The 55,529-nt window shown below is 60.6% G+C and carries 58 protein-coding genes and 3 pseudogenes; 35 read left to right on the top strand and 26 right to left on the bottom strand.

The window, feature by feature from the left end:
• Nucleotides 1–57 precede the first annotated feature (57 nt).
• The 9 genes from F3H96_RS28310 to F3H96_RS28270 are packed head-to-tail and all read left to right on the top strand — an operon-like array spanning nucleotide 58 to nucleotide 9,222.
• Entirely contained in the window at nucleotides 58–1,164 is a 1,107-nt protein-coding gene (locus F3H96_RS28310; RefSeq protein ID WP_149804959.1) for an SDR family NAD(P)-dependent oxidoreductase, read from the top strand.
• Complete coding sequence (locus tag F3H96_RS28305; protein ID WP_188131570.1) at nucleotides 1,161–2,228, top strand: NAD-dependent epimerase/dehydratase family protein; 1,068 nt, start codon at nucleotides 1,161–1,163, stop codon at nucleotides 2,226–2,228. The genes F3H96_RS28310 and F3H96_RS28305 overlap by 4 nt, the downstream gene beginning before the upstream one ends.
• Nucleotides 2,225–3,517, top strand: coding sequence for a TIGR04295 family B12-binding domain-containing radical SAM protein (locus tag F3H96_RS28300; RefSeq protein WP_149804937.1), 1,293 nt, complete (start codon nucleotides 2,225–2,227; stop codon nucleotides 3,515–3,517). Before F3H96_RS28305 ends, F3H96_RS28300 begins: the two co-directional genes overlap by 4 nt.
• Nucleotides 3,502–4,602, top strand: coding sequence for a glycosyltransferase family 4 protein (locus F3H96_RS28295; protein ID WP_149804936.1), 1,101 nt, complete (start codon nucleotides 3,502–3,504; stop codon nucleotides 4,600–4,602). The genes F3H96_RS28300 and F3H96_RS28295 overlap by 16 nt, the downstream gene beginning before the upstream one ends.
• 2 nt (nucleotides 4,603–4,604) lie before the next feature.
• The gene (locus tag F3H96_RS28290) at nucleotides 4,605–5,735 is read left to right on the top strand and encodes a glycosyltransferase (RefSeq protein WP_149804935.1); all 1,131 of its coding nucleotides are present in this window, start codon (nucleotides 4,605–4,607) and stop codon (nucleotides 5,733–5,735) included.
• Complete coding sequence (locus F3H96_RS28285) at nucleotides 5,732–6,826, top strand: glycosyltransferase (protein WP_149804934.1); 1,095 nt, start codon at nucleotides 5,732–5,734, stop codon at nucleotides 6,824–6,826. Before F3H96_RS28290 ends, F3H96_RS28285 begins: the two co-directional genes overlap by 4 nt.
• Nucleotides 6,823–7,932 (top strand): glycosyltransferase, encoded by a 1,110-nt coding sequence (locus F3H96_RS28280; protein ID WP_149804933.1) that lies wholly within the window; start codon nucleotides 6,823–6,825, stop codon nucleotides 7,930–7,932. The genes F3H96_RS28285 and F3H96_RS28280 overlap by 4 nt, the downstream gene beginning before the upstream one ends.
• A gap of 24 nt (nucleotides 7,933–7,956) precedes the next feature.
• Nucleotides 7,957–9,012, top strand: a complete 1,056-nt coding sequence (locus tag F3H96_RS28275; protein WP_149804932.1) for a UDP-glucuronic acid decarboxylase family protein — start codon at nucleotides 7,957–7,959, stop codon at nucleotides 9,010–9,012.
• Between the two features lie 9 nt (nucleotides 9,013–9,021).
• Entirely contained in the window at nucleotides 9,022–9,222 is a 201-nt protein-coding gene (locus tag F3H96_RS28270) for a hypothetical protein (RefSeq protein WP_244620195.1), read from the top strand.
• On the opposite strand, the gene F3H96_RS28265 is transcribed toward F3H96_RS28270, so the two are convergent.
• Nucleotides 9,223–10,971, bottom strand: coding sequence for a hypothetical protein (locus F3H96_RS28265; RefSeq protein WP_149804931.1), 1,749 nt, complete (start codon nucleotides 10,969–10,971; stop codon nucleotides 9,223–9,225).
• 155 nt (nucleotides 10,972–11,126) lie between these two features.
• On the opposite strand from F3H96_RS28265, the gene F3H96_RS28260 reads away from it, so the two are divergent.
• The 11 genes from F3H96_RS28260 (at nucleotide 11,127) to F3H96_RS28210 (ending at nucleotide 20,033) form a co-directional block, all read left to right on the top strand.
• On the top strand, nucleotides 11,127–12,230 hold the full coding sequence (locus tag F3H96_RS28260; RefSeq protein ID WP_149804930.1) for an inositol-3-phosphate synthase: 1,104 nt from the start codon (nucleotides 11,127–11,129) through the stop codon (nucleotides 12,228–12,230).
• Nucleotides 12,227–12,823 (top strand): histidine phosphatase family protein, encoded by a 597-nt coding sequence (locus F3H96_RS28255; protein ID WP_149804929.1) that lies wholly within the window; start codon nucleotides 12,227–12,229, stop codon nucleotides 12,821–12,823. Before F3H96_RS28260 ends, F3H96_RS28255 begins: the two co-directional genes overlap by 4 nt.
• A gap of 15 nt (nucleotides 12,824–12,838) precedes the next feature.
• A complete protein-coding gene (locus F3H96_RS28250; RefSeq protein ID WP_149804928.1) occupies nucleotides 12,839–13,939 on the top strand; it encodes a glycosyltransferase in 1,101 nt (366 codons plus the stop codon).
• A complete protein-coding gene (locus tag F3H96_RS28245; protein WP_244620194.1) occupies nucleotides 13,939–14,742 on the top strand; it encodes a sugar phosphate nucleotidyltransferase in 804 nt (267 codons plus the stop codon). Before F3H96_RS28250 ends, F3H96_RS28245 begins: the two co-directional genes overlap by 1 nt.
• 3 nt (nucleotides 14,743–14,745) lie before the next feature.
• The gene (locus F3H96_RS28240; RefSeq protein WP_149804927.1) at nucleotides 14,746–15,507 is read left to right on the top strand and encodes a TIGR04290 family methyltransferase; all 762 of its coding nucleotides are present in this window, start codon (nucleotides 14,746–14,748) and stop codon (nucleotides 15,505–15,507) included.
• A complete protein-coding gene (locus F3H96_RS28235; protein WP_149804956.1) occupies nucleotides 15,500–16,432 on the top strand; it encodes a beta-xylosidase in 933 nt (310 codons plus the stop codon). Before F3H96_RS28240 ends, F3H96_RS28235 begins: the two co-directional genes overlap by 8 nt.
• A gap of 30 nt (nucleotides 16,433–16,462) precedes the next feature.
• On the top strand, nucleotides 16,463–17,512 hold the full coding sequence (locus F3H96_RS28230) for a glycosyltransferase (protein WP_244620193.1): 1,050 nt from the start codon (nucleotides 16,463–16,465) through the stop codon (nucleotides 17,510–17,512).
• On the top strand, nucleotides 17,512–18,504 hold the full coding sequence (locus F3H96_RS28225; protein ID WP_149804925.1) for a GNAT family N-acetyltransferase: 993 nt from the start codon (nucleotides 17,512–17,514) through the stop codon (nucleotides 18,502–18,504). The genes F3H96_RS28230 and F3H96_RS28225 overlap by 1 nt, the downstream gene beginning before the upstream one ends.
• A gap of 14 nt (nucleotides 18,505–18,518) precedes the next feature.
• The gene (locus F3H96_RS28220; RefSeq protein ID WP_149804924.1) at nucleotides 18,519–19,415 is read left to right on the top strand and encodes a class I SAM-dependent methyltransferase; all 897 of its coding nucleotides are present in this window, start codon (nucleotides 18,519–18,521) and stop codon (nucleotides 19,413–19,415) included.
• A 60-nt stretch (nucleotides 19,416–19,475) separates the two neighbouring features.
• Nucleotides 19,476–19,694 (top strand): hypothetical protein, encoded by a 219-nt coding sequence (locus F3H96_RS28215; protein ID WP_149804923.1) that lies wholly within the window; start codon nucleotides 19,476–19,478, stop codon nucleotides 19,692–19,694.
• A 144-nt stretch (nucleotides 19,695–19,838) separates the two neighbouring features.
• Nucleotides 19,839–20,033: a hypothetical protein gene (locus F3H96_RS28210; RefSeq protein WP_149804922.1), complete on the top strand. Its 195-nt coding sequence runs from the start codon at nucleotides 19,839–19,841 to the stop codon at nucleotides 20,031–20,033.
• 52 nt (nucleotides 20,034–20,085) lie between these two features.
• On the opposite strand, the gene F3H96_RS28205 is transcribed toward F3H96_RS28210, so the two are convergent.
• The 13 genes from F3H96_RS28205 to F3H96_RS31395 form a co-directional block, all read right to left on the bottom strand.
• Nucleotides 20,086–20,667, bottom strand: coding sequence for a sigma-70 family RNA polymerase sigma factor (locus F3H96_RS28205; RefSeq protein WP_244620192.1), 582 nt, complete (start codon nucleotides 20,665–20,667; stop codon nucleotides 20,086–20,088).
• A 218-nt stretch (nucleotides 20,668–20,885) separates the two neighbouring features.
• Nucleotides 20,886–21,227 (bottom strand): hypothetical protein, encoded by a 342-nt coding sequence (locus tag F3H96_RS28200; protein WP_149804921.1) that lies wholly within the window; start codon nucleotides 21,225–21,227, stop codon nucleotides 20,886–20,888.
• Nucleotides 21,228–21,244: 17 nt separating this feature from the next.
• Nucleotides 21,245–21,418: a hypothetical protein gene (locus F3H96_RS30770; protein ID WP_188131569.1), complete on the bottom strand. Its 174-nt coding sequence runs from the start codon at nucleotides 21,416–21,418 to the stop codon at nucleotides 21,245–21,247.
• A 448-nt stretch (nucleotides 21,419–21,866) separates the two neighbouring features.
• Complete coding sequence (locus tag F3H96_RS28195) at nucleotides 21,867–22,232, bottom strand: response regulator (protein ID WP_280177795.1); 366 nt, start codon at nucleotides 22,230–22,232, stop codon at nucleotides 21,867–21,869.
• Nucleotides 22,233–22,338: 106 nt separating this feature from the next.
• Nucleotides 22,339–25,041, bottom strand: a complete 2,703-nt coding sequence (locus tag F3H96_RS28190; RefSeq protein WP_149804920.1) for a PAS domain S-box protein — start codon at nucleotides 25,039–25,041, stop codon at nucleotides 22,339–22,341.
• Nucleotides 25,042–25,238: 197 nt separating this feature from the next.
• Nucleotides 25,239–25,748, bottom strand: coding sequence for a DUF892 family protein (locus F3H96_RS28185; protein ID WP_149804919.1), 510 nt, complete (start codon nucleotides 25,746–25,748; stop codon nucleotides 25,239–25,241).
• An 80-nt stretch (nucleotides 25,749–25,828) separates the two neighbouring features.
• A complete protein-coding gene (locus F3H96_RS28180; RefSeq protein WP_149804918.1) occupies nucleotides 25,829–26,695 on the bottom strand; it encodes a DUF3618 domain-containing protein in 867 nt (288 codons plus the stop codon).
• Nucleotides 26,692–27,084, bottom strand: coding sequence for a phage holin family protein (locus F3H96_RS28175; protein ID WP_149804917.1), 393 nt, complete (start codon nucleotides 27,082–27,084; stop codon nucleotides 26,692–26,694). Before F3H96_RS28175 ends, F3H96_RS28180 begins: the two co-directional genes overlap by 4 nt.
• Nucleotides 27,081–27,680, bottom strand: a complete 600-nt coding sequence (locus F3H96_RS28170; RefSeq protein ID WP_149804916.1) for a hypothetical protein — start codon at nucleotides 27,678–27,680, stop codon at nucleotides 27,081–27,083. The genes F3H96_RS28175 and F3H96_RS28170 overlap by 4 nt, the downstream gene beginning before the upstream one ends.
• 8 nt (nucleotides 27,681–27,688) lie before the next feature.
• The gene (locus tag F3H96_RS28165; protein ID WP_244620190.1) at nucleotides 27,689–28,168 is read right to left on the bottom strand and encodes a PRC-barrel domain-containing protein; all 480 of its coding nucleotides are present in this window, start codon (nucleotides 28,166–28,168) and stop codon (nucleotides 27,689–27,691) included.
• Nucleotides 28,169–28,525: 357 nt separating this feature from the next.
• Nucleotides 28,526–28,876, bottom strand: a complete 351-nt coding sequence (locus F3H96_RS31405) for a divalent metal cation transporter (protein ID WP_244620189.1) — start codon at nucleotides 28,874–28,876, stop codon at nucleotides 28,526–28,528.
• A gap of 35 nt (nucleotides 28,877–28,911) precedes the next feature.
• The gene (locus F3H96_RS31400; protein ID WP_244620188.1) at nucleotides 28,912–29,061 is read right to left on the bottom strand and encodes a hypothetical protein; all 150 of its coding nucleotides are present in this window, start codon (nucleotides 29,059–29,061) and stop codon (nucleotides 28,912–28,914) included.
• Nucleotides 29,062–29,067: 6 nt separating this feature from the next.
• Nucleotides 29,068–29,274 (bottom strand): divalent metal cation transporter, encoded by a 207-nt coding sequence (locus F3H96_RS31395; protein WP_244620187.1) that lies wholly within the window; start codon nucleotides 29,272–29,274, stop codon nucleotides 29,068–29,070.
• Between the two features lie 1,717 nt (nucleotides 29,275–30,991).
• On the opposite strand from F3H96_RS31395, the gene F3H96_RS28145 reads away from it, so the two are divergent.
• The gene (locus F3H96_RS28145) at nucleotides 30,992–31,291 is read left to right on the top strand and encodes a DUF1236 domain-containing protein (protein WP_149804915.1); all 300 of its coding nucleotides are present in this window, start codon (nucleotides 30,992–30,994) and stop codon (nucleotides 31,289–31,291) included.
• Nucleotides 31,292–32,572: 1,281 nt separating this feature from the next.
• Here F3H96_RS28145 and F3H96_RS31390 read toward each other — a convergent pair.
• A pseudogene (locus F3H96_RS31390) lies at nucleotides 32,573–32,710 on the bottom strand (CsbD family protein); the annotation flags it as partial.
• A 680-nt stretch (nucleotides 32,711–33,390) separates the two neighbouring features.
• Here F3H96_RS31390 and F3H96_RS28130 point away from each other — a divergent pair.
• Entirely contained in the window at nucleotides 33,391–33,948 is a 558-nt protein-coding gene (locus F3H96_RS28130; RefSeq protein WP_149804914.1) for a DUF1003 domain-containing protein, read from the top strand.
• Between the two features lie 932 nt (nucleotides 33,949–34,880).
• Here the strand turns inward: F3H96_RS28130 and F3H96_RS28120 are convergent.
• The 6 genes and pseudogenes from F3H96_RS28120 to F3H96_RS28095 form a co-directional block, all read right to left on the bottom strand.
• Nucleotides 34,881–35,090: a hypothetical protein gene (locus F3H96_RS28120; protein WP_149804913.1), complete on the bottom strand. Its 210-nt coding sequence runs from the start codon at nucleotides 35,088–35,090 to the stop codon at nucleotides 34,881–34,883.
• Between the two features lie 60 nt (nucleotides 35,091–35,150).
• Complete coding sequence (locus tag F3H96_RS28115; RefSeq protein ID WP_149804912.1) at nucleotides 35,151–35,336, bottom strand: hypothetical protein; 186 nt, start codon at nucleotides 35,334–35,336, stop codon at nucleotides 35,151–35,153.
• 389 nt (nucleotides 35,337–35,725) lie between these two features.
• Nucleotides 35,726–37,030, bottom strand: coding sequence for a divalent metal cation transporter (locus F3H96_RS28110; protein ID WP_149804911.1), 1,305 nt, complete (start codon nucleotides 37,028–37,030; stop codon nucleotides 35,726–35,728).
• A gap of 227 nt (nucleotides 37,031–37,257) precedes the next feature.
• Nucleotides 37,258–37,854: an isochorismatase family cysteine hydrolase gene (locus F3H96_RS28105; protein WP_149804910.1), complete on the bottom strand. Its 597-nt coding sequence runs from the start codon at nucleotides 37,852–37,854 to the stop codon at nucleotides 37,258–37,260.
• A gap of 68 nt (nucleotides 37,855–37,922) precedes the next feature.
• A pseudogene (locus tag F3H96_RS28100) lies at nucleotides 37,923–38,000 on the bottom strand (CsbD family protein); the annotation flags it as partial.
• Between the two features lie 335 nt (nucleotides 38,001–38,335).
• Nucleotides 38,336–39,520 (bottom strand): annotated as a pseudogene (locus F3H96_RS28095) (IS256 family transposase).
• A 332-nt stretch (nucleotides 39,521–39,852) separates the two neighbouring features.
• Here F3H96_RS28095 and F3H96_RS28085 point away from each other — a divergent pair.
• Both F3H96_RS28085 and F3H96_RS28080 read left to right on the top strand, forming a co-directional pair.
• Nucleotides 39,853–40,332 carry a hypothetical protein gene (locus F3H96_RS28085; protein ID WP_149804908.1) on the top strand — a complete coding sequence of 160 codons (480 nt, stop codon included), beginning with the start codon at nucleotides 39,853–39,855 and terminating at the stop codon, nucleotides 40,330–40,332.
• Between the two features lie 261 nt (nucleotides 40,333–40,593).
• Nucleotides 40,594–41,502 carry a cytochrome c oxidase assembly protein gene (locus F3H96_RS28080; RefSeq protein ID WP_149804907.1) on the top strand — a complete coding sequence of 303 codons (909 nt, stop codon included), beginning with the start codon at nucleotides 40,594–40,596 and terminating at the stop codon, nucleotides 41,500–41,502.
• Nucleotides 41,503–41,859: 357 nt separating this feature from the next.
• On the opposite strand, the gene F3H96_RS28075 is transcribed toward F3H96_RS28080, so the two are convergent.
• Genes F3H96_RS28075 through F3H96_RS28060 form a run of 4 tightly spaced genes read right to left on the bottom strand, consistent with a single transcriptional unit; the run spans nucleotide 41,860 to nucleotide 44,109 of the window.
• Nucleotides 41,860–42,228 (bottom strand): hypothetical protein, encoded by a 369-nt coding sequence (locus tag F3H96_RS28075; protein ID WP_149804906.1) that lies wholly within the window; start codon nucleotides 42,226–42,228, stop codon nucleotides 41,860–41,862.
• The gene (locus tag F3H96_RS28070; protein ID WP_149804905.1) at nucleotides 42,228–42,590 is read right to left on the bottom strand and encodes a hypothetical protein; all 363 of its coding nucleotides are present in this window, start codon (nucleotides 42,588–42,590) and stop codon (nucleotides 42,228–42,230) included. Before F3H96_RS28070 ends, F3H96_RS28075 begins: the two co-directional genes overlap by 1 nt.
• Entirely contained in the window at nucleotides 42,590–43,810 is a 1,221-nt protein-coding gene (locus tag F3H96_RS28065) for a divalent metal cation transporter (RefSeq protein WP_149804904.1), read from the bottom strand. Before F3H96_RS28065 ends, F3H96_RS28070 begins: the two co-directional genes overlap by 1 nt.
• Nucleotides 43,807–44,109, bottom strand: coding sequence for a hypothetical protein (locus F3H96_RS28060; RefSeq protein WP_244620185.1), 303 nt, complete (start codon nucleotides 44,107–44,109; stop codon nucleotides 43,807–43,809). Before F3H96_RS28060 ends, F3H96_RS28065 begins: the two co-directional genes overlap by 4 nt.
• A gap of 436 nt (nucleotides 44,110–44,545) precedes the next feature.
• Here F3H96_RS28060 and F3H96_RS28055 point away from each other — a divergent pair, with 436 nt between their 5' ends.
• The 6 genes from F3H96_RS28055 (at nucleotide 44,546) to F3H96_RS28030 (ending at nucleotide 52,753) form a co-directional block, all read left to right on the top strand.
• Entirely contained in the window at nucleotides 44,546–46,861 is a 2,316-nt protein-coding gene (locus F3H96_RS28055) for an FdhF/YdeP family oxidoreductase (RefSeq protein ID WP_149804903.1), read from the top strand.
• Nucleotides 46,862–47,340: 479 nt separating this feature from the next.
• Nucleotides 47,341–48,324, top strand: a complete 984-nt coding sequence (gene coxB, locus F3H96_RS28050; RefSeq protein ID WP_244620184.1) for a cytochrome c oxidase subunit II — start codon at nucleotides 47,341–47,343, stop codon at nucleotides 48,322–48,324.
• Nucleotides 48,321–50,258, top strand: coding sequence for a cytochrome c oxidase subunit I (gene ctaD, locus F3H96_RS28045; protein WP_149804901.1), 1,938 nt, complete (start codon nucleotides 48,321–48,323; stop codon nucleotides 50,256–50,258). Before coxB ends, ctaD begins: the two co-directional genes overlap by 4 nt.
• The gene (locus F3H96_RS28040) at nucleotides 50,255–50,857 is read left to right on the top strand and encodes a cytochrome C oxidase subunit III (RefSeq protein ID WP_149804900.1); all 603 of its coding nucleotides are present in this window, start codon (nucleotides 50,255–50,257) and stop codon (nucleotides 50,855–50,857) included. Before ctaD ends, F3H96_RS28040 begins: the two co-directional genes overlap by 4 nt.
• A gap of 1 nt (nucleotide 50,858) precedes the next feature.
• Nucleotides 50,859–51,200 (top strand): hypothetical protein, encoded by a 342-nt coding sequence (locus F3H96_RS28035; RefSeq protein ID WP_149804899.1) that lies wholly within the window; start codon nucleotides 50,859–50,861, stop codon nucleotides 51,198–51,200.
• A gap of 140 nt (nucleotides 51,201–51,340) precedes the next feature.
• Nucleotides 51,341–52,753, top strand: coding sequence for a cytochrome c (locus F3H96_RS28030; protein WP_188131568.1), 1,413 nt, complete (start codon nucleotides 51,341–51,343; stop codon nucleotides 52,751–52,753).
• Here the strand turns inward: F3H96_RS28030 and F3H96_RS28025 are convergent.
• Nucleotides 52,725–53,123, bottom strand: a complete 399-nt coding sequence (locus tag F3H96_RS28025) for a c-type cytochrome (protein ID WP_149804898.1) — start codon at nucleotides 53,121–53,123, stop codon at nucleotides 52,725–52,727. The genes F3H96_RS28030 and F3H96_RS28025 overlap by 29 nt on opposite strands.
• Before the next feature lie 183 nt (nucleotides 53,124–53,306).
• On the opposite strand from F3H96_RS28025, the gene F3H96_RS28020 reads away from it, so the two are divergent.
• The 5 genes from F3H96_RS28020 to F3H96_RS30765 form a co-directional block, all read left to right on the top strand.
• Nucleotides 53,307–53,627: a DUF892 family protein gene (locus F3H96_RS28020; RefSeq protein ID WP_244620183.1), complete on the top strand. Its 321-nt coding sequence runs from the start codon at nucleotides 53,307–53,309 to the stop codon at nucleotides 53,625–53,627.
• A 110-nt stretch (nucleotides 53,628–53,737) separates the two neighbouring features.
• Nucleotides 53,738–54,490, top strand: a complete 753-nt coding sequence (locus F3H96_RS28015; protein ID WP_280177794.1) for an FAD-dependent oxidoreductase — start codon at nucleotides 53,738–53,740, stop codon at nucleotides 54,488–54,490.
• Nucleotides 54,491–54,622: 132 nt separating this feature from the next.
• A complete protein-coding gene (locus F3H96_RS28010; protein ID WP_149804895.1) occupies nucleotides 54,623–54,826 on the top strand; it encodes a CsbD family protein in 204 nt (67 codons plus the stop codon).
• Between the two features lie 105 nt (nucleotides 54,827–54,931).
• Nucleotides 54,932–55,117, top strand: coding sequence for a hypothetical protein (locus tag F3H96_RS28005; protein ID WP_149804894.1), 186 nt, complete (start codon nucleotides 54,932–54,934; stop codon nucleotides 55,115–55,117).
• 126 nt (nucleotides 55,118–55,243) lie between these two features.
• Nucleotides 55,244–55,529: transposase (locus tag F3H96_RS30765; protein WP_188131567.1), on the top strand; the 286-nt coding region annotated here is incomplete at its 3' end.

The following is a 55,529-nucleotide window of genomic DNA, read 5'->3' as shown; positions in this document are numbered from 1 at the left end:
GAACAAACCTTTTGCCGCGCAGTTCGGGGGCCTAAGCAAATCCCCAACGGAGTCGTCGTGAAACGCATATTGGTCACGGGAGGTTGCGGCTTCATCGGCCGCCACGTCGCCCAGGAACTCACCAAAAACGGCTATGACGTGCGGCTGCTCGATGCGCTAGTCGACCAGGTTCACGGCGGCGAGGCCATCAACCTGCCCACCGGAGCCGAACTGATCAAGGGCGACGTGCGCGATCGTGATGCGGTCGCCGAGGCCGTCTCGGATGTCGATGCCGTCATTCATCTGGCGGCAGAGGTTGGCGTTGGCCAGTCCATGTATGAGATCGCTCGCTATGTCGGCACCAATGATCTCGGCACAGCAGTACTGCTGGAAGCGCTCATAAAAGCTCCGGTCGAACGGATTGTTGTGGCCTCTTCAATGAGCATCTATGGCGAAGGCCTCTATGAAACCGCCGATGGCAAGCGGATCGATGACGCGCGTCGTAAGACCAGTGACATCAAGGAGGGGCGATGGGATCTTAAATCGGCTGCGGGTGAAATTCTGTCACCAGTTCCGACCGACGAGGAAAAGCGGCCCGATCTCGCCTCGATCTACGCACTGACCAAGTACATGCAGGAGCGCTCGGTCTTGATTTTCGGCCAGGCCTACGGCGTCGATGCGGTGGCGTTACGCTTATTCAACGTCTTCGGCGCGGGACAAGCTCTTTCCAATCCGTACACTGGCGTGCTTGCTAATTTCGCGTCGCGCCTCGCCAACGGCAAACGGCCGACGATCTTCGAGGATGGCGAGCAGCAGCGGGACTTCGTCCATGTGCGCGACGTCGCCGCCGCATTCCGGCTCGCGCTGGAGCAACGCCAGGCAGCCGGCCACGCGATCAATATCGGCAGTGGGCACGCCTATTCGATCCGCGAGGTCGCGCGACTGGTGGGCCAGGCGATGGGCATTCCGAAGCGGCCGCCTGAAATTTTGGGGAAGGCGCGCTCCGGCGATATCCGCAACTGCTTCGCCGACATTGCCAAGGCGCGTGACCTGCTCGGCTTCGAGCCGATGCATTGCCTGGAAAATTCGTTGGGCGAATTCGCGACCTGGGTTCGCAACACAGTCGCCATCGATCGCGGCGCCGAGATGAGGCGTGAGTTGGAAGAGCGAGGACTGGTCTCGTGAGCCATCTGCATCGCCACCCTGGCAAGGCGCCCGTGGCCGTTATTGGCGGCAGCGGCTTCATCGGCTCCAACCTTGCCGACAGCCTACTGTCGGACGGCGAGACGGTGCTGGTCATAGATAATCTCAGCCGCCCCGGCGTCGAACAGAATCTCCGCTGGCTGGCGCAAAGACATGGCGACAGGCTGAGCGCGGAAATCGTCGACATACGTGATCGAAGTGCGCTGGCAGCAGCGCTGGCGCCGGCAAAGGCCATCTTCCATCTAGCCGCCCAAACAGCGGTAACGACCAGCCTGAGCGATCCCGCGCAGGATTTCGAGGTCAATCTCAAAGGCACGTTCAATGTGCTGGAATCCGCGCGCGTCAGCGGCGCCCCCGTCGTCTTCGCGAGCACCAACAAGGTTTATGGCAGCCTTCCCAGGGTCCCGGTGCGACAAGCCTCCGATCGCTGCGAGCCGCTCGATGACAATGTGCGCAAGAACGGCCTCGACGAGACAATCGGCCTCGATTTCTGCACCCCCTACGGCTGCTCGAAAGGCGCGGCCGATCAGTACGTCCTCGACTACGCTAAGTCCTACGACTTGCCGACGGCAGTCTTGCGCATGAGCTGCATCTATGGACCGCGCCAGTTTGGCACCGAAGACCAGGGCTGGGTCGCGCATTTCCTTTTGAGCGCGCTCTCTGGCCGGCCCATCACCCTTTATGGCGACGGCAGGCAGGTGCGCGACATCTTGCATGTCTCGGATGCGGTGGCTGCGTATCGGGGCGTGCTGGCCAGGATCGAGGACCTTAAGGGTCAGGCATTCAATCTGGGCGGTGGACCGCGCAATGCCGTCAGCCTGCGCGGGCTGCTGGCCGAAATAGCCGAAATATCAGGCCGCGATATTGCGCTTCGCCACGACCGCGAGCGCATTGGCGACCAGCCGTTCTTCGTTGCAGACACCCGCAAGCTGGAGGCCGCGCTCGGTTGGCACGCTCGTATGCCGTGGCGCGAAGGGGTGTGCGATCTTGCCACCTGGCTGTTGCGGCATCGCCTCCAGCCGGAAGCCGGGAGGTTCGTCGCATGAAGGTCGCCCTGGTCAATCCTTATTGGACATACGAGCACAGCATCTATTTCGGCTGCAGGCAGCCGCATTTGCCGCTCGAGCTCGGCTACTCCAAGGCAATGCTGGAAGCCAAGGGTCACGATGTGCTGATGCTGGACGGCTTGCTACAGGAACTCGACAATACTGCCCTTGCCGAACGCGTTGGTGAATTCGCACCGGACATGACCGTCGTGACCACCGCGCCGACCTACCTGTTTTGGCGGTGCGCGCCGCCTGAATTGCGCGTCCCCGCGGAATTCCTCAATCGCCTCGCCGGGCGCGGCGGAAGAACCGTTGCGGTTGGTCCTCATGGCTCGGCCACGCCCGCCCCCACCTTGCGCAAGCTCGGCGTCCATGTTGTCGTGCGGGGTGAATGCGAGGAGGTCGTGGCGGAACTTGCGGGCCAAGCTGACTGGAGCAGCGTGCAGCACACCGCCCATCGCCATGGCGACGTCGTGATCTCGAATGGGGGCGTTCACGCCAGCCGGTTTGTAGACCATCCGGCGCTCACCTGGCCGTCCGACTGGATCGCGGCGCATGGCCATCACCATCATAGGTTCGATACCCATCAAGAGGGAGCCGGCGCCGAGGTTGAGGCATCGCGCGGCTGCCCCTACAATTGCAGCTTCTGCGCCAAGATCGACTTTCGCGACGCCTACCGGCGCCGAAACCACGACGCCGTCATTGCTGAAATCGACGCCTTGATCGCGCAGGGGGTTGGGTACATTTATTTCATCGACGAAATCTTCCTGCCGCAAAAGGCTTTGCTGCAGGCCCTGGTCGAGCGCGATGTGCAATTCGGTGTCCAGACGCGCATCGACCTGTGGAAGCCGGATCTGCTGGAACTGCTCGGGCAAGCCGGCTGTGTCTCGATCGAGGCAGGCCTCGAAAGCCTGACCGTTGAAGGCCGGGCGATGCTGGCCAAGCGCTGCCGGCTGGACACCGAGGATCTCGCCGCTCTCTTGGTCAACGCCCGTCGTCACGTGCCTTTCGTGCAGGCCAATCTCATCGGCGTGGTCGAGGACGATCCGGCACTCGTGGATTACTGGCGCAAGCATCTGATCGACCACGGCGTATGGGCCAATGAACCGGTTCCGCTCTATCCCTATCCGAGTTCTCCCAGCTACCGCAAGCTCTGGGGCGAGCCGGACGATGTCGCCTGGGAGCGTGCGCATGAGCACTACCTCGCCTCGTTCCAGTCGTTCAGCGATATCCAGGACCAGCAGCCGCGCGCGCTGAAAGAGTTGGAGTCCTCATGCTGCAGTCATTGACCCATCGTGCGCGCCGCATCCTGATAACGACCGACGCCGTCGGCGGGGTCTGGCGCTATTCGCTTGATCTGGCACGCGCGCTTGCCGCCCATGGCGACAGTATCGTGCTTGCCGGCCTCGGGCCACAGCCTTCGGCGGAGCAGGCACAGGAGGCCCAATCCTTCGCCACGCTGGCCTGGCTTGAGTCTCCGCCGGACTGGATGACCCGCGACGAGAGTGATCTCGGCCGCTTGCCCGGCGAGTTGCAGGCCCTTGCTGAGGCCTATGCCATCGACGTTGCTCATCTCAACGCGCCGGCCCAGGCGGCCGGGCTCGATTTGCCATCGCCCGTCATCGCGGTATCGCATTCATGCGTGGTCACATGGCTGCAGGCGGTGCGCGCGCAAAGGCCGTCCGGCGAATGGGCCTGGCAATTGGATCGCAACAGGGCCGGCTTCGATCGCGCCGACGCCGTCATCGCTCCGAGCCGCAGCCACGCCGACATGCTCGAAACCTGCTACGGCGCGATCGCAGGGTTGAGTGTTGTCTACAACTGCGCGCTGCCCCGTCCGGGAGCCGCGAGCCGCGAGCCTTTCGTCTTCGCCGCCGCACGCTGGTGGGACGAAGGCAAGAATGCAGGTCTGCTCGATGCCGCGGCCGCCCTTTGCCAATGGCCGTTTCAGGCCGCCGGTCCGCTCGCCGGCCCAGACGGACAGCGCGTGCACTTTGACAACTGCGTATCGCTCGGCTCCATCAGCCACGCCAGCGTTCGCCGCCTGATGACGCGAGCGGGCATCTTCGTGTCAACCTCCATCTATGAGCCCTTCGGGTTGGCCGCTTTGGAAGCCGCGCTCTCGGGCACGCCGCTGGTGCTTGCCGACATCGCGACCTATCGCGAGATCTGGGACGGCGCGGCGGCGTTCTTTGACGCCCGTGACCCTTATGCGCTTGCGGCGTGCATCGAAAGCCTATCCCACGACGAAAGCTTGCGGCATCGGCTCGGCCAGCGCGCGGCGCTGCAAGCACGCAAATTCTCGCCGGCTGCCCAAGTGGCGGCGATGTGCGAAGTCTATGATCGAGCGGCAATGGCCGTCGCGGAGCGCTGACAATGCGCTTCGTGTTCTACACCCATTCGGCCGTTTCCGACTGGAACCATGGAAATGCTCATTTCCAGCGCGGAATCATGCGCGAACTTGTCGCGCGCGGGCATGAAGTGGTCGCGCTGGAGCCTGCCGACGGTTGGAGCCGGTCGAACCTGCTTGCCGAGCAGGGGCCCTTCGCCATAGAGCGCTTCCGGCGAGATTTTCCGGAGCTGATGACGGCGACTTACGATGGCGCTTTCGAACATGAGGCATGGCTTACCGGCGCCGATGTCGTGATCGTGCACGAATGGACCGACCCGGAGCTTGTTGCCCGCATCGGCCGGGCCCGCGCTCAGCGGGGCGATTTCACACTTCTGTTCCACGACACGCATCATCGCGCCGTCTCCGCGATGCAGGTGATAGCGGCCCTTCAACTGGATCACTATGACGGGGTCCTCGTCTTCGGCGAGGTCCTTCGGGAGAGCTATCTTCGCGCCGGCTGGGGCAAACGGGTTTTTACCTGGCACGAGGCGGCGGACGAACGGCTGTTCAAGCCGTGGCCGGAGATAGATGCTGTCTCCGATCTTGTCTGGATCGGCAATTGGGGTGACGACGAGCGCAGCGCCGAGATCAGCGAATTCTTGATCGAGCCGGCAAGCGCGCTCGGCCTGTCGGGAACCATCCACGGCGTGCGCTATCCCCCGCATGCACTCACGGCTCTGGCGGATGCCGGCCTGCGCTACGAGGGCTGGATTGCGAACGCCGATGTGCCCAAGGCCCTCGCCCGGCATCGCGTTACGGTGCACATTCCACGCCGACCTTACCGGGAAAGCCTGCCGGGCATTCCGACGATCCGTATGTTCGAAGCGCTTGCCTGCGGCATCCCTCTAATTTCCGCGCCATGGTCGGACGAGGAGGGGTTGTTCCGCCCCGGCGTCGATTTCCTGTTCGCCCGCGACGGCAGCGAGATGCGTGGTCATCTGCGCGACGTACTGCACGACGCCGCGCTTGCAAAGACGCTCGCGTCGTCAGGGCTGGAAACGATCCGGGCGCGGCACTCCTGCCGGCATCGGGCGGACGAGCTGTTCGTCATACTGGCCGCCTGCGGCGACCGGCGAGCGTCAGAAACAATACCGGCAAGGGAGGCCGCCGCATGAAGATCGCCTTTTATGGTTCGAGCCTTTTATCGTCCTACTGGAATGGCGCGGCCACCTATTATCGGGGGTTGCTCAAGGCGCTGTCGCTGCGCGGCTATGACATCGTCTTCTATGAGCCTGATGTGTACGATCGCCAGAAGCATCGCGATATCGAGGCGCCGGATTGGTGCAGCGTCGTCGTCTACGAGCCGTCGGCGCATGCGCTGATGCAGGTCGCCTCCCGCGCCGCGCAAGCCGACATCGTCGTGAAGGCAAGCGGCGTTGGCTTCGAGGACGAGGCGCTGTTGCGTGCCGTCCTCGACCACGCTCGTCCCGATGCCCTGACCGTGTTTTGGGATGTCGATGCCCCGGCGACGCTCGGCGAGTTGCGCAACGAAGCTGGCCACCCATTGCATAAAGCGTTGAAACGGATCGGCATCGTGCTGACCTATGGCGGCGGCGATCCGGTGGTGTGGAACTATCGGGCGCTCGGCGCTGCCGAATGCTTGCCGATCTACAACGCGCTCGATCCGGAAACGCACCATCCGGTCGCCGCCAATTCGCGTTTCGCCTGCGACTTGGCTTTCCTCGGAAATCGGCTGCCGGACCGCGAGGCGCGTGTCGACGCGTTCTTCCTCGATCCGGCCCGTGCGTCGGGCAGTCTCCAATTCCGGCTTGGCGGCTCCGGCTGGGGCGACAAACCGCTGCCGCCCAATGTATCGTGGCTCGGCCATGTTGGGACTAAGGATCACAACGCCTTCAATGTCACGCCGAAGGCGGTTCTCAACATCAACCGCGACAGCATGGCCGCCAATGGTTTTTCGCCTGCCACGCGGGTCTTCGAGGCGGCGGGCGCTGGCGCATGCCTGATCACCGACGCCTGGCTCGGCGTCGAAATGTTCTTGACGCCCGGCCAAGAGATACTGGTTGCGCGCGACGGAGCCGATGTCGCCGAGATCATGCGCACTCTGACGCCGCAACGGGCCAAAGCAATCGGCGCAGCCGCATTGCGGCGTGTCCTTGCCGAGCACACCTACACTCTGAGGGCTCGACTGGTGGATGACATCTTCAAGGCACATTTCGTGCGGCGCGCAATGGAGCCCGCGGAATGACGAAACCGCTCGACATCGTTTTCCTCGGCCTTTCGCTGTCCTCGTCCTGGGGCAACGGCCACGCCACGACCTTCCGGGGACTGTTGCGGGCGCTGGACGAACTCGGCCATCGCGTTACCTTCCTAGAGCGCGACGTGCCCTGGTATGCGCATCACCGCGATCTGCGCGATCCGGATTTTTGCAAGCTGCATTACTACGAGATGGTGTCCGAGCTTGGCCTCAGGCACCGGCGGGCGTTGCAGCGGGCCGACGCGGTGGTGATCGGCTCGTTCGTCCCCGAAGGCAGGGCGATCATCGACGAACTTGCTTCGCTTTGCATGGGCCAGTTCTGCTTTTACGACATCGACACGCCGGTGACGCTGGCGCAGGTTGCGGCGGATGATTGCGATTACCTAGCCCGCCGGCAGATTCCATATTTCGACGTCTACTTCTCGTTCACAGGGGGGCCGACACTAGAGCGTCTGACGTCCGAGTTCGGCGCGCGTCGAACTGAACCGCTTTACTGTTCGGTTGATCCTAAACGTCACCATCGCACCAAAGATGCGATGGAATGGGATCTCGGCTATCTAGGTACGTACAGTGCGGATCGGCAGCCCTCCTTGGAGGCGCTGTTGCTGCAGCCGGCGCGGCACCTGCCGGACCGCCGTTTCGTCGTCGCCGGCTCGCAATATCCGTCCGATATCGTCTGGCCCGACAACGTCGAACGGATCGAACACCTGCCGCCGGCGGAACATGCCGCCTTCTACAGCCGCCAGCGCTACACGCTGAACCTGACGCGTGCCTCCATGATCGAGGCCGGATGGTCGCCCAGCGTACGGCTTTTCGAAGCTGCCGCCTGCGGCACTCCGATCATCAGCGACCGCTGGCCGGGTCTCGAGAATTTCTTCCCCGATTCGGCAATCGAAACGGCCGCCGACGCCCGGGACGTCGAGAAAATCCTCGTGACGAAATCAGAGCGAGCGAGGCTCGATATGGCCCGATCGGCGCACGCAGCCGTGCTTGGGAGGCATACCGGCGCTGCGCGAGCGCACCAGCTCGTTGTGGCACTGACGCAACCCGTCCACGCGCGTCCCGTCATTGAACTGGATGTGGAAAGTGCAGCCTGAAGCAGCAGACAGGAGACCTTGGAAATGCGGCGATCAAGAAAGATAGAGCAGACGCGGACGGCGCTGGTCGCCGGCGGTGCCGGGTTCCTCGGTTCGCACTTGTGCGAAGGATTGCTTCATGACGGTTACCGTGTGATCTGCGTCGACAATTTTCTTACCGGCCGGATGGAAAATATCGTTTCGCTGGTCGGCCAAGCCCGATTTCGGCTGGTCGAGCAGGACGTTTGCGTGCCGCTCGAGCTCGGCGAACCCGTCGACCGCGTTTTCAATCTGGCCTGCGCGGCGTCGCCACCTCGCTACCAGGCTGACCCAGTCCACACCACGCGAACCTGCGTCATCGGGACGCTCAATCTGCTCGAGCTGGCCGCCAGCAACGGCGCCCGCTTCCTGCAGGCCTCGACCAGTGAAGTCTACGGCGATCCGGAAAAGCATCCGCAGAGGGAGGATTATGTCGGCCACGTCAATTGCACCGGACCGCGTGCCTGCTATGACGAGGGCAAGCGTACCGCCGAAACACTCTGTTTCGACTATCTGCGGGCAGACATGGCCGATGTCCGCGTTGCACGCATCTTCAACACCTATGGGCCCAGGATGGATTCCGCGGACGGTCGCATCGTTTCCAATCTGGTCATGCAGGCACTGGAAAGGAGGCCGCTGACAATCTTCGGCGACGGCCGGCAGACCCGCTCCTTCTGCTATGTCACCGATCTCGTAGAGGGATTGCGTCGCCTGATGAACGTCGATCCCAATCCGGGCCAGCCGGTCAACCTTGGCAATCCCAGGGAGTTTTCGGTCCTTGAACTGGCAAGCCTGGTGCGCGAACTGACCGGCTCAAGATCGCCCGTGAAGTTTCTGCCTCTGCCGCAGGACGACCCACGCCGACGGCGCCCGGACATAGGCCGTGCGAAGGCGCTTCTTGGCTGGTCGCCCGAAGTGCCGCTCAGGAAAGGCTTGCTGCAAACCATTGCCTACTTCGCCCGGCTCGATGAGCCGGCGCTCGAATCCATCGCGGCAATCAGCTCTGAATCGCTGAGTTCCCGGGCAGGCGGAACAACCGACCGAGATCGTGGTTGGGCGTAGAAAACGGCTATGGAGAACGAAGCTGTGCAGCCGAAACGACCTGTCAACGACGTAGACCAGATCGCGGCGGCGCAGACCGCCGCTTTCCTGCGACGTGCCTCAGTTACCTATCTCGAGTGCTGCGTCAGTCTTATGATGACGCATCTGCAACGCGAGGAAGTGGCCCTCATTCTGGAGCAGGAAGCCGACATGCTGCGCAGGCTGGATTGATCACGCCTTCGCGCCCTCGATGAACCGCACAAGCTTGGCTTCATAACGGTCGGCGGCGCAGGCGGCCCGCGCTCGCTCACCGTTCCCCACCGATTGCTCAGCCATGATCCAGAGTCCGAGCTGGAACGCGAGATAGCAAGGCTCCAGATGGTGGACCAAAGCGCGATCGACGCAAGGCGATGCCTTTGACTCGATGCGCTCGACCAGCTTCGCTACCTCGTCTGGGGTCAAATCATGCTCGACGCTGGCGCCGGCAATATCCCACGCTATGTCCTGACAGCCGACAAGATCATGCGAGCGGCAATGATCGACGGCGTCCGTCTTGAGCAACGTGCCATCCCGACAGACGAGAAACTCCCAAGGGTGCAGGCGCCCGTCGACCTCGATCCTTCGCATGACGTGGCGGGACGGCTGGCGAGCGAACCACGCCTTTAATGTTTTGGCGGCCCCTTCTCCCAACGCTTCCCTGCAGTTTTGTACAGCCATGTCTGAAAGTGCATTCAAAGACGCGCCTGCCTCGTCAGCCTGCAGCTTGGCAGCGCGCCAGCCGAGATAATCCCCGAGCCGTTCGACCAAAGCGTGCCTGGCCAACCTCTTTTCATCCAACCTGTCCGCCTCGACCCAACGCTCGACCAGAAAACCGTGGCAGAGTCCAACAACCCCCGCCGCAAAGCCGGCATCGTGGAGCGCTTTGGCCGTGCGCAACTTGCACCGCCCGGTTTCGCCAAGCCCGGCGAACTTGACCAGCCAGCGCTTCCCGTCGGCAGACGCGATGAATTTGCGCCGCTCGAAGCCAGCATATACCGGGGGCCAGCGGTCAGGCGATGTGGGAATATGTTTGCGCCATTCGCCGCCAGATATTTCGCGAAGCTCCACATTGTCCTCGCCGATGAGGCCTCCCACCCATCGCGGCAAGTCCGGAGCGACGCGGCCGTCGAAGGCTTCTTCAAAATCCGCGACATGACATCGGCAACGTCTCCACAGATCGCCTATGTCCGATGATGCGTGCGGTCCTGGCCCACCTCGATGACTTGGAAAAAGATGGATACGATCGAAGTCGACGCCCTGCTCGACCAGCCACGTTACGACTGCGTGAAATGAGCTGCCTGACAGGCCCGGGCCTTCATCGACAATGGCGAATTTGGCGGCCGGATCGCCAGGCCAAACGCCTAGGAGCTCGGGTTCAGCGCAGACGCGCCGACGAAAAGGATGGCCGGTGGGGCGCACGCTGATGGGAGCGGGTGCATCGAGCGCGGCTGCAACCATGGCCGCGAGGCCAAGGCCGATGCTACGGATACCGATGACACATGTTTCGGCATCGAGTTGCGACCGTTGCGCGGCTAGCAGATAGGTTTCGGGATAAAGCGCATAATGCGCGTAGCCCTCGGTAGCGCCAGTGGCGATTTGGCCGGCACTGTCGATAGCGCCAAGCTTCGCAATCAGCGCTGCATCGAGCGGTCCGCATGCGGCAAATCCCTGTTGCCAGGACCGCAGCACTTCCCTTGATAACGCTACTAGGATTTCCGACCCCAGCTCCTGTCCAGGCGAGTTGCCGTCGACCCCTTTCTTGTCGAATTCCGCATCAGCGAGTCCCTGCAAAAGTTCAGAGGTGCCGAGGAAGAGATCGACCAAAGCAGCGTGCCGTTTGATGCCGCCCGGCAAATCGCCGATCGCGGCCGCTGCCGCCAAGGCACATTCCCTGAGCCGTTGTGCGCTATGCATTCGCTTGTGGTCGCCGTAGATGATCATGACGCTGCTGCCCGGATATCTGCCCGCCAACGCGAAGCGGAGCCTCTTTGATCCGCACCCCACTACGCAATTTTTCACTCAAACAAGGAACATTCGACGCTCCTCCCGGTTCGGCGGCGTAGGAACTTACCTCCAACAGAAGAGGCAGCGATTTCGTGACATCGAAAAAGGTTCGTATCGGCATCGTCGGCGTCGGCAACTGCGCATCGTCGCTCGTGCAAGGTCTCTCCTACTACCGCAACGCAAACAAAAACGAGCCGATCCCGGGCCTGATGCATGCCGATCTCGGTGGCTATCATGTCGACGACATCGAGGTCGTCTGCGCCTTCGATGTCGCGAAAAGCAAGGTTGGGCGCGATGTAGCGGAAGCGATCTATAGCGCGCCCAACAACACCTTTCGTTTCGCCGACGCGGCACCAACCGGAGTGCGGGTCGAGCGAGGCCCCACGCTCGACGGCATCGGTAAGTATGTGCGGGACGCGATCGAAGAATCGGAAGAGCCGGTCGCCGACGTTGCCGAGCTGCTTCAGAAAAGCGGGGCCGAGGTACTGGTGTCCTACCTGCCGGTCGGCTCTGAGGAGGCCACGCGTTTTTATGCCGAATGCGCGCTGGAAGCGGGCTGCGCCTTCGTCAATTGCATCCCCGTTTTCATCGCCTCGCGGCCGGAATGGCGTCGGCGATTCGAAGAGCGCGGCATCCCGCTCATCGGCGACGATATCAAGAGCCAGGTCGGCGCGACCATCGTGCATCGTCTACTCGCCAACCTCTTCCGGGAGCGCGGCGTACGGATCGACCGGACCTATCAGCTCAATTTCGGTGGCAACACCGACTTCCTCAACATGCTCGAGCGGGAACGGCTGGAATCGAAAAAGATCTCCAAGACGCAATCCGTCACCAGCCAGATCGATGTTCCTCTCGAGGCCGGCAACATCCATGTCGGCCCGAGCGACCACGTGCCATGGCTGACGGACCGCAAATGGGCCTACATCAGGGTCGAGGGCACCACATTCGGTGGCGTGCCGCTCAATGCCGAGCTCAAGTTGGAAGTATGGGATTCTCCCAATTCCGCGGGCGTAGTAATCGATGCCCTCCGCTGCGCTAAGCTCGCTATCGACCGCGGCATTGCAGGTGCACTCACGGGCCCGTGCAGCTATTTCATGAAGTCGCCACCGGAGCAATTTACTGACGCCGAGGCACGGCTGCGGACATTGGCCTTCATCGCTGGCAGGGACGAGCCGATGCTCGACGCGGCGGAATGACCACGACCTTCTTTCTCATCCGGCACGCAGCCCACGACAACGTGGGCCGCTATTTGGCGGGACGGCTCGAGGGTGTTCGTCTCGGCGAAGCCGGTCAGGCACAGGCGTTGCATCTCGCGCGCCATATGGCGCGCGAGCCCCTCGCCGCCATCTTGAGCAGTCCGCGCGAACGTACGCTGGAGACGGCGAAGCCGATCGCAGTGGCGTGCAATATCGAGCAGATCTCCATCTGCAAGGAGCTCGACGAAATTGACTTCGGCGCCTGGTCGGGCAAGACCTTCGAGGAACTGAACGGAGACGCGAGCTGGCAGCTTTGGAATGACCAGCGCCAAAATGCCCGCACCCCCAGCGGTGAGACCATGCTCGACGTCCAGCGCCGTATCATGCGCCTGATGGACGCATTGCGCGACGACGGGCAAGGCCAATCCATCGCCCTGGTCAGCCACGCGGACGTGATCAAGGCGGCGGTATGCGGGATCCTCGGCCTGCAGCTTGGCGACTGCTTCCGCTTCGATATCGCTCCTGCCTCTGTCACTACACTCGTTCATGGCGACTGGGGCTCTAAGCTGATCTGTCTGAATCAAGTCGCCTGACGGGAGCGGTTGCCGATGCGCATGATCATTTTCGGTCTGACCGTCACATCTTCCTGGGGTAATGGGCATGCCACGCTTTGGCGTGGGCTGATAACTGCGCTTGCCCGGCTTGGCTGGTCGATCAGCTTCTTCGAACGCGATACGCCTTACTACGCCGGCGCCAGGGATCTCGACCAGCTCGATGGCGGCAACATCATTCTTTACCCAGATTGGGAGACGATTCGCCATGCGACCGAAGTCGCGATGCGGCAGGCCGACGTCGTCATCGTCACCTCCTACTGTCCGGATGCTGTCGAGGCTTCGCATCTCGCCAAGGAGAGCTGCCGCGGCCTCAAAGTGTTCTACGACCTCGATACGCCAGTGACGTTGGTGAGCATCGAGCAGGGCAGCTGCCCAGCCTATTTCGAGCCGCAAGTTCTGCGCGATTTCGATCTGGTGCTGAGCTATACTGGCGGGCCGGCGATAGATGCACTGAAGACACTTCTCGACGTGCCTCATGTTCTACCGCTCTACGGTCATGTCGACCCTACCCGCCACCAGCCGGCGCAGCCAAGGGCAGAGTTTGCCGGTGATTTGTCCTACCTCGGGACTTACGCCAGGGACCGACAGGTGCACGTCGAAAGATTGCTCGTCGCCCCGGCAGCCCGCCTGCCCGACCGGCGTTTCATCATCGGCGGAGCTCAATACCCACAGAACTTCCCTTGGGGTAAAAACATATTTTTTGTCAGGCACCTGCCGCCTGCCGATCACCCCGCCTTCTTTTCTTCCTCGCGCCTGACGCTGAACGTCACCCGCGAAGCGATGGCGCGAAACGGCTGGTGCCCGTCAGGCCGGTTGTTCGAAGCGGCTGCCTGTGGGACGGCGATCATCTCCGACGATTGGACCGGCCTCGACAGCTTCTTCACGCCCGGCAGCGAGATTCTGCTGGCACATACTACCGCTGATGTCGTTGCCGCACTTGAACTACCGGACCACGAGGTCAACGCGCTAGGCCGCCGCGCCCGCGAGCGCGTCCTGGACGAGCACACGTCCGCGCATCGTGCCGCCGAGCTCGACCGCATTTTGAACGGCGCCGCGACCGCGCGGCCGGTTGGACGAATGGAGGAAGCCGTCTGATGTTGGGCATCGTGCCTGCGGCAGGCCGCGGCAGCCGCATTCAGCCGCTGGGCTTTTCAAAGGAATTGCTGCCGGTCGGGAGCCGGCTGGACGGGCAGATCGAGCGCCCTTGCGCAGTGAGCGAATACCTTGTGCGGCGGATGAAGCGCAATGGCGTCGACCGCATCTGCTTCATCATCGGTTCCGGCAAGTCGGACATCCTCGAATATTACGCCGCCGGGTATGAGGAGGCCGCTGCGATCTTCATCGCGCAGCCCTACCCGATTGGTCTTTGCGACGCGATCTTCCGCGCCGCGCCGCTGGTCACGCCGGATGAAACGGTTCTGGTCGGTCTCCCGGACACCATCTGGTTTCCCGAGGACGGCTTCTGCCGCCTGGCCGATGACCGGCTGTCCTTTCTGATGTTTCCGGTAGATCGCCCTGAACTATTCGATGCCGTACTCTTAGACGAGAACGGACATGTCGAGCAGATTCTGGTCAAGCAGCCTGACGCGGCGACAAATTGGGTGTGGGGCGCGTTCAAGATGCCGGGGCGTATCTTCCACGAGCTGGGGGCTCTGTGGCGCCAGCGCGACGGCTTGGATGAGTATTTCGGCACCCTGATCAATGCCTATCTCGCCGACGGAGGCGAGGCGTACGGCGTCAGGGCCGGCACCGCCTATGTCGACGTCGGCACTTTCAACGGCTATCGCACGGCGCTCAGATTGCTGGAAAACAACGGCGGCGCTGAACACGAGGTTCCGCCGATGTTCACCGGGCGCGATCACTCGCCCGAGCACTCCCTTCCACGCGAAGGAGCTTAGCCGATGCTACATTCCAGCACAGAGATACGTCGCCGCATCGATGCGCTTGGGCCCTGGTTCCACAATATGGAGCTGGCGGGCGTGGAAACTGCCCCCGACCATTTCCTCGGAAATTATCCACTGATCAAATGGCGCAAGTTCGCGGACGCGATCCCCGCCGATCTTTCCGGCAAGTCTGTGCTCGACATCGGTTGCAATGCCGGCTTCTATTCGATCGAGATGAAGAAACGCGGTGCTGATCGCGTGCTCGGTATCGATTTCGACCAAGCCTATCTTGCTCAGGCGCGCTTCGCCGCCGAGATTGCTGACTGCGACATCGAATTCAGAGAACTGTCGGTTTACGATGTCGGTGCGCTCGGCGAGCGTTTCGACATCGTGCTATTCATGGGCGTACTTTACCACCTGCGCCACCCACTGCTGGCGCTCGACCTGATCCGGGTCCACGTCGCGAGCGACCTGATGATTTTCCAGTCGATGCAGCGCGGGAGCGGCGAGATCCTGCCACTCGAACAGAACTACCATTTCTGGACACGCGACCTGTTCAATCAGGCTGCATTTCCGAAGCTGCACTTCATTGAACACCGCTACGCGGATGACCCCACCAATTGGTGGATTCCGAACCGCGCCTGCACCGAAGCTATGCTGCGCAGCGCCGGCTTTGAAATTCTGCTTCACCCGGAAGACGAGGTCTATTTCTGCCGCGCATCCGGCGAGCCGACTGGCGGCGCTGCCGTCTATCCTGCGAAAGGAGCGCCCGATGATTGAAGCCGCCATGATCTGGAACGAGCCCAACAACAAATCCCATTGGGACCCGGAGCTTGATCCGGACTGGGGCCGTTTTGCCGCTATGGCGATCCTGGCGGCCGATGCGATCAATGAGGAAAATCCGGCAATCACAAAGGTCCTCGGTGGCATTTCGCCAATTGACGCCGGTTTCATGACGCGAATGAAGGAGTACGGCGTGCTCCAACACGTCGACGCGGTCGCCGTGCATGGTTTCCCGCTCGACTGGAATCTCTGGCAAATTGACGAATGGCCGCAGAAGCTCGGCGAAATCGCGGCTGTCACGGATTTGCCGATTTGGGTGAGCGAAGTCGGGGTGTCGACCTTCGGCGCCGAGGAGATCCAGCTCTGGGGTTTGCGCCGCACGGCCGAGCTGTTGCTCGGTAGCGCGCCACGCGTGCAGTGGTACAGCCTTTACGATCTGCCGCGTTCCTGGGAGGCGACAACACGTCATCGCGAAGCGGAAGGATCATCCTACTATAGGCATTTCTACATGGGCCTGCTGCGCGAGGACGGCACGCCCAAGCCGGCCCTGGAGGAGTTCGTGCGCCACACTCCGCAAATGGGCCTGGTGCAGTGGTTCCACTATCAGGACCATCGGCTGCACGACGCGGTTGCCTGGATGCACCGCCTGGGCGTCAGCCATCTGCGCACCGGGCTGTCCTGGGCCGATAGCTTTCGGCCGAATGCGCTGGACTGGTTCGATCGCCAGATGGAAGCGCTCGCCGACTTCGAAGTGACGGTAACGTTCTGCTTCACGCCCGAACATCGCGGCCTGCAGCCGCATCATACAAGCCCGCCGCAGATCCCGGAGGAATTTGCCGAGTTTTGCGCCGCCATGATCCGCCGCTATGCGCCTGCCGTGGGCACAGACGCAATACCAATGCACGCTTCGGTTGCCTGGTGATTTCCGGCCCGACAAACGATGACACTGACTGTGCTCAACGTCGCCTACCCCCTCGCCCCTGTCGGGCCAGACGCAGTCGGCGGCGCCGAGCAAGTCCTCTCGGCGCTGGACCGGGCATTGGTGTGGGAAGGCCATCGTTCGATTGTCGTCGCTTGCCAAGGGTCGCGCGCTGCCGGAACCCTGGTGGAGACACCCGCCGAAACGGGTGTGCTTGACGAGGCAGCGAAGAGCCGGGCCCATCAAGCGCATCGCGACGCGATTGCGTCCGCGCGGGCGCGCTGGTCCATCGACGTCGTTCACCTCCATGGCATCGATTTCGACGCCTACCTTCCTGAAGACGGCGCAACCTTGGTGACCTTGCACCTGCCGCTCGGCTGGTACCGGCCCGAGGTGCTCGCGCCGTCACGTGCGAACCTGTGGCTGCATGCGGTGTCGGAGGCGCAGCACAGGACCGCGCCAGTAGGATCGAAACTTACCAATCCGATCCTGAACGGCGTCGATATCGATGCGTTGCGCGAGCCCCGGTCACGGCGCAATTTCGCGCTGGTGCTCAGCCGCATCTGTCCGGAAAAGGGCATCCATCTGGCGCTCGAGGCAGCCAAGCGCGCCGGCGCGACTCTCGCGATCGGCGGCCAGATCTATTCCTACCAGGCCCATGTCCGTTATTTCGCCGACGAGGTCCGCCCCCGCCTCGATCGTCGGCGGCGCTTTCTCGGGCCACTTGGTTTTCTTGCCAAGCGGCGGCTGCTCAACGCCGCCCGCTGCCTGGTCATTCCAAGCCTTGCCGCCGAAACAAGCTCGCTCGTCGCCATGGAGGCGCTCGCCTGCGGCACACCGGTCATCGCCTTCCCGAATGGTGCCCTTCCCGAAGTCGTCCAGCATGGCAGGACCGGATTCCTGGTCAATGATGTCGATGAGATGGCGAAAGCCATCGTCGACGCCGGAGCGTTGGACCACGAGACATGCCGGGCCGAGGCGCAACGCCGCTTCTCGCTTGAACGCATGGTCTCATCCTACATGGAAGCCTACGAAGCCTTGGCGAAATTCGGTGCCCGTCGTGCTTTTGCGAGAACCGGGTGATGAGCCGCTTGCGCGCAGAGATCATTCAAGATCCCGGCATGTTCGAAAAGCTGGAGGCGCCCTGGTGGCGGCTCTGGTCGCAAAGCGCCTCGGCGACGCCTTTTCAGTCTCCCGCCTGGCTCATCCCCTGGTGGCAGACATTCGCGCCGGGCGACCTTGCTGCTATTGCCGTGTGGAATGGCGATGACCTCGCCGGCCTTGCACCGCTCTACCTCGAAAGGCATGATTGCGGTCCGCGCCTGCTGCCGATCGGGATTTCGCTGAGTGATTATCTCGACATCTTATGCGCGCCGCAACTTGAAGCCGAGGCAACTGCTGCGATTGCCGACGCGGCACTCTCGCTGGAATGGTCGCAATGGATCCTGCCCGATCTTGCGGCCGATGCCGTGTCGCTCAGCCTTGTCTTGCCGAGTGCCGAAGAGCGCCGATCGACGGCGCACGCCACCTGTCCCGTGCTGTTGCTCAAAGGCGATCAGACTCTTGCCTACTCGGTTCCGGCACGCCGAAGGCGCCAGCTGCGTCGCGCCGCGAGAGCAGCCCGACGTAGAGGACCTGTCGTTGTCAGGCACGTCGAATCCGATCCCCAGACATTTTTAGATAGGCTGGTACGGCTGCACGAGGCGCGCTGGGCCGACAAGGGTGGCGGCGTGCTATCCAATATGGCCGTGGAATTTCATCGCAGGGCCCTACCCCGCCTTGCCGGAAGCGGCTTGGCGCGATGCCTGACGATTGAGATCGGCAATGTCGTCGTCGGCGCCTATTACGGATTTCACCACCGCGACCGCGCCTATGCTTATCTTGGTGGCTTTGACCCGGCTTATGCCGACGAAAGTCCCGGCGCAATTCTGATCGGCCATGCCATCACCGCGGCTGCCGAGGAAGGAGCGCGGGAGTTCGATTTCTTGCGTGGCGGCGAGGGTTACAAATATGGCTGGGGCGCCAACGATCGGTGGACGGCGCGAACGGTGTGGACCCGGAGCGCACCACTGTGAACCCTGCGAGGGAAATGACCTCAATTGCCAGGCGCCTGATCGAGGACTGTATGGCGGACGGCGCGGCTGTCGACAGTGCGCTGGCCAGACTGGCCGTTTTCGCGGATGAAAGCATTGGCGCGGCCCAGCTGGCGGGTATCGCACTGGATTTGCGGGTGAGCCACGCACCCCGGCGCCGCTGGCTGGAGGAAGTCGCCACGACGCTTTCCAGCAAGGCCGGCGCTTTCGACGACGTCCGCAGGACGGCTGCTTGCGTGTCGCACGACCGCCCCGACGGCGAAACGGCCACCATGACCGTGGAACGACTGGCCCGCGGCTTCGATCGGGCGGCAGCAATCTCTCCGGCAGCCAGTGTGCAACTGTCGTCGCTTGGCGACGAGGACAGGCTCGCGGCAACGACCGCCGAGATTGCCTCTTGGTTGGAACGGCAGGGCTTCCTCGGCGCGCACAAGCACATACTGGACATCGGCTGCGGCATAGGCCGCCTCGAACATGCGCTTGCCCCCAAGATGGGACACATCGTCGGCATAGATATCTCGTCAAAGATGATTGCCATCGCGCGCCGGCGATGCGCCGGCCTTGCCACGGTGGCATTTCGCCTGACCTCAGGTGTCGATCTCACAGACGTTGCCGAGGCAAGCTTTGACGGCGCGCTAGCCGTGGACAGTTTCCCCTACCTGATGCTTGCTGGCGTTGCCGAGCGGCACTTCGGCGAAATCGCGCGCGTTTTGCGACCGGGAGGAATGGCAGCAGTCCTCAACTATTCCTACAGGACATCGCCGGATGCCGATTCTTGCGACATCAACCGTCTCGCCCGTGCATTCGGCATGGCCGTCGTGGTCGATGGCGAGAAGCCGTTCAGCAGCTGGGACGGCAGGGCCTTCCTTGTCCGCCGCGCGGGCGGAACATAACGCATTGGCGGCAGTTCGGTCGCCAGACAGTTCCACGCAAACAGGTCAGGGACAAGGAGAATGGCATCCGGCGGTAGGAAGCACATCGGCCGCGGCAGCCAGGGCAAGGGCTCCGGAACGGGAGCGAGGACAAAGCTCGCAAAGGGCATGATCGGTGAGAACGACGTGCTGTCGAACAGGGACAAGAAACAGCACTCGGAGCAACGCGGACTGGATGGCAACCGGATCAAATCTGATCAGTATCGGGACCACGCGGCAAACCGCCTTCCCAAGAACTGAGCTCTTGTTCGCAAACCAGGTCGTTGCCACGGAATCCGGTGACAACGAACCGAAAACTTCAAAGTTTGCGGGCAAGCGCCTTGCCAAGGCGAACCAGATATGTCTTTGAAATTCGAGGGGGGCCTCAATTGTTAAGAGAATGCGATGTCTCGCACGAGCAAGCTCGATCTTTGCGCCCAGGCGAGCCTGGGCTTGGATCAGGAGATCGCATCCCTATTGATCGCCATCGAGCGGGAGAAGGTCCCTGACCGGCTCACAAAGCTTGCACTCGAACTGCAGAACGCGCTGATAGAGAAACGCAGAAGCGATGCGACGGATAGAGCGGCAGTGAACCGCTGAACCTACCAAAATTGTCTCTACGCACTGAGAGACGAAGCCGCCATGCGCCTGCCTAGCGCCTTCCGCTTTCCGCATCCCAGTGCCCGTCCGAAAGTTGATTGCGCCGCTCGATCAGGGTCTGCGGCGATCTCTCCCCGAGATACTCCAAAACACCGGCACGCGCGCGATTGAGGCGGCTTTTGACCGTGCCGACAGCGCAGCCGCATATCTCCGCAGTTTCTTCGTAGCTTACGCCCAACACCCCGATCAGCATCAAGACCTCGCGCTGATGCGACGGTAGTTTCTGGACCGCCTGATGCACTTCCCTGCTTTGCACGGACCAATCTTGCGATGGTTCCGAAATCGGCCTGCCAGAGGCGCAGTCGAGCAGTCCGGGTGCTTCCCGGGCCGCCGCTTTGATGCGCGTATAGTGGGTATTGCGCATGATGGTGAAGAGCCAGGACTTCAGCCGCGTGCCCGGCTCGAATTTGTCCAGGTTGGCGAGCCCTTTAGTCAATGTCTCCTGGACCAGATCGTCGGCATCGTCCGGCACGCGACAGAATGTTCTCGCAAAAGCTCGCAAGGCAGGAATGAGATCGACGATCGAGATCTCATCGGCGCCTGGGTTCGGCAAATTCTGCTCTTTGGATGACAATGTTCCGGCCCCCAGCAAGTAGGAGTGAATGAGGTGCAGACTAGAGAGAATGATCGAGAAAAAGGAACGTTCCTACTTTCGATCGCTGAGCCGAAAGTTTCGGCGAAGCGGGTCAACGAAGAGAGCGGAACCTTCAATGGACCTCTTCGATTTTCGGTTCTTCGAGGTACCAGGGCATGGAAATTATCACGATATTCGAACCGCCGAACTCGAGCAGCTTAGCGTGCAGCCGGCGAGCGCGATGCGTATGCAGCATATATTGCCACCAATTGCGCGGCACGACCTTCGGTAGGAGTACCGCAATGGTGCGCGTCGAACTCGCCGCGTTGCGCCCTGATCTCCTTGAGCAGCGGCCCGTACATCAGCCGGTAGTCGGGGCTTGGAAGAAGCAAGTGCGGCGGACGCAGGCCGGAAGCTTCCGCCGGCGCTTCCCCATCCTTCGCCCACCGGTTGCGGATCTCGCGTTCCACATGGCTCTCTTCGCCGGTCAAGTTTGCCATCTGGGCGGCGATGACGTCGCGGGACAAGCGAAAGGCAAAGCCCAGCGCCTTGTTCGCCATCCTGTTCAATTGCTGCGTCACCACGAGAACGACAGGCGGCTCGGCGCTGCCGAGACTGATTTCCCGGGCTTGTGCAAGCTCGCTTCGAGCTGATCGTAATAGCGCCGCACCAGCCGCTGCAGAACGACCACGAGCGGCATGACGATCACCGAAGTCCAGACCCTTCGGCTGAACTTGCCCACGACGAGCACGATGAACGCCAGCGCTGACTATAGCGCCAAGCGCGTCGATCGCCAGATGCGTGAGATTGCCGGCTCGATCTGCGTCTTTGGGTGCACGTAGCGCCCTCACCCAGTGAATCTCACTGCGGCCTGCGACAGCGTGAAAGTGAGGAAGGCTCCTATGGCGAAGAGTGGCATCAGATTTCGGTGATGCCGCCGAACGCAAGCATCAGCAGCCCGGTAGCAGAGGCGAGATAATTTCTCCAACAGGTGAAATGCGTCAATCGCGCTTAGCGCCGCGTGGTTTTCGCTTTTGTCTCATGGACGTCAATGACCCATCATAAGCCGACAATCAAAGCGATGTGTGGAAGACGGCCACCCGACCCAAAGAGCCACCATACGACGCGATCCGAATCCCAAATACAGACGTGATGCGCTCAACGGGCCCGGGCTGCCCATGAGAGCGAGAGCCTCGAAGTTAGCCCTCCTTGTCCAATTCTTGGAAAGCGCTTCGAACGGCTTGTATTAGCGTGGGTATTGAATAGGGCTTCTGTAGCCATCCGAGGGGCCTAGCCGGCTCAGCTTTAAGCCTTACGTCCTGATCACCATGCGCTGTCGTGAAGATGCACCGTATGCCGAGGTCGCGGTATAACTCCAGGGCCGCATCGATCCCGTCGCGTTTTCCAAGCAAGCGGATATCCATGAGGACAAGCGCCGGCCTGATCGCAAGCGCCACGCTTATGGCCTCATCGGCGCTTGTGGCTGGCCCCACGAGGGAAAAACCCGCAGCACTCAGGCCGGCTTCTATGTCGAGCGCGATCAAGAAATCGTCCTCGACAATCAAGATCGCACGATCACCCGCTAATGCGGACAGGCCTCCGCTTGTGTCTTCACGAGAGAAAACCAGCTGCGGCTTGAATGAAGGCGTAATGTCGCCCGCCAGGCTTGATTCAGGTGAGGATGCTTTTGGTCGCAAAGGCAACCTCCTCGGGCGTCTGAGAAAAACTTACGGTGCACCGACACGGATTTCGCCGAACGTCGAATGTCCCACCAATTTGTCGCGCCAGGCCTTCGACGAGCCGTAGGCCCGAGGATGACGGACGGACGGAACTCAGGTCGAACCCTGGCCCCTCATCCTCGACCTCCAGTCTGTTGCCTTGACCGTCTTTTCGCAGGAAGACGCGGATCGTTGCCTGCGCCTTACCCTGCGAACCATATTTTACGGCGTTGATCAAAAGTTCGTTGACGATGAGAGCTAACGGCATAGCGATGTCATTCGGCAGTTGGATTGGATCTGCCTCGCAGATCAGATGTACCGCGGTGGGGAACATCTGTTTTGCGGTCTCGCAAACAGCACCCAGGAAAGGCTGGGCACTGAAGTTGCGCGCGTCGGGCGTGTCGTAGAGAACGCGCTGGGCGGCAGCCATGGTCGCTACCCGTTTGCTGGCTTCGTCCAGAACAATTCGAGCCTCTGAACTGTGACTGTTCCTTGCCGCCATCGATAGCAGTGACTTCAGCATCATCATGTTGTTCTTCACACGATGATTGAGCTCATCCAGCAGAATCCGTTGCTGGGTTTCCGCCTGCTTGCGCTCGCTCACATCGACCAGCATGTTTATGCCGCCGATGAGCTTTCCGGCGGCATCTCGCATCGGTGTCGGATAGGGGATGAATGGAACCCGGGTGCCGTCCGGCCGCTCTGCCACTGCCTCGTATCCCCGGACGGGTCGCCCCTCGCGCAGCGAGATGGCCATTGGACATTGGTCGTGCGGAAGCGGAGTTCCGTCGGGCCAGTAAAGCTTCCATGTCACGCACCATTCGTCACTGCCGATCACGGGTGTTCGACCGGCGAGTTGCACGGCCGCTTCGTTGAAGTACGTGATTTTGCCCGCCTGATCGGTCGTGTAGATCGCGGCCGGGATGGCGGCGAGCAGGTCCTGGAGGTGGCGCTCGCTGTCCCGGATCTTCTCTTCGGCTACCTTTCTGTCGGTTATGTCGCGGGCAATTTTGGAAGCTCCGACCACGCGCCCCGACGCATCCCGCACCGGCGATATTGTCAGGGAAATATCCACAAGTGTTCCGTCTTTGCGACGGCGAACGGTTTCGAAATGGTCCACAAGTTCGCCGTTGCGAATTCGGCCCAATATCAGGGGTTCCTCGTCCAGCCGATCTTCTGGAATGATCGTGGTGATAGGCGTCCCGACCATTTCCGCGGCCGAATAGCCGAACAGCCGCTCGGCGCCTTGATTCCAAGTCGATACAATCCCGTTTAGACCCTTGCTGACGATCGCGTCGTGTGAAGATTCCACGATCGCCGCCAGATGCTGGGCGGCGTTTTGTGCCCTGACGCGCTCGATCCCGAAGCCCAGCTGGCGGGCGATTGTCCGAGCCACTTCAATCTGCCCTGCCGAGCAATCGTGCGGCTCGTCGAAGTAGGCCATGAACTTGCCCAGCAGCCGCCCGCCCTCCGTTATCGGAATGAAACAGACCGCGCCGATCCCCTCCGCCCGGATCGCCTGTTTCAAAATGTGGGGGAGCTCGGCATGTTCGACATCACTAAGGCAAATCGGCTGCGGATCGTGGTCCGTGGCAGACCAGGGCGAATGACCTTCGACCGCGTCGCGATAAGACTTGGACAAGCCCTGCCAGGCGACAAACTTCATGATCCCGCCCTCCAAGAGCAGGATAGAGGCACGCTGGCATGATAGCGCTCGCCGGATGGCGTCGAGCGCGGGCTCGTAGACGTCTTCCTGCGTGTGGGAGTGCTGCAGATCTTCCGTGAAGCGATGCAGCGCAGCCTGCTCCTCGGCCCTTTGGCCGAGTAACGCCTCGATCTCCTTTCGCTCGCTGATATCGTGCTGCACCCGCACCGCGTAGCGAAACTGTCCGCGGCTGTCGCGAACGCTGGAAGAAGCCACGATGGCCCAGAAAAGCGTTCCGTCCTTGCGAACGAACCGCTTCTCGATCGTGTAGCTGTCGAGCTTGCCGGCGACCTGCTGCCGATACTGCGCGCGATCGGCGTCCGCATCGGGAGGAAAGGTCAGATCAAAAACCGACCGGCCGACAAGCTCCTCCTGGGTGAAGCCCAAAAGGCTGCAAAGATGCCCATTCACCCGCAGCAGCCGGCCTTCGGCATCAGCCTCAACGATTCCGACACCCGCGCTATGATAAGTGAGGGCAAGTCTCTGCTCCTGTTCACGCAACAGCTCCTCGGCTTTGACCTTTTCATTCACGTCGATCGTGATGCAGCGCGTATTGAGGAATTGCCCGCCAAGCGAACGCACATTGGATGTGATCTCGACCCATCGGCTGGAGCCATCCTTGGCGCGCAACCGGGCTCGGTAATTTTGCAGAGGTTCGTGCCGAGATAGGCGGTTCAAAATGTCGTCGCTGACTGCGGGATCGGCGTGAAATTCCCGGATATTGCGGCCGATATATTCCCGCGCGGCATAGCCGAGCAGGTCCAGTTCCGCACGATTGGCCCGCAGAATGGTGCCATCGTTCGCCAACAGGTGCAGAGCGACGGCCGCATTCTCGAAAAAATCTTCATACTCGCCGCCAACATAGAGAGCCGGAAGGTCTACTTCCCGGGGCTTTTCATCAGATACGATTTCGGCACCAGAAATGCCGGATGACAAAGCTCGTTGTTCCATAGATGGGCGAGATCCCCTTGGCCGCAGCCAACGCCTGGTTCAGCAAATTGTTCCAAGGGGGCCTGCAATCAATGTCGGGGTCCGGCGGCGCGAGTAACCCAAGCCGAAACCACATGCTGGCAGAGGCAGAGGAGGATCGAGCGCGACCCCAACCGGTGGGCCTTCCGATTGTTTTCCTGACCCCGGTCTGTCCTAAGTCAGCGTTTCGCACTGTCGCTGTCGACGTCTGCCCGTGTCAGGAACTGCATCGTAACCTGCGGCAGATTGTTCTTCAGCCACTCCGCCATGGCCTCCTCTTCGCGCAAATTCTGTTCGCACAGGCGAGCGATCTCCGCCTCGCCCGCGGCATTTGCCGCGGCGATGAGGATCGAATAGGACGCAATTTCCATATGTTCGAACGTGTAGCTCGCCAAAGAGCCTTTCATGACCTCGTCGCCGGCAAACACGCCGCTGAGCGACTGTGCCGTGGCGGTGAGCTTGCCGAGTGCGTCCTTCAACATGGACGATCCTTCACCAAGGGCATCCAGGCAGGTCTTTAGCCGCATCGCCTGCTCTTTGGTCTCTTCCAGATGGCTGCGAATTCGCTCGCCCAGTTCAGGGTAGCTCTCTATCCGGCTCAGTTGGCCTGATAGCATCGTCTCTGCCTGTTCCTCCATTGCGTGAGCGTCTCTCAGCCATTGGATAAGCCATTCGCGCGATTCTGGCATTTCATCGGTCTCCTTCAGTCTGGCGCGCCCCACTCCTCGGCGGCGTGGACTGTTTCTTGAACGTGCCTTCCGAAATGCAATCAGGACGTCTTGGCAGGCGAGGGTTCGGCATCGGAAAGCTTCTCGCGAGTGGATTCGTCGGTCTTGTCGGCCGCCGCCTTCACGACCCCGCTGGCCTTCTCAGCCAGCGTGCCTTCGCGCGTGGCCTGCCGCCCGGCTTCGTCACTCGCCGTCTCATAGGCTTCGGCCGCGACTTGCTTTGCAGCATCGAGGCCTTTTTCAAGCGTGGCCTCGGCATTTTCCCGAAGCTTTTCGCGATAGCCGCCCAGCTGCTCGTCCTCGACTTGCGTGTGAGGCAGCATGGCCCCGATCGCGGCTCCGAGCGCGAGCCCTACAGCAGCTACCGCCAGAGGTTGATTGTGCAAAAGCTCCTGCGCGGAGCGGCTGGCGCTCGTTGCTATATCGGCCGTAGCTGCCGCCGAGTCCGTAAGCACGTCCGCTGCGCCGCTTGCCATGCCTGATACGGTTCGTGCCGCTTCGCTTGCCATTCCCGAGACAGTCCCGGCTGCCCGGGTGGCCGATTCGCTAAAAGAGGACGCCGCCCCGGAAGCCGTCGAACCGATCCCGGCCTCGAATGCTCCGTGCTCCATGCCACGGCCCCGATGCGCCGCAGCACCCGTACCTGCTGTAGGGGCGGGAGCGCCGCTGCCAAGCATCAGCCAGGCTAGGCCGACGCCAATTACGGTCAGCGGCAACGGATTGTCCCGCACTTGGACCTTCAGATTGTGGAGTATATCGGAGCCTACACCCCCCCTGAAAAGCCCAGCGAACTCGTCGAAGAGCTGGCCGGGGGTCATCTTGTCGCGAATGGAGTCGGCGGTAGCCACCACCCTTGCGCGCGTGGCCTCGGCCTCGCGTTCGAGTTCGGCTGCGGATTTCTCGCTCATCTGGCTTGTTCCTTGATGACTTTCACGTCACGCTTGAGCTGTTCCTGTGTGCGGTCCGGCGCGAGTTCGGAAGGTGCCATGCTTGCCATGCCCGTCCGCAACAGGAACACGCCCAGCGCCGCAACGACCACGCCAACGAGCAAGGCGGACCAACCAGCGCCAAGCCCAAGTCGCGCCAGGGCAATCACAAGCGCCTGCAGCAAAACCAGCAGCGCCGCGAGCAGGCATATCGCGCCGCCCAGCACCTCGACGGCGCCTGCGCCAGCCTTGGTTGCGTTCTCCGAGATTTCCGCTCTTAGGAGCCTGGCCTCGGTTTGCACGAGCGTACTCACCTGCTGCACCAGATCGGCGACTAAGGTGCCGAGACTTGCGTTGTCCTGAGTGTTCATTCCTTGAGCTCCGCTGCCTTCTTGGGAACACCGCCTTTGGAGGTGGGTGCCGCATCATTTGACAACCCGCTGGTTTCCGCACTGGCTTGCCTTAGCCCGGCTGGACCGTGCGTTGGTCGGCGCATACCAGGTGGAGAAGCCTTTATGAATCGTCCGAGGGCCAATCCGGCCAGAACCGAGCCGGCAAGAAGCGTTCCAGGGTTCTGGCGGCCGAAGGACTGAACTTCTTCAAGCACGTGTCCGAACGGCTGCTCTTTCAACGAGGAGGACAGCCGTTCCAGTCCACTCGCGGCTTCCTGCATGAATTTCGAGGCTGCGCTCTGGTCGCTGCTGGCCAGGTGATCGCTCGCGGCGCGCAGGGCGCCGCCAAATGCGGATAGGCTCGATGCGATATCGCGCTGCGTCTGCCCGGCTTTTTCGGCGACCGCCTGCTGGGCTTCGGCGGCATACTCCCCAGCTCTGCGGGCGACCTCCTCGCGGGCATCGTGCAGCGCTTCGCCGGCGCTTCGGGTTTCTTGCTGAATTCGGTCAGAAATTTCATCCTTCGCCTTGGCGAAGTCGGCAGTCTGCCGGCCCAGATGGTTGTCGCGCTGCATGGTGCCTCCTAGTGAAAGCCGAGGAAGGAAAGCACCGCGAGCACGACGACGATCAGACCGATGAGATAGATGACACTGTTCATGGCGCAGCCTCCTCGATACCAATCCGAACTTCGCGCCGCCTGCGATGTTCCCCGGCCGAGCAGCTTTTTTAGCAAATTGTCATATGACTTCCGGCTGCGCCTTCGATACGGCAAGCTCCCCGTCTGGACATGGCAGCCGCGGGCGCGTCGGATCGGAAACGTCGATCTTGTCCCAGGGAATACGATAGAGAGCTCGCGACGCAGCCCTGAAAAGTCGAGCAACGCGGTGCCAACAGTGGAAGCGGACAAGCGCTCAAAGGCGGCGAAGATACCAACATGGAATTCGACGACGACGAGGTCGTCGCCGTCCCGCTCGGCGATGATCTCCTCGATATGGCCGATGCTCCTGCCGCGTTCGGAGAACACGCGCCTGCCGGCCAGATGATCGAGATTTACTGTCGCCACGCTCACGCTCCCGGGATCGTGCCGACGACGCGTTCGCGCAGCCAGACCTCCCAGGCAAAGATTTTGGTCCGGCGCACGTCGATGTCGACTTCGGTCTCCGCTCCGATGTCGCGCACCTTGTTCCACGCTATCCGATGCGGCCGCGCCTGGGGCTTGTCGCTCAGCCTTGCCGCGAGCCGCGGCTACCCACCGCCCGGGCCGGGCGCCAAGCCGGCGCGCCAGCGCGATCGAGCCGAGTTCGACGGCAATGACCTTGGGCGGCTTGCCCGGCCTTAGTTCGGCGACCACGCCGTCCACCTTGCCGATCTTGACCTGCTCACGGTCGACGACCTGTTTGTTTATCGCGCAGGAGCTGCATCAGGTGCCTCCGAAGGTCTGCAGCGGATTGGTCATCACCGCGAGCACGAAACCGAGCGCGATGACGAAGATCACCGCCGCGTTCGAAACGAGACCGTTGCGGTGCTCGCCGACATAGCGGTCGTCATTCAGCAAGAAAAGGAGGGGCACGACCGTCAACGGCAGGCTGGCCGCGGTCAACGCCATCGAGAAGATGGTGAGCCTCAACGGATCGAGACCGAGCGTTATCGGGACGGCGGCAAGAATGAGCGTCAGCGTGTAGACCAGGCTGAAGCCGGGATCGTCGCGCGACCTGAGATCCTCACCCCAGGTCCAGCCGAAGCTCTGGGCGACGAGATAGGCCTGCTGCAACGCCACCTCCAGCGCGGCGCCGAAGCAGGCAATGGTCAGCGATGCAACGAAAGGATGAAACCCCAGAATCCGAATATCGGGATCAGCATCAGCGGTAGTTGGTCGTAGTCGCCCACCTCGGTCACGCCATGGGCGCCGAGCACCAGCGCTGCCACGATCAGAACGCCGACCGAAATTCGTCCCACCGAAACTCATGCCGAGCCCGGCAATCGCCCGATTGGTGCCCAGATAGCTCTTGTCCCACTGATCCTCGATCGCGAGGAATAGAACATGGAAAGGTAAGGCGATATCGACGCTCCGAGAATACTGACGGCCATGAACCAGTATTTCGCCGCATCGTGCTGCGGCAAGCGGGGCATGGCACCGGATGCTATCTCATTCCAGTCTGGGTGAAGCATCACGGCTGCCACGAAGAAGCAGAATAACGTCGCCCGTGGCCCGCTGCCCGGCAGGCCGACGACGGGCCGTCCATCGCTCCGCACGTGCGTGCGGGGCGATGGATGCTCGCCCCGGCCGTAGCAAACCACCGCAACAAACGTTTATTCCTCTCGGAATCCTGCAACGATGCATGGCGAAGGTCTTCCTCGCCGCGCAGGTGCCTCACGCGACCGATCAGCCCCGGCCTGACCCATTTGGATTGCGGGCCGCTTCATGCCCTTCGGCGCCTCCTGGACGCGTTGCCAGAGCCGTTCGCGCGTCTCCCGGTTCAAGACGATGAAGGAGCTACCGACGTAGCGCCCAGTGCCCCGCTCGGCCATGAGTGCGAACGCCGGCTGGCCGGGCTCGCGCTCGACGCCGAGGAGATCATATTTCGACGGCGTATGCCGTCGCAATCTACGTCGTCTAAGGTGAGGCGCTAGCGCATTCCATGCCCGCTGTCCCAGCACTGCAGGATCAGATCCTGAAAATCTCAGGGAATTTCAACCGCGTACTCCTCCCGCGATCACCTGCTAGACCAGACGCCGATTGCAAATAGTGTGCGTCTCAGGTCGGTTGAAACGCGGCTTTGCTGTTGCTCGCCGAAGCCTTGGCGATGTCTCAATGTGAATTACTCGATGAATTACTCGCCGCATGGGGCGCCTCGTCGATCACGCCGAGGGGACGCCTCTGACTTATACTGCGCTCCAGTAGAGCGCGCGACTCTGCGATTCGGCGAGAGTGTGCCATCGTATAAGACAAATCGGCAATGACTTCCCGTGTATCAGTTAGCTTCGCCCGCTTATCGATGTTAAACGGATCCATAGCACACGTGCTCTCCCACCGCTAAACACAACATAGCGTGGGCAATGGAACCGGCAAGGAAATCGGCCGTAACAAATTTCAAAAGCTAGGCACTAACCACGCCGCTTATGTTTCGCAGCCAACCCTTACATCCTGCGTCTGCCTGCATCCGCCCGTAAAGTAGGACAGGAAGTTGGCAAGGTCCGTTTCCGCGACGGCATCTTTGTTGACCGATAGTATCGGCATTCCTATGGACAAGCCGTTCGCCGGGCAGATCGTCATGGTGAACATCATCTCCGGCAATGATTACCTCGCGTTCCGAGCGGCGCGATGTTTGAAGTGCAGCAACTTTGAATACGAGCCGAAACAGGAGCCCGAAAAAGAGCGGGATGTATCCAGAACATTCCGCCTGTTCCGCTATTGTAAGGGGTCGGGTGGCCCTGGTTTCAAGACCCTCCTCCTCACACGCCGGCTCCCGCCCGGCGGGTTTCTCGAGAGAAGGACGACCGTCGAATCGGCAAGTTCGAGGGCCGCCGGAGCCCAAAGGCTATGAAGTCAGCAAACTGTGTTGCGCGAGGTCCGGTCTGTTGCCACCGGTCCATTTATGTCACGACTCGGGCAGGCGAATTCGCGGATCCGGCTTTTTCGACAGGCTGGTCGGTGCCAATCGGCAGGGTCGACAACACGGCACGCAGCAGTGTTGGTAGGTCTCAGGGGGGTTGAGACCAAAGTCCCGGCTCTCGAGCGAATAGGGCCCAAATCCAATTTTCACTGAAACATTTCCCACCAGAACGCCATTGTTTTACGGGATCGCTGAGGACAGTCCCTTATCGGCGGCTCTGTTGGCTGTGCCTGCCAGCATTCAGGGATGGGACGTATCTGATGGAGTGGAGAATGAAGTCGTTAGTCATCAATTCTGTGGCGGGCCTGATGCTTCTGACAGGCGCCAGCGTGGCAATTGCGGACACCGTCGTCCTGGCACCCGAACAGGAAACTACGATCCGCGAGTACGTGAAGAAGGAACCCCTTGCGTCCATCAAGTTACCTGGGGTCGAGTTGAAAGTCGGTTCCTCAGTACCGGAGAAAGTCGAACTGCACAAAGTTCCGAACGTAAAATATGAATACACAGTAATCGACAACCGCACGGTGGTGGTCGATCCGGCGACCCGTACGATCATCAAAGTGCTTGACTGATGTTGTCTTCGGGCCAGGAGCGCCATCTGGCGCACTTAGCCGGTCATCGTGGCCGGTAATGTCGCTCATCGTCGACATGGGACGGCGCCAACCAGTTCGATCACCGGGCCGTCGTCACCTTGGTCGTCTGCAAGATCGAATAAGGCTGCCAATAAAGCGGAGTTGAGAGGCTAACGCGATCTTCTTGGGCGCATCGCCGTACAGTTGCGGTGATGGCGACCTCATGGCCGATGTAGATGCTGCCGCTTCTGCATATCAACGAGTCTGGATAGGCAAGCCAGTTTTAATGTCCATAAATCGTCTGCAACCATGCGCCTAAAGCGACCGACATGTGCTCAAGTAGGGCCACCTCGGAACCTAAACCGTTGAAATTCGTTGCCTTTCTATGTTCAGTGACCGAGAAACTATAATCGTCGAAATCTGTTTGCTTGTTGCGGTGCCGGTTTCGGTCGGCTTGGCGGTACTGACGACAGTCATTTTTCCCGGATGAGTTTTTCTGGTCAATTTCCCTGCGTTTTCCATGCCATCACAGCCCGGTAGCCCAGAACTGCGGTCGCCCTGATGGGGCGCTCTCCCGACGCATCAATTGGCACCTAGTCTAACGCCCGCCACTCGACGCAATTGTCTTGAAACGGAGTAGAACCGTACGGAACCATGCGAATTTAGATGCAAGCGGTCGATCCCTCCGGGATATAGGCGTTTTCGAAATCGCACGAAGCCCATCGCTCACGCTCATTAGCTGCGACGGGCTTTTCGCATCAGTGCCCGCGAAGCCTTGCCAAATGCTCCCGGCTCATTGCCACCATTTCCTCTAGGAACTTGCGAGCTGTTTCGATGGCTTTAGCGCTTTCCTCCGGGCGCCTGCGGACGGCTTATGGCGGAAGGTGCTGAGTCAAATGCGGACAAGATCGTCGTCTTCGAAGTGATGGCTGCGGAGGTGGATCTCGGGGGTTGGCGTGATCATCGCACGGCTAGCGCGAAGCAGAAATCACGCTGTCATCCTTGCCCGGTCGATCGCTTCAGAATCTCCACAATGCGGGAAGTCGGCACGTCGTCCTGCCACGGTGGATATCAAGCCGTTCCGTCGAAGTTCCTGAAGCACACCGATTCAGGTGCACAGTGATAGTCCCAAGGCATCGCCAAGTGCTGCCTGCGTTATTGGCAGCTCCGCCACATGGTCCTCGATATGGCCGGCGGAGCGGAGGCGGACGATGAGCTCGCACAGAATGTGAGCCATGCGGGTATACGCGTCGCACCTTCCGATATTCGCGACCCACTCCCCTGCGCCTCGCCTTTTGTCTTTTGGACGACACCCTTGGCCTGCTCTTCGTGATTTCCGACAGCCCGTCCCGCCGCCTGCCTCGCGCTGCCGGCAGCCTCGTTAACGGTGCCCTTTACCTTGTCTGCGGTACTGCCCATGTGTGATCTCCATTGTGAATGTTGCTTATGCGCCGGTTCTATTTTCGTTCCTGCGATCTTGCTGCTTGCCACTGCGTCCATAAGGTGAGCTGGCCGCCAGCTTGTCGCTTGTTCAGGTCGATGGAGAGGCGTTACCAGCACCAGCGATGATCGGATCGCGAGCAAAATCCTCAGCAGAACGGCCCGTCTCGCTCAGCACGATCCAAATGAATTCAATCGCCATCATCGACGAAGAGGAAGGACTAGGACCTTCAAGCGTCTATCTTGTCGCGAATTTTTTGCGGCGAGTTTATCAATTGTATATGGCTTGGTCAGACGTTTCGTGCCGAAATCCCAAGTGCAATTGTGAACAATCGAGTACGCGTACACCCGGCGGTACAAGGACCTTTGGCCAAGGCGGGACCAGCTTCACCTTGTCGACCAAGTTCGTGTCCGGACATTTCTGGCATCACGACATCGGTAGAGACGAGCGATGGGTTGTTCCCACCTTCTATTGCCTAAAACGCTTCGCGCGGGTCACGCATGTCCTACCGAATAGCCAAGCTCTCGAGGCGCCTCAACGATGGCTCCGCGCAAGCGGATGGTCTGATGATGCAAGTCCGGCGTAAGTCGGCCGTCTCGAGTCGGAATGGATCGAATTGTCGGACAGTGAGTTAGGCTGCCTACACCGGAGATACACAATGCATCCGACGGCTACCCCAAAGGACAAGAGCTACGCCACTCCAACCGCGCCGGCGGCGCAAGGCCTCGCCCCTGCCTTAGCCCGTAACATAGAGGCCCTTGTGGAGAGGCGAAAGCGCGATAAGCAAGCGGCATCCTTGGAGGAACGGGCAGCGGCAGCAATCAGCAGCTTCGCCGGCAGCATGATGTTCGTCTACATCCACGTCGTCTTCTTTGGCGCCTGGATCGTTCTCAATGTCCCAGTCGTGAACCTTATCAAGCCCTGGGATCCATCCCTGGTCATTCTGGCCATGTTTGCTTCGGTCGAGGCGATCTTTCTCTCGACCTTCGTACTGATCAACCAAAACCGCATGGCGGCCGAGGATGATGCCAGGGCAGATCTCGATCTGCAGGTGAGCCTACTCAACGAGCATGAAACGACCAAGCTCATCAAACTGGTTGAGGAGATCGCCAAACGTCTGGACGTACACACCGAAGCGGACGCCGAGTTGAAGGAGCTGAAGCGGGACGTTGCGCCTGATGCGGTCCTCGACAAGATCGAGGAGGCAACGGATTAGGCGCGGTGGCTGACGGGATGTCCGCGACTGCGGCACCCCAAACCGTGGCTCATCGAAGAGACCGGACGCGATCTTTCGGACTGCTCAAGGGTGGTTTGGTCTGCGAGGTTCAGGGCGCCACGCGAAACGCTGATGGAGCAGAGTCTACCAGCCTTCACATCCCGAGCGTCTCAGTGCTTCCGGGGCCAGGCCGCACAGCCTCAGCAGCATCATCGCCCGGTCTCCTCAGCGCTTGGCGGTGTGATATTCAGCAGCCGCCTTCTGGCTGCTTTCGCACTTGCCTGCTCAGTTCTTATTCGGCTGCAAAGGGCAAGGCTAACGGCGAGCCCAATCCTGTCATCAAGCATCGTCTTTGCTTGCTTGAGAGAGTTCTATCGGCGCAATCGCTGCCTTGAGAGGCGACCACCGTGGCCGATGTGTCTCATGGGCGCCACGACCACCCTATGGTCTTGATTTTTCAGCATTTTTTCTTTAACATCAACTCGTTAGAACCTGCCGAGTGCACACGAATTTACGCCAGGATACTATCCTTTTCGCCACGTTTCGATCTCTCAGTGCACACGGAGCGCACACGAAAAAATGGCCACCTACACAAAGCTCCCGTCCGTTCCTGGCGTGTCCAAGTCCGTCGCAAAGGTCGCTACGTCAGCGAGACCTTCCTGCGCCGAGACGACGCACGGCGCTGGGCAATGGAAACCGAGCGCCAAGTCGACCGCGGTGAGACGCGTCCGCAATTGCGGGGATGAGATCGCAGTTGTGAAACAGACTTCGATGGCTTCGATGGGAACAGGGCCTGCGGTTTTGGAGACCGAATACCCTTTTCACATCTCATTGCTTACAAAGCATTATTTGGCATTTTTCGGATTTGTGGAAGGATTGGTGTAACAAAACTTTGTCGTCAGTACCAACATCGCTGTCCCAAAGCGCTTCTTTCAATGCCGGACTCTGCGCCGGCTATTTGCTGAGAGCCGCCTGCTCGTTGTAATCACCATCGTGCCGCCGCTGGCGAAGCGATGGTAAGCGGCAAAAAGCGGCTCATCGGTCTTCACCATCCGAGCCATTCGCGTGCTGAAGCCGCCGCCGACCGGCGACGAGAACGCCAGGACGCCGCCACCGACAGGCAGCGAGATGCCGGTGATCAAGCCGGGTCAGGTACCACCGCAGACGGGGCAATGAATTAGCCGCCGCGTGCTCGATAAAGGTCAGTGTTTACGCTTCCCACTCTCGGCAGGCTTGACGGTCGCCGACCTGTTGGCCTCGCGGATCATCTGCAAGGCCTCGTCGCGGGTGAGCCCGCATTTGCGGGCAAAATAAGCCGCCTCGTGGATCTCGGCGGGGGTGGCCGCCGCAACGCCGGAGTCGGACTGCCTATTCTTCTTCCTGGCCATCGGTTCACCGCGCCATGAATCACTTAGTCAGCTAAATATAGATCGATTGTTTGTCATTGCAAAATTCGCGGCAATGTCGGCGACACCGGCCGGTGCGACGCCTTCTTCGAGGCCGCTTTCGTCGTTGCCATCTATGCATCTCCTGTTGGGTGGAACCATCACCAACCCCATCCGAGGAGACTGTTCCGAAACGAATTTCAGCCGCGACCCCGGCGGAGAACATCAATTGTTATTGGCTCGCCGATTCACCGGTCGCTGCCCGTGCGGCGGGGATCCCGTGGCGACCGTGATCCCGCCCTTTCAAGGTCGGCCGCTAAGCAAGATCAGGTCGTCAGCCCAAGCCGGGTCGCCCGCGAAAGCCGCTGTCAGCAGCCTTCATCCCGATCGTCTCAGGCCAACCATCGCAGGATGAGCCCGATCGACGACATCCCCATCGCCAGTGTCGAAAGCCAGCCCAGCGCGCGTAGCCAGCCTTGGACCGGAAACTCTCCCATAACGTCCTGGCGCGCAGCCATGTGCATCATGACGACCATGACGGGGACGGCGCACACGCCGTTGATCACCGCGCTCCAATAAAGCGCCTTGATTGGGTCGATGGGAGTAAACATGATCCCGGTGCCAAGCATCGTGGCGGCGGCAAGAGTTGCGTAGAATGCCATCGCATCCTTGGGCTGGCGCTGCAGGCCGACCGGCCAGCCTAGCGCTTCGCCGGCGGCGAAAGCCGCCGAGCCAGCCAGTACCGGCACCGCCAGGAGTCCGGTGCCGACAATTCCCATCGAGAAGATGATGAAGGCGAACTCTCCGGCCACCGGCTCCAGTGCCTTTGCCGCATCGGTGGACGAAGCAATATCCGTCGCTCCTGCCTTGTGAAGCGTCGCAGCCGTGGTGAAGATGATCGCCAGCGCGATCAGATTCGAAAAAGCCATCCCCGTCAGCGTGTCGGCGCGTATCCGCCCCAATGCCCTCGAGGCCTGCCAGGGCGCCCAGCGCAGCGGCTCGGCGGTTGCCTTGAGTTCCTCCTCTTCCACCTCCTGCGAGGCTTGCCAGAAGAACAGGTAGGGCGAGATCGTCGTGCCAAGGATTGCGAGCAGCGTAGTGAAGAAGGTGCCGCTCCATTCGATATGCGGGATGAGCAAGCCCCGGACCGCATCAGCCCAGGGCACATTCGCCGCGAACATCGCAACGACGTAGGCGAACAGGCTCAAGGTGGTCCATTTGAGGACTTTCACATAGCGGGCGTAGTCGAGGAAGACGATCGCGCAGATGCACACGATTGCGAACACGAGGACATAGACTGGACTCGGCCCGCCAATCAGCAGTGTCAAAGCTTCCGCCATGGCGCTGAGATCGGCGCCGATGTTGATGACGTTGGCGACAAACAGCAGCGTCACCACGAGGTAAAGCAGCGGGGCCGGATAATGTCGGCTGAGGTTGCCGGAAATACCCTTGCCTGTGGTGCGGCCGATGCGAGCGGCGATCTCCTGAATCGCCGCCATCAGCGGAAAGGTGAACAGCATGGTCCAGCCGATGTTGAAACCGAGTTGGGCACCGGCCTGACTGTAAGTCCCGATGCCGGACGGATCGTCATCGGATGCGCCGGTGATGAACCCTGGCCCGATCGTGCGAAGGAACCGTCGGAACGGACCCTTGACCACGATTCCGCTTTGATCGATTTGCGAACCGGCCTCAGTCATAGCTGCCGTCCCTGCCTGTTCGTCGGCGAAAGCCGCGGGCTGTCGAGACGTGGGCGACAATCGGCACGAGTTTCATGCCAACGTTGAGAAGGCTGTTTCGTGTTATTTTAGCGATAACTAACATTGGTAATGGGGATATGTAGGTCGGTTCCACGCCACCGCCACCTTTGCATCGGCGACCGTGATCCTCATCCACATTTGTTTGGCTGGCTCCGGTTCGCGCCAGCTTAGACCCAGAAATCCACGATTTCGTCCACCGGGGCGACTTCCACGTGATGCGAGTATCTTTTGGTGAATAGGCGCACGATGCTGTCATAGGCTTCGTCGGACGTGCTGCAGATCGCATCTTCGGCCAGCACCGTGCGAAAGCCGAAATCGATGGCTCCGAGCAGTGTCGCCAGAACACACATATCGGCCTCGCCGCCACTGACGATAATGGTTTGCGCACGCTCCGTTGCGAGCGCGCTGGCCAACGAGCCGTCGAACCAGGGCGAGTAGACCGGCTTGTCGAATTGTCGTGCCGGCGGAACGAAGCTCTTCAGTTCCGGCGCCAGTTCGATGATGTCCGCTCCGGCATTTTCCAGTGTCATTTCCGCCCAGTGTTCGTAGTAACTGCGCCATTGGCCGCGACCCTCTCCCGGACGCATAGCCGGAATGAAGCGCGTGAAGATGGTTCGCGCGGGGCTCCTCTGCGTCAGCTGGATAACCTTGGGCAGGGTCTGCGGGAACCACTCGACCGCCCAGGGACCGGGAGGCATGAACATAAGCTGCATGTCCACACAGATATGCACGGCGTTTGCGGGTATCGGGCGCAGGACAGGCATCGGGCGTCCGTTCAGCGAGGGAATTTTCGCTTGAAGGATTTCATTGCCTTCGTCAGCGAGGCCCTGGCATCGGTGAGCTTGCCCCACTGCTCCTTGACCTTGCCCTTCATTTGCTTCCAATTGCCTTCGAAGCGGTTCCAATCCATTGCCGTACCTCCTGTTTGGACATCTCCTGTTGAGGCTGGGGCTAACGGCGGCGCTGCCGCGAGGTTCCAGCCGAAGCACAGCTCGCGAGGCGGGAATCAGGGCGGCCGCTGGAGTCGAAGACGCCGCATCGAGGAGTAGACGGCACAACCGAATCCAGCACCAGGACGGAGGGCTGAAGCCTCGACAAGGCGGATATGCGAAGGTTCCGCGCGACCCGTCCAGGCGAAGACATTGCCCTTCACTTGCACGTGAGTCACGCGGCCCGATCGTGTCTCAGGAAGTGGTGTAGCTCACGGCGTTGGTCGCCGCGCTCTCCGGCAGGAAGCCGGGCTGATCAGCGCGCCACGGCCGGCAGGCTGATGAGCGGATCATCGCTCATCTGGCTGATGGTTTCCAGTGTCATGTAGCGGGCCCGCTGCACGGCCCATTCGTCATTTTGCTCCAGCAGCAGCGCGCCGACGAGGCGGACGATGGCATTGTCGTTCGGGAAGATGCCGACCACGTCGGTTCGGCGCTTGATCTCGCCGTTGAGACGCTCGATCGGGTTCGTGCTGTGAAGCTTGGCCCGGTGTTCCTTCGGGAAGGTCATGTAGGCCAGCACGTCAGGTTCGGCGTTGTCGAGGATGGCGGCCAGCTTCGGCACCTTCGGCCTGATCTGGTCGGCGACGGCGCGCCACTGGGCACTGGCGGCTTCGGGCGTCTCCTGCGCGAAAGCGGTAGCGATGAAGGCCGAGACGACCCGGCGGCCGTTCTTGCCGGCGTGCGCCAGCACGTTCCTCATGAAGTCGACCCGGCAGCGTTGCCAGGTGGCGCACAGCACCTTGGTCACGGCGGCCTTGAGGCCCTCATGGGCATCGGAGACGACAAGCTTGACCCCGCGCAGGCCGCGCCGGGTCAGCTTGCGCAGGAACTCCGTCCAGATCGGCTCGGCCTCCGAAGTGCCGATCTCCATGCCCAGTACCTCGCGCCGACCGTCACTGTTGACGCCCACGGCGATGATGACGGCGACCGAGACGATGCGGCCGCCGCGGCGAACCTTCAGGTAGGTGGCATCAATCCATAGGTATGGCCAGTCACCTTCGATCGGCCGTTCGAGGAAGGCCTTCACTTTGCCGTCGATCTCCTCGCACAGCCACGACACCTGGCTCTTGGAGATGCCGCTCATGCCCATCGCTTTAACCAGGTCGTCGACCGAGCGGGTCGAGATACCTTGGATGACGGCCGTCAGCGCCTTCTCAGCCATGCGGCGCGGCTCCAGGAAGCTGGGGAAGTAGGAGCCCTTCCTCAGCTTGGGGATGCGCAGCTCAACCGTTCCGGCCCGGGTCTCTCAGTCCCTGTCGCGGTAGCCATTGCGCTGGGCGGTCCGCAGCGCGCTCTTTTCGCCTAGCCGGCGCCCGTCGCGGCACCCACCTCCAACTCCATCAGCCGCTCGGCGGCAAAGCCGATCATCTCGCGCAGGAGATCGGCATCGGGGGGTCTTCTCCACGAGCGCGCGCAGGTTCATCATGTCGTCGGTCATCGGTGCTTCCTTCGAATCAGGTTGGTGTCAGCAACCCGACCCTAACGGAAGAGCATCGATGACCACCGCTGCGCCGCTCGCTCGCTACCGCGCTGTTGAGGGCGCGCTCGCGAGCGGCTTCGCTACCGCCGAGCTACACCACCTGGCGGGACACGACCCGCGGCCCCGGTTGCCAGCAATGAAATGGCATCGCAAGGCTTCCCTCGAACAATTTTTGTGGCGATGGAACTTTCCGATGAAATGGAGGTTCGAGCGCCATAGGGACGAACTGGCTACTCCGACTTGGCGCGCGCTCGGCAGCAGGCAGTGTGGCTAGCGAACAGGAGACGACCATGAAACACCAGACACGCGAAGAACTGAATGCGGTCGCGGACATCAATGCAGCCTGTCCGGCGATGACGCGGAACCAGCGACTGGAACACTGGGCCGCGCTTCTCGAGCGCGATCCCGAACGGTGCCTCGGAGCATTGCCCGGCACCGAATACATGAGGCTGGATGTGCGAGATAAAGCGCAATGCATCGATTCACCGCTGAGCATTGCGTTCGCCGACCCAATATTGCGTGCGCAGGGGCTGAAGAACGGCACCTATGGCGAGGCGAGGCGTTTCTTTGAGCTATCTGATTGGCAGCTGCACGCCATCGTTTGTCATTGCCATGTCGGCGCCACGATGAAAGCTGGCTGGGTTGCCGTGCAGGTTCGGGCCGCCGCCAACGAAGATGGAAAGCTTTTCAGCAACCTGCGGGAAACGATCGCAGGTTGGCCAGCGTTTCGCTTTTTCGCTCGTACGAGGGAAAAATCGAGGTTGCGGTAGCGGCTCGACCATTGTTTGCTTTTCGGATCTCCCAGACGCTCCGATCTCAGCATCCGACGCGGCCTGTCTCGTTTGAAACTTTGAAACTTACTTATTAGAATTGAAACCGGGAACGCTCCTGTGAATTGGTCCACCAAGCCATGGATTTCCTTCAGGATTTGGCCGCCTCGAGCAGCAAGCCGCCGCAAGGTGCCAGGCCATTGCGGATTGCGGCAAAAATATCGTGGCGGCCGCCGCGCTCACGGTTAGCGGTTGCAGGCGATGAGCTTCGATTCTTTCTTCTCAACTTCGCTCTGTTATGGCGCAAGCGGCCCTGATACCGGCTGGACGTTGACGCTTCCCATCATATTTCCATTGGCGGCAACCGCATCGCTCTATGTCGTAGGCTCCGCCCGGCTTTGGCAAAGGAGCGGGCGCTCGCGCCCTTTGCGTTTTCGGCAAGCCCTATTGTTCGCTGCGGGCTGGGTCGCATTGATGGCAGCCTTGGTGAGCCCGCTTCATGCATTGGGCGAGCGGTTGTTCACCGCTCACATGATTGAACACGAATTGCTGATGGCGGTAGCGGCGCCCCTGATAGTTGCTTCATATCCGGGAGCCCCAATGATACGGGCGCTACCCAAGCGATTACGCCGGGCGCTCCGCGTAGCCAGCCACCTGCGCATGCTTGGGGGAATCTGGGCGTGCGCGAGCCGCCCTATGGTCGCCACCATCCTGCATGGCGTTGCGATATGGGCGTGGCATGTCCCGCCGCTTTTCGGGGCTGCGTTGCACCAAGGTCTCTGGCATTATGCGCAGCACGCCAGCTTTGTCGGCACGGGTCTTTTGTTCTGGTGGGCACTGCTGCCTCGCCCGGGCCGAGTATACGCGTGCGGCAACGCGGTAATGCATCTTTTTTTGACCTCGTTGCATACTGGCTTGCTCGGGGCGTTGCTCGTCGTCTCGCCGAGACTCTGGTATCCGGAAAATGCTATCGGCTCAACCTTTTGGGGTCTCGCGCCGCTCGAAGACCAGCAGCTTGCAGGGCTTGTGATGTGGATCCCCGCCGGCCTGATCTATGGCGGAGTGGCACTGTTCCTGGTCAGTCTTTGGATTCGCGCAAGTGGGCGGGGGCAGACACCGCTTCGTGTTATCGAGATCGGCGTCGGCGATTCGATGGATGTTTCGCCTTGACCTCGGCAGGATAACGCAAAATCCGATCCGGAAGCGTGCCTTCGATATTTCCAACGGGATTTGGCCCCACTTGTTCGAAACCGTTCGCGCGTGTGGCATGAAGCTGCAGCACATCTGACGATGCAGCGCGTATGTTCAGCATTCGGACAAGCTCTGGGCGAAGGCCGTCGCCTCTACAAGCGGTCAGATTATGTAGGAAGCAAAGGGATACATTCGGCTGATCTTTCAGTAGCGGCCCCTCGAGGGTCATTTCGATGACAATTCAACGCCCCCGACAAAGCCATGTTCCGGCATTTCATGTTGGTGGACTTCAGGTGCTCTTGCAGCCGCGATTTTCGTTATGGCGCGCCTCGTGCGCTAACGGTTTGCCCCGCTTTTGCGTTTCTTTTGATCTTGCGACTGTCCGGGGTCTCCTTTCATGCGGGCAAGATCCTCCATCGGACACAAAAGCCTCGGCTGCATGGGGTCGGAAATATCGATCTTGTCCCAAGGAATGCGATAAAAGCCACCGTCACGGCGTAGCCGCAATGCATCGAGCACCGCCGCGCCTATCGCCGAAGCGGAAAGTCGCTCGAATGCGGCGTAGATGCCTACGTGGAATTCGGTAATGACAAGATCGTGCCCGTCCTTTTCGGCGCGAATCTCCTCGATGTAGCCGATGCTTTTCCCGCGCGGCGATAACACGCGTCGGCCAACCAGGCGCTCGAGATTGATGGTCGCGGCCATCAGCCCGCCCCCGGGATGCGGCTGACGACGTGGTCGCGCAGCCAGTTTTGCCAACAGAAGATCGCCGTCTCGCGGACATCGATGTCGACCTCGATATCGATGCCGATGTCGCGCACCTTGTTCCAGGCGATCCGATGCGGCTCGCTGTGGCGTTTGCCGCCCAGCCTTGCCGACAGTCCCGCCATCCAGCGTCCGGGCCGTGCACCAAGTCGGCGCGCCAGCGCAATCGATCCTAGTTCGATTGCAACGATCCTTGGTGGCTTGCCTGGCCTCAGTTCCGCCACCAAGCCATCGACCTTGCCGATCTTGACCTGCTCGCGGTCGATCACTTGCTTGTCCAGAACGTCGCGGACCAGATCCATCACGTGCCTCCGAATATTTGCAAAGGGATCGTCACGATCGCCAGCACGAAGCCAAGCGCGATAACAAAGATGACCGCGGCATTCGAGATCATCCCATTGCGGTGCTTGCCGACATAACGCTTGTCGTTCATCAGGAACAGGAAGGGAATCACACTGAGAGGCAGGCTGGCAGCCGTCAGCGCCATCGAGAAGATCGTGAGCTTCAGCGGGTCAACGCCGGCCGCAATCGGTAGGGCGCTGAGAAACAACGCCACCGTGTAGACCGTACTAAAGCCAGGATTGTCCCGCGGTTTCTGGTCCTCGCCCCAGGTCCATCCGAAACCTTGGGCCACGAGATAGGCCTGCTGCAGCCCAACTTCGAGCACGGCACCGAAGCAAGCTATACCGAGCGAAGCAATGAACAGGACAAAGCCCCAGAAGCCGAATATCGGGAACAGGATCAGCGGCAACTGATGGTAGTCGTACACCTGGTCTATGCGGTGCGGGGCAAGCACAAGCGCGGCGACAATCAGCACGCTTACGGAAATCGTGCCGCCAAAGCTCATACCCATCGCCGCAATGGCGCGATTGGCCCCGAGATAGCTTTCGTCCCAGCGATCCTCGATCGCCCCCGACGAGTAAAACATGAACAGATAAGGTGAAATTGACGCCCCAAGAATGCTGACGGCCATGAACCAGTAATTGGTCGCGTCATGGTCTGGCACAGTGAGAATAGCGCCCGCCGCGACCTGACCCCAACCGGGCTTAAGCATCACCGCGCCGACCACAAAACACAGTGTGACCAGCCCGAGCATCGAAACGCCTTTTTCGATAAAGCCGAACGTGCCTTTCCAGAGAAAAACCCAGGCCAGCAATGCCACCAGCAGCGCCCACCAATGGAAGCCGATTCCGGTGGCAAGTTCGAGCGCAATGGCAACGCCGCCGATCTCAGCCGACATGACCAGCAGATTGACCAGAAGGACCGCCAGCAGCGGCCAGAGGAAGGCGTTAAAGCCAAATCGTTCCCGAATCCCATCGGCGATGGTGTGATGGCTAACGGCAGCGAAGCGACCTGCCATCTCGACGAGGAAGACGATGCAGATCGTCCCCAGAACGATCGCCCAGATCAGCTGGAAATGGAATGCCGCACCGGCTTGAACGGCTGTCGTCAGTGAACCGACTTCGAGAAAACCGCCAACGCTGGTGACAACACCCAACGATATTTCCAATACCTTTTTCATGGGTGCGGGCTAAAGGATTTGGTATAGGCGGCGGCCAGGGCGGCAATAGCGTTTCGCACATCCCGCTGCGCCCGCTCCACTTTCGCAGGGTCGTTGTCCTGCAATCCCGCCTCCGCGTTCGCTACCGCGGCCGCCAGGCGGCTGATGGCCGTGATCAGTCCGGCTCGGTCGGGGACCTCAGGTGAATCGGCTGATTGGATTTGGGTTTCGGCATCGGAGAGCTTCCGGCCGACCGATTGCAGCGTACGTGACGTATAATTTTGAGGAGTCGCCCCGGCGAGCCAAGCGTCCAGGGCCATCGATGCCGTTTCCGCCGCGGAAGCCGCGGTTCTCAATTGGCCGTCAATCTGGTCCCTCGATGAAGAGCACGCCGATAAAACAGCCGATATCAGGACAAAGCACAGGAAACTAAGTATATGACAGGCGAACTTTGTGGTGTTTCCACTACGAATTGTCGAGTTGCTGACTCCATGATTGCTCTTGCTGATAGAGAACAATCTCATCTTCTTACCACGCGATAATTGAATCTCGCGATCGTACCGGCGTTTTGTCGAATCAGACTGGATACGCGATCCACTCCCCGGCCGAATTCTCCGGCTCGTGGTTCAATCGATGACTGAGGAAAATGTTCCGCAACGCTGTATGTGGCGAAGGAGTGTTCGGTGGCTTGGCCGGCCACGACGGGAACAATCGGTCGCGGGCGGGGTTCATGTCTCTAGCAAGGGATGGCTCGCCATGAAACCCGCCGTGACCGATCACATAGAAATAAAGAAATACGAACACCCAACCGGAGGCTGGGGCTCGCTCCGTTCCCTGGCGCGTCACGCGCGTAGCGAGGGCCTGTTGCTGTCCGGAATATGGAGCACGCTGCTCAAGCAGAACAAGGCAGACGGCTATATGTGTGTGTCCTGCTCATGGGCGAAACCGGCCCAACCTAGGCCTTTCGAGTTCTGTGAAAACGGCGCTAAGGCCACGATGTGGGATCAGACGAAACTGCGCTGTGGGCCGGAGTTCTTCGCACAGCACAAGGTCGCGGAATTGCTCGATTGGCCAGACCGGGACTTGGAAAAACAGGGCAGGCTGACGGATCCCTTGCGCTATAATCCGGTCACCGACCAGTATGAACCGGTTGCTTGGGAAATTGCATTCCGCGAGATCGCCGTCGAGCTCCAGCGGCTCAATCCGAAATCGGTCGTCTTCTACACCTCCGGCCGAGCCTCGTTAGAGGCCTCCTTCATGTATCAGCTTTTCGCGCGCATCTACGGTTCATCCAACCTGCCGGATTCGTCGAACATGTGTCACGAATCGACCTCGGTCGGCCTGCCCGAGTCGATTGGCTCCCCGGTGGGGACCGTTCAACTCGAGGACTTCTCGAAAACTGACATGATGTTCTTCTTCGGCCATAACACCGGCGTCACGGCGCCCCGGCTGCTGCATCCATTGCAGGAGGCGCGTCAACGAAAGGTGCCGGTGTTCACTTTCAATCCATTGCCCGAGCGAGGGCTGCAGCGGTTCAAGAATCCGCAAAGCCCCGCCGACATGTTGTCGCCGGGGCCTGGAACCAAGATGTCCAGCGACTTCTTTCAGGTTCGTTGCGGCGGCGACATCGCAGCCATGACGGGTATCGCCAAGGCTGTGCTTGCGCTCGACGATGCTGCGCGTGAACAAGCCAATCAGCGGGTCCTGGACGTCGATTTCATCGCGGAGCACACGCACGGCTTTGCCGAATTCGAATTATATCTGCGCGATGCCAGCTGGAACGATATTGTTCGACGCTCCGGTATCGCCCAGGCCGATCTGGAGCATGTCGCGGAAATCTACAGTCGTTCCAACGCGGTAATCGGCAACTACGGCATGGGCCTGACCCAGCACCGGCATGGCACCGAGAATGTCCAGATGCTGTGCAATCTGCTGCTGATGCGCGGCAATATGGGCAAACCCGGCGCCGGCATTTCGCCGCTGCGTGGCCATTCCAATGTTCAGGGCCAGCGCACCGTCGGCATAACTGAAAAACCTGAACTCGCTCCCTTGGACAAGTTCGCCAAGTACTACGCATTCGAGCCACCGCGCGAGAAAGGCCTCGATACGGTCGAGACCTGCGAAGGCGTCATCGGGGGATGGGTCAATGGCTTCATCGGATTGGGAGGCAATTTCGTTCGCGCAGTGCCGGAAACCGGTCTGGTCGAGAAGGCTTGGCGCGGATTAAGCATCCATGTCGAGATCGCAACCAAGCTCAACCGCAGCCATCTCATCCCGGGAGCCGTCACCTATCTTCTCCCTTGCCTGTCCCGGCTGGAAAGGGATCACCAGGGAAGCGGCGACCAGACCGTCTCAATGGAAGATTCGACCGCATGCATCCACGGCTCCTTTGGATCGCGCCCTCCCGCGTCGCCAAACCTCCTGTCGGAGCCTAAAATCGTCGCCGAACTTGCCAAGGCTACGGTGGCGAACAAAAGTTCCATCGCATGGGACCAATGGGTTGCTGATTATTCGCTAATCCGCAACGAGATCGAACGGTGCTATCCTCAACACTTCCGCGATTTCAACACGCGGTTTCTCAAGCCCGGCGGATTTCATCGCGATATCAAGGCATCGAAACGCGCGTGGGAGACACCGAACAAGAAAGCTAATTTCAAGCTGCCGTCGATGCTGGAGGCAAATCCCGATATCGATCTTTCCGGTGACAATGTGCTGACGCTGATCACAGTTCGCTCCAATGACCAGTTCAATACCACCGTCTACGGCTATGACGACAGGCTTCGCGGCGTCTACGGAACCCGAATGGTGCTGCTCATGAACGAGGCGGACATCCAGCGTTTCGGGTTAAGCGCCGGGCAGGAAATCGATCTCGAAACCCATGCCGATGACGGTGTGGAGCGGCGGGTGCGCGGTTTGCGGGTCACACCCTATTCAATTCCCGAGGGCAACTGTGCCGGCTACTATCCGGAACTCAATCCATTGGTCCCTCTCTGGCATCGGGCAAAGAAGGCTCATGTTCCAGCTGGGAAATCGGTACCAGTCAGAGTTGTGCCCCGAGACAGCGGACCGTAGTGGCCTCCTTTGAAGTATAGATCTCGTTCCGATTCTCCTGGCGGCCTTGCCGAAGGCGGCTGAAATATTAGCGTACGCTGGGATTTGAGCTGCCGCAGCGCACATTTCCTCCAGCAGGTGCTGCTGGGTCGTTTCCCCCTACCCTCGTCGGAATTCATTTACCCTCCGGAGGCTCCGATTAGCTCGGTCTTCAAGCATGTCCTCAGTGACATGTGTTGCCGAAGCACTTCGCACCGATTTCGAACCAGAACCGACGGTGCTGAGCATCCTTTTATAACCGGCCGCGTTATGGCCTTGGCATTGATGGTACATTCGTCATGGCAAGGTGCACGAGTTCGTTGATCTGCCGTAGGAAGCGGAAACGATCGCCAATCCTGCTCGACTTTGCCCATCGACCACGGATCTCATCCGGTAGTTTTGCCGCCACCCTTTCAGGAAAACCGGCGGGCCTAAGACAGAGCCTGAGAGGGGCAGCTCTCGTGTCGACCTTGTTTCTGACGGCATGCAGCGACTGGCAATCGGCGCTCCATGCGCATGGCGACAATGCCCGAAAGATATTCGACCTCATCTGGACCTTCGGCGCAGTTGCCGCAACGACGTGGCTTCTTACCGTACTGGTCTTGGCAATGGCGCTTTTCCGAAGCCGCCCGCCTGAGGCGCGATCACCGCTGCAGATCGATCCCGATCAGGAACGTCGACTGAACTGTGCTGTCGGAAGCGCCACGGCTTTGACGGTGGTGGTTCTCATTGCGCTGACGACAGGAAGCTTTTTCGCCGGCAAATCGATCGCTTCGATGAGTGGAAGCGAGACGGTCACCGTCCGTGTCACCGGTCATCAATGGTGGTGGGAGATACGCTATCCCAAAATCGGTTCGTTGCAGGCAATCGTCACGGCGAATGAGCTCCATGTTCCGGTCGGCGAGTCCGTGAAGGTCAAACTCGATTCGCTCGATGTCATTCACAGCTTCTGGGTACCAAGCCTTGCAGGCAAAAGAGACCTTATCCCGGGTCGGCCGAGCGAACTGACCCTCATCGCCGACAAACCCGGCGTCTATCGCGGTCAGTGCGCCGAGTTCTGCGGTTACCAGCATGCCCATATGGCGATCACTGTTGTCGCCGAAAGCCGCGAAGCGTTTGACGCCTGGCGATCCAGGCAAGACGCCAATGCCGTAACCCCCTCCGGCGACGAAGAACGACGCGGCCAGGCGGCTTTTCTCGGGACCGGATGTGCGCTCTGCCATGCGATCAGGGGCACGCCTGCCAGCGGAACGGTCGGACCTGACTTGACCCATGTCGCTGGCCGCCGTTCATTGGCTGCCGATGCTCTTGCCATGACGCCGGGCGCGCTTGCTGCATGGGTTGCCGATCCCCAATCGGTAAAACCTGGCGCGAAAATGCCGCGCATCGCCCTCAGCGCCGACGACCTCAATGCGGTTATTACCTATCTTGGAAGCCTCGAATGAGCAGCATTCGGCAAAAGAACGCCGATCGAATAGAGGAACTGAAAGGCGTTCGCGACACCGGCCTCGACGAGGCAAGGTTGGTCGCTTTTCTCGCCCATGCCTGGCAGACACCAAAAGGGCTTTATGGCTGGCTGGCCACGGTCGATCATAAGGTGATCGGCCGGCGCTATGTCGTGACGGCTTTCCTATTTCTCATTCTTGCAGGTCTGTCGGCACTCGTCATGCGGTTTCAGCTCGCCGCGCCCGAGGCTGGGCGTATAAGCCCAGACTTCTATGATCAGCTCTTCACCATGCATGGCACGACCATGATGTTTCTGTTCGCCGTGCCGGTTATGGAGGCGTTCGCGGTCTACTTGGTACCGCTGATGATTGGCACGCGCAACGTGGCCTTCCCTCGCCTCAATGCCTTTAGCTACTGGATCTACGTTTCAGGCGGAATAATGATTTGGATCGCATTTGCCTTCAATACAGGCGCTGATGCAGGGTGGTTTTCCTACGTTCCCCTCGCCGGACAGTTCTATGGCATTGGCAAACGCCCGGACTTTTGGGCGCAGATGGTGACCTACACAGAAGTATCGGCTCTGGCGGTTGCGGTCGAGATCATTGCGACGGTCTTAAAACAGCGCGCCCCCGGCATGACACTCGACCGCATCCCGCTCTATGTCTGGTCGGTGTTGATCACGGCCTTTGTCATACTGTTCGCCATGCCGGCCGTGATGGTCTCGAGCACAATGCTGATCCTCGACCGGCTCGTCGGCACCAAGTTCTTCGATCAAGCGGCGGGGGGCGATGCGCTGCTGTGGCAGCATCTGTTCTGGTTCTTCGGTCATCCCGAAGTCTATATCATATTCATTCCAGCGACCGGCTTTGTCTCGGCTATTCTGCCCACCTTCGTACGCCGTCCCGTCTTCGGCTATCTCGGAATCGTGTTGTCGCTGATTGCGATCGGCTTCCTGTCTTTTGGACTGTGGGTGCATCACATGTTCGCCACGGGTCTGCCGCAGCTTGGCGAAAGCTTCTTCACCGCCTCCTCGATGATGATCGCCATCCCGAGCGGCATTCAGGTATTCTGCTGGATTGCGACGATCTGGGGTGGCAGGCCGATCTTTGCCACACCGCTGCTTTTCGTGCTCGGCTTCATCTTCACCTTCGTCATTGGCGGCCTGACGGGGGTCATGGTCGCCTCAGTGCCGATAGACCTGCAGGTGCACGACACCTATTTTGTGGTCGCGCATTTCCATTACGTGCTCGTCGGCGGCGCGGTCTTCCCCTTGCTCGGTGCCGTCTACTACTGGTTTCCTAAAGCCACCGGCCGCATGCTTTCCGAGCGGCTCGGCCACTTAAATTTCTGGTTTGTATTCCTCGGGTTCAACCTCACCTTCTTTCCGATGCACATTCTCGGGTTGCAGGGCATGCCGCGCCGCGTCTACACTTATCCGCTGGAAAGCGGCTGGGGCAGCGCTAACCTCTTCATCAGTCTTTCATCACTAGTTCTATTCGTCGGCTTCGCACTCTTCTTCTTAAACATGCTGCTCAGCTTTCGGAACGGCCTCCCCGCCGGCGACAATCCGTGGGGTGCGAGCACGCTCGAATGGGCTACGACTTCGCCACCGCCGTCCTATAATTTTCCGCGCTTGCCGGTGGTGACTCATCGCGAGCCACTTTGGGCTGAGCCCGATACACTCGCAGTCATCGAGGGTCTGCGCGTTGATGCGCGCGAGGTGCTCGGCGGCATGGTTGCGGACGCTGTGCCGCAACTGCGCCTGCCATCGGCTGACAATTCGATCTGGCCACTGCTCTCAGCGACCGCCGTAGGCGGTACATTCTTCGCCTCGATCTACACGCCATGGGCCGTGGTTTGGGGCGCGATACCGATCTCAATCGGCTTCATCTGCTGGTTCTGGCCAAAGGGTGAACCGGAGGACGAGGAATGAAACAACGCCCCGTCGTCGATGTCAGCCATCTCCCCACATATGGTTTCGGCGCAGCGAGCCCAATGTGGTGGGGAACACTCGCCTTCATCGCCCTTGAAGCCACCGGTTTCGCTCTGGCGATCGGCACCTATTTCTACCTGGCTGTCCTGGCCCCACACTGGCCAATTGCGGCGCCCGCACCCGATCTGGCGCCAGGTACGGCAATACTGATCATTCTGCTCGCCAGCCTTGTTCCCAATCACTTGGTCGACCGCTGGGCCAAACAGCAGGATTTCCATAAGGTCCGCGCCGGCATGGTATTCATGACGATCGTCGGGATCCTGCCCCTGATCGTGCGTATCTGGGAATTTCCCGCGCTTCGCATCTCATGGGACCAGAACGCCTACGGTTCAATCGTCTGGTTCCTGCTTGCACTGCACACATCGCATCTTCTAACCGACGTCGGAGACACAATCGTGCTCGCTGTTTTGATGTTCACGCAAAAGGGAAAGGTAGGCCGCCGGCTCAGCGATGTTTCGGACAATGCGTTCTACTGGGACTTCGTAGTCGCCTCCTGGGCTGTGCTCTATCTCGTCATGTATTGGGCGCCGAGGATGTGAAATGCGGGCGATCAGCAATGGCGTTTCCTGGGCCGGCTTTGCTAGCGGGCCAATCGCTTGGGCAGTGTCGCTACAGGTCGACTATGCGATTGCCGACTTGCAGTGCCATTCCGGGTTTCGTCCAACGGCGCTGTTTTCGCTGCTGGCTACCGGCGCCGCATTGGCAGGTATTGCCTTGTCCTGGCGCGCCCTACGGGACGTTGGCTTCGGCATAAGCCCGCCGCTGCACGCGCGCACGCGGCGCTTTCTGGCCGGCACTTCGGTCGGCATCGGAGCGCTGTTTGCGCTGGCCATGCTGGTGCAAATCGCGGCTGGGCTGATCTTCAGCGGTTGCGAATTATGAGTATGCCAAGTTACCGGCGGCCGCCGGCCTCCTGCCAATGGCAGACGCATTGGCCCGTACAAGGGCGACAGGCCTCGGGCTCCGGCCAAAACCGCCGCGCGCTCACGCTGGGAGGCCGACTCCTGCGGCTGGGTCCTGCCATGCTTCAGGCCTTCGCCGCCATCATCGCGCGGTCCATCGTGGCCGCCTTGGCGCTGGCGGCCTGTTGCATCCAATTGGCGGCAGATGAAATCCAGAAGGGTGAATATCTTGCGCGAGCCGCCGATTGCGTCGGGTGTCATACCTCCAACCCAAGTCGACTGTTTGCCGGCGGATATCCCGTGCCGACGCCCTTCGGCGATGTCTACTCTACCAACATCACACCGGACCAGGAGACAGGCATCGGCCGCTATTCCGAGGATGAGTTCGTGCGAGCCGTCCGGGAAGGCGTAGGGCGCGACGGGACCGATCTTTATCCGGCCATGCCGTACGACAGCTTCGCCAGGATGAGCCGCGAGGACGTGCTCGCGATCAGGTCCTATCTCCTTGTGCAAACACCGATCATTCAGCCCCGACCGCAAAACACCCTGCCGTTTCCATTCAATCAGCGCTGGGCCCTCGGGCTGTGGAAACTCGCGAACTATCGTCCCGGCAGCTTCACGCTGGATCGAAGTCGAACCCAGGCCTGGAACCGGGGCGCCTATCTGGTGGATGTGCTCGGCCACTGCGGTGCCTGCCACACACCGAGGAATGTGACATTCGGCGAGGATGAGGATCGCAAGTTCGCCGGTGGTGCCGCGGGCATCTGGCAGGCCTTCAACATCACCGGCGACAAGACGACGGGAATTGGAGGCTGGAGCGATGAGGAGCTGTTTCGCTTTCTCAAAACCGGCGCCGCGCCTGGAAAGGCTTATGCCAGTGGTCCGATGGCGGAAACGGTGATGAGCAGCTTGCAACATCTTTCCGATGACGACATTGGCGCCATAGTCGCCTATCTCAGGGAGGTTCCTTCCCAATCCGGAGACGAGCAGCAGCCCCGTTTCTCATGGAGCGGGGCGACTACGGCCACTGCTGCCGACCCCAGCAACGTGGCGCAAGGCAGCACCAGCACGGCTAGCGACCTTTACGGGTCTCTGTGTTCGGGCTGCCATGGATTAGATGGAAGCGGATCGCCTGACTCTTCGAATGCCTCACTGACCCACAACAGTACCCTGGGCGCGGCCACTCCTGAGAATCTCGTCATGACAATTCTTACCGGCGTCAAGGCGGGCGACGTAGCAGGTCGCAAGTCGATGGCTGCATTCTCAGATTGGCTGGATGATGGCCAAGTGGCGAGCCTCGCCAACTATGTAAGTACCCGTTTCGGAAATCCGAAACTCAGCGTGACGGCAGCCGACGTGCGCCAGATGCGGGCAGGCTCGACGACACAACAGACGGTCACCCTGCTCGCGGGCCAGGCACTGGTGATGACCAGTGCTGGTTTATCGTTCGGCTTGCTCCTACTCCTGGCAAGGCGTTCTCGCCTTGCATCTCGTCTTTCCGATTTCACGTCCGCGCAAAGAGATACGCAGTGATGTCGCGCGCCTCCTGGGGCGACAGGTTGATGTTCGGCATGGCCGTTTTCGGATCGACGTCCCGTGATCTGCTGATCCAGCGCATCATCGCATCTGAAGAGGTCCGGCCGCCGCGGCCGCCAATATAGGCCCGCTCTGCGACACCGCGCAGGGATGGGCCGACGCTCCCATGAGCGCCGGGCACACCAGGAATTTCATGACATCCTCCGCAGCCATTGCGGATCATTACCGGAACAGCGCGCTCGACATCGCCGCCGACTTGCTGCGAGACGGCGGCTTCACGCGAAGTGTTGCTGCGGATAGCCCCTGTCGTGCCGGCGATTAGAAGAACAGCGACACCCGCTGTTGCCCACGCCGTCCACCAGAACATATGTCGCCGCCGATCAGAAGTGGTCGGCCGTGTCTCTGGTTTCCGCCTCTTCGCCATTGTTGTCGCCTTGTCATTCTGAGCAAATTCGCCGAAGGCAGATTGGCACGCGTGCGCTAAATAGCTAGGCGAAAACTGAAACCCGGCGGCATTGTTCCGCAACAGTTCGGCAACGGCAAAAAACGCTTGTCGCCAGTGCGACACCAATTCAGCGCGTGCGAAAAGGATGCGTTCGCCCCAGCGATCGACGGCATTATCAAGGAGGCCGACGAGATCGTGGGAGAAGTTGCCGATAAGAAGGTGCTCGATGCCGCGCTCATCACCGCAGCACAAGCCGTCGAGCACTACGAGATCACCCGATATGGAACGCTCATCGCCTGGGCGGAACAGACCGGCAAGGACGCAGTTGCAAAACTTTTGATCACAACTCTCACTGAGGAAAAAGCGGCCGACAATAAGCTGACCACGATCGCCGAGCGAAAAGTCAATCAGAAAGCTGCTCGTTAAACGCCAGTGGACCGAGAGTTAGGCATGAATCCGAAGGGCGAACAAACCCGGTCTCTCTGGATGAAGGTGGAAGTCGATCCCGCCGCTCCGCGTTTCTCGGGGACGTTCAATTGCGATACGGTAATCATCGGATCCGGGATTGCCGGACTGTCCGTGGCCTACGAACAACCGCCGTTGGTGAGACCGTTGTCGTGGTTGATCGCGGCCCCATAGCCGCCGGCATGACGTCGCGAACGACAGCCCATCTCGCGCCGATTTGCGACGATGGGCTCGGTGCACTAATCAATATTCGCGGTGAAGAAATGGCTCGGCTGTTCCACCAGAGCCAGGAAGCGGCAGTCGCCCGTCTTGAGGAAATCGTTGGCGAACTCGGCATCGATTGTAATTTTCGCCGGCTGGGTATTCGGCCGAAAGCCGCCCGCGATCAACGCCAGGAGGAGTTCGATGCCGCGAGAACGATCGGTGCGGCTGCCAAACTCGTGACCGGTGTGCCGCTCAAGGGGTTCGAAAAGGCGCCAGTCATTCGTTACCCGAACCAGGCGACTTTCCACCCGCTGCGGTACCTTCGTGGACTTGTCGCGGCTATCCGCGAAAGGGGCGGTCTCATCTTTGCCAACAGCACCGTGGTGACGCTCAAGCACCGGGAACGGCGGATCATCGCGGCATCACACGCCGTCGTTGCCACCAATTCCCCGATCAACAATCGTTTTCGCTTGCACACCAAGACGTCGCCATATCGAACCTACGCGATGGCCTTCACGCTGCCTCATGGCTTCTTCCAGACGTGCTCTTCTGGGACACTGGCGATCCCTGTTCGAAGCGATCGAAGCGTGGATCCGCTCGCTAGTGCCAACTTTGGGTAAAGAGGTAACGCGCTGGTCTGGACAGGGTCTCGACACGATCGATTATTGCGCCTTCATCGGTCTCAACCCGGCAGTCAGGAACCTCGGGGCAGCGCCGCCGTTAGTTCTCAAACAAACGAAGGAGACAACACCATGGATTGGAACCGCGTCGAAGGGAACTGGAAGCAGGTCAAAGGCAAGGTCAAGGAACAGTGGGGCAAGCTCACTGACGACGACCTTGACCGGATTGCTGGCAAGCGGGACCAGCTCGAAGGCATGATCCAGGAACGCTACGGCATCGAGAAGGACCGCGTCCGCCGCGACATCGATGAGTGGTATGCCCGCCAAGGCTGGTAGCGCCTTCTGGATAGCCGCAGCCTGACCGCGGCAAATTGCGATCTTTGATGCCCGAACAAAGAGCGGAGTTATTAGCTGACTAAACAATCATAGCACGATGAACCGATGGCCAAGAAGAAATCAAAGCTGACTTTGTCCACTATAGAAGCGGCCGCGCGCGTCGCCGCCTCAGAGGCGGCTTATTTTGCCCGCAGATGCGGCCTCACCCCGGACGAGGCACTGCGGATAATGCGTGAGGCGCATGAGACGCTGGACCCCAAGGCTCGAGGCAACGGAGAGCGGAAGCGCTAGGGTGCCAAGGCTATATCGCTGGACATTCGGGGCAGGCAGGCGGCGATCTAAAGCACGTCGCCCTTTAAATTCGGGATTCCCTGAATGACGGTTTGATGATTCATTGCGGTGGAAGGGAGAACCGTGATGGGCAAGCCGTTACCGATGGCGTTGCGTAAGCGTGTTGCGGCGTTTGTGGATGAGGGCAACAGCAACCGTGAGGCGTCGCGTCATTTCCGGGTTTCGCCGAAGTTCGTGAACGATCTGATGAAGCTGCGCGCCGAGCGGGGCTCGCTTGAGCCGCGCCGGCAAGGCCATGGCACTGGCGGCGGCAAGTTGGCCGCTCACGCCGACTTCGTGCGCCAGCGGATGGCCGAGAATGGCGATCTGACGCTCGACGAACTGTGTGTGGAACTGGACGGGCGCGGCGTTA

It is taken from the genome of Mesorhizobium sp. NFR06, assembly GCF_900115245.1.
Classification (GTDB): Bacteria; Pseudomonadota; Alphaproteobacteria; order Rhizobiales; family Rhizobiaceae; genus Mesorhizobium.
Note: the sequence above shows the minus strand (reverse complement) of the source record. Positions and strands in the feature narration are given on the sequence as shown.

Coding starts and splice junctions, on each gene's coding strand:
- F3H96_RS28215 (WP_149804923.1), top strand. CDS start 19,476: ATGGCATCCGGCGGTAGGAAGCACATCGGCCGCGGCAGCCAGGGCAAG.
- F3H96_RS28235 (WP_149804956.1), top strand. CDS start 15,500: ATGATTGAAGCCGCCATGATCTGGAACGAGCCCAACAACAAATCCCAT.
- F3H96_RS28105 (WP_149804910.1), bottom strand. CDS start 37,854: ATGCCTGTCCTGCGCCCGATACCCGCAAACGCCGTGCATATCTGTGTG.
- F3H96_RS28285 (WP_149804934.1), top strand. CDS start 5,732: ATGAAGATCGCCTTTTATGGTTCGAGCCTTTTATCGTCCTACTGGAAT.
- F3H96_RS28005 (WP_149804894.1), top strand. CDS start 54,932: ATGGCCAAGAAGAAATCAAAGCTGACTTTGTCCACTATAGAAGCGGCC.
- F3H96_RS28010 (WP_149804895.1), top strand. CDS start 54,623: ATGGATTGGAACCGCGTCGAAGGGAACTGGAAGCAGGTCAAAGGCAAG.
- F3H96_RS28040 (WP_149804900.1), top strand. CDS start 50,255: ATGAAACAACGCCCCGTCGTCGATGTCAGCCATCTCCCCACATATGGT.
- F3H96_RS28130 (WP_149804914.1), top strand. CDS start 33,391: ATGCATCCGACGGCTACCCCAAAGGACAAGAGCTACGCCACTCCAACC.
- F3H96_RS31395 (WP_244620187.1), bottom strand. CDS start 29,274: ATGCTTCACCCAGACTGGAATGAGATAGCATCCGGTGCCATGCCCCGC.
- F3H96_RS28170 (WP_149804916.1), bottom strand. CDS start 27,680: ATGCAGCGCGACAACCATCTGGGCCGGCAGACTGCCGACTTCGCCAAG.
- F3H96_RS28290 (WP_149804935.1), top strand. CDS start 4,605: ATGCGCTTCGTGTTCTACACCCATTCGGCCGTTTCCGACTGGAACCAT.
- F3H96_RS28245 (WP_244620194.1), top strand. CDS start 13,939: ATGTTGGGCATCGTGCCTGCGGCAGGCCGCGGCAGCCGCATTCAGCCG.
- F3H96_RS28210 (WP_149804922.1), top strand. CDS start 19,839: ATGTCTCGCACGAGCAAGCTCGATCTTTGCGCCCAGGCGAGCCTGGGC.
- F3H96_RS28180 (WP_149804918.1), bottom strand. CDS start 26,695: ATGAGCGAGAAATCCGCAGCCGAACTCGAACGCGAGGCCGAGGCCACG.
- F3H96_RS28115 (WP_149804912.1), bottom strand. CDS start 35,336: ATGGCCAGGAAGAAGAATAGGCAGTCCGACTCCGGCGTTGCGGCGGCC.
- F3H96_RS28220 (WP_149804924.1), top strand. CDS start 18,519: ATGACCTCAATTGCCAGGCGCCTGATCGAGGACTGTATGGCGGACGGC.
- F3H96_RS28035 (WP_149804899.1), top strand. CDS start 50,859: ATGCGGGCGATCAGCAATGGCGTTTCCTGGGCCGGCTTTGCTAGCGGG.
- F3H96_RS28065 (WP_149804904.1), bottom strand. CDS start 43,810: ATGAAAAAGGTATTGGAAATATCGTTGGGTGTTGTCACCAGCGTTGGC.
- F3H96_RS28075 (WP_149804906.1), bottom strand. CDS start 42,228: ATGGCCGCGACCATCAATCTCGAGCGCCTGGTTGGCCGACGCGTGTTA.
- F3H96_RS28185 (WP_149804919.1), bottom strand. CDS start 25,748: ATGCCAGAATCGCGCGAATGGCTTATCCAATGGCTGAGAGACGCTCAC.
- F3H96_RS28275 (WP_149804932.1), top strand. CDS start 7,957: ATGCGGCGATCAAGAAAGATAGAGCAGACGCGGACGGCGCTGGTCGCC.
- ctaD (WP_149804901.1), top strand. CDS start 48,321: ATGAGCAGCATTCGGCAAAAGAACGCCGATCGAATAGAGGAACTGAAA.
- F3H96_RS28240 (WP_149804927.1), top strand. CDS start 14,746: ATGCTACATTCCAGCACAGAGATACGTCGCCGCATCGATGCGCTTGGG.
- F3H96_RS28270 (WP_244620195.1), top strand. CDS start 9,022: ATGGAGAACGAAGCTGTGCAGCCGAAACGACCTGTCAACGACGTAGAC.
- F3H96_RS28190 (WP_149804920.1), bottom strand. CDS start 25,041: ATGGAACAACGAGCTTTGTCATCCGGCATTTCTGGTGCCGAAATCGTA.
- F3H96_RS28295 (WP_149804936.1), top strand. CDS start 3,502: ATGCTGCAGTCATTGACCCATCGTGCGCGCCGCATCCTGATAACGACC.
- F3H96_RS28280 (WP_149804933.1), top strand. CDS start 6,823: ATGACGAAACCGCTCGACATCGTTTTCCTCGGCCTTTCGCTGTCCTCG.
- F3H96_RS28110 (WP_149804911.1), bottom strand. CDS start 37,030: ATGACTGAGGCCGGTTCGCAAATCGATCAAAGCGGAATCGTGGTCAAG.
- F3H96_RS28030 (WP_188131568.1), top strand. CDS start 51,341: ATGCTTCAGGCCTTCGCCGCCATCATCGCGCGGTCCATCGTGGCCGCC.
- F3H96_RS28300 (WP_149804937.1), top strand. CDS start 2,225: ATGAAGGTCGCCCTGGTCAATCCTTATTGGACATACGAGCACAGCATC.
- F3H96_RS28175 (WP_149804917.1), bottom strand. CDS start 27,084: ATGAACACTCAGGACAACGCAAGTCTCGGCACCTTAGTCGCCGATCTG.
- F3H96_RS28265 (WP_149804931.1), bottom strand. CDS start 10,971: ATGATCATCTACGGCGACCACAAGCGAATGCATAGCGCACAACGGCTC.
- F3H96_RS28060 (WP_244620185.1), bottom strand. CDS start 44,109: ATGGCCCTGGACGCTTGGCTCGCCGGGGCGACTCCTCAAAATTATACG.
- F3H96_RS28145 (WP_149804915.1), top strand. CDS start 30,992: ATGAAGTCGTTAGTCATCAATTCTGTGGCGGGCCTGATGCTTCTGACA.
- F3H96_RS28255 (WP_149804929.1), top strand. CDS start 12,227: ATGACCACGACCTTCTTTCTCATCCGGCACGCAGCCCACGACAACGTG.
- F3H96_RS28200 (WP_149804921.1), bottom strand. CDS start 21,227: ATGGCGAACAAGGCGCTGGGCTTTGCCTTTCGCTTGTCCCGCGACGTC.
- F3H96_RS28225 (WP_149804925.1), top strand. CDS start 17,512: ATGAGCCGCTTGCGCGCAGAGATCATTCAAGATCCCGGCATGTTCGAA.
- F3H96_RS28085 (WP_149804908.1), top strand. CDS start 39,853: ATGAAACACCAGACACGCGAAGAACTGAATGCGGTCGCGGACATCAAT.
- F3H96_RS28070 (WP_149804905.1), bottom strand. CDS start 42,590: ATGGATCTGGTCCGCGACGTTCTGGACAAGCAAGTGATCGACCGCGAG.
- F3H96_RS28055 (WP_149804903.1), top strand. CDS start 44,546: ATGAAACCCGCCGTGACCGATCACATAGAAATAAAGAAATACGAACAC.
- F3H96_RS28025 (WP_149804898.1), bottom strand. CDS start 53,123: ATGTTCTGGTGGACGGCGTGGGCAACAGCGGGTGTCGCTGTTCTTCTA.
- F3H96_RS28080 (WP_149804907.1), top strand. CDS start 40,594: ATGAGCTTCGATTCTTTCTTCTCAACTTCGCTCTGTTATGGCGCAAGC.
- F3H96_RS28250 (WP_149804928.1), top strand. CDS start 12,839: ATGCGCATGATCATTTTCGGTCTGACCGTCACATCTTCCTGGGGTAAT.